A 49,739-nucleotide genomic window follows, 5' to 3' on the forward strand; every position below is an offset into this window, starting at 1 on the left:
TACGCCCGCACCAGCGGCAAACCGGGTGTGTGCTTCATCATTACCGGCCCGGGCATGACCAACATCACCACCGCCATGGGCCAGGCGTACGCCGATTCGATCCCGATGCTGGTGATCTCCAGCGTGCAGTCGCGCAGTCAACTGGGCGGCGGTCGCGGCAAGCTGCATGAACTGCCGAACCAGAGCGCACTGGTCGGCGGCGTGGCGGCGTTCTCCCACACGCTGATGTCGGCGTCCGAATTACCGGGCGTATTGGCCCGTGCTTTCGCGCTGTTCCAGGCCGGACGTCCGCGTCCGGTGCACATCGAAATTCCGCTGGACGTACTGGTCGAAGAGGCCGACGAACTGCTGACCAGCGTGCCGGTCAACATCGACCGTGCCGGTGCTGCGCCGGCCGCCGTGAGCCGCATGACTGAACTGCTGGCCGGCGCCCAGCGTCCGCTGATCCTCGCCGGTGGCGGCGCCATCGATGCGGCTGCCGAGCTCACCGAACTGGCCGAACTGCTCGACGCACCGGTGGCCCTGACCATCAACGCCAAAGGCATGCTGCCGTCGAGCCATCCGCTGTTGATCGGTTCGACTCAGAGCCTGGTGGCGACCCGCGCTTTGGTGGCCGATGCCGACGTGATCCTGGCGATCGGCACCGAATTGGCGGAAACCGACTACGACGTGACCTTCGCCGGCGGTTTCGAAATCCCCGGCAAGCTGCTGCGCGTGGACATCGATCCAGACCAGACCGTGCGTAACTACCCGCCTCACGTGGCGCTGGTGGCCGACTCGCGCAACGCCGCACAAGCGCTGCTCAGTGCGCTGTCGCACAAGCCGCTGGCCGAGCGCCGCAACGATTGGGGTCAGGTACGCGCCGCCCGTCTGCGTGAAGACCTGGCCGCGACCTGGGATGCACCAACGCTGGCCCAGACCCGTTTCCTCGAAACCGTGCTGCACGAATTGCCGAACGCGGTGTTCGTCGGTGACTCCACGCAACCGGTATACACCGGCAACCTGACGTTCAACCCGGAGCGTCCGCGCCGCTGGTTCAACTCGTCCACCGGTTACGGCACCCTCGGTTACGCCTTGCCGGCGGCGATTGGCGCGTGGCTTGGCGGCAACCTCGAACACGGCGCTCGTCCGCCGGTGGTGTGCCTGATCGGTGACGGCGGTCTGCAATTCACCCTGCCGGAACTGGCCAGCGCCGTCGAAGCGCGCACGCCGGTGATCATCCTGCTGTGGAATAACCAGGGTTACGAAGAGATCAAGAAATACATGGTCAACCGCGCCATCGAGCCGGTGGGCGTGGATATCTATACCCCGGATTTCATCGGTGTGGCCAAGGCCCTGGGTTGTGCAGCAGAAGCGATCAGCTCCGCCGAACACCTGCGCGGTGCACTGCGCGCCGCCACCGATCGTCAGGGCCCGACCCTGATCGAAATCGACCAGACCCAATGGATGAAGGCGGTGGCCCAATGATCAATTTCCCGACCACACTCGACGGCCTGTACATCAACGGCCAATGGTCCGCCGGCCGCGAACACCTGCGCGTGATCAACCCGGCCACCGAAGCGCTGCTGACCACGGTCAATGGCGGTGACGAAAGCGCCGTCAACCAGGCGGTAGCGGCAGCGACCGAAGCTTTTAAAGGCTGGTCGAAAACCACCGGTGCCGAGCGCGCGGCGATCCTGCGCAACATCGCCAATGGTGTGCGCAACGGCCGCGAACATCTGATGAAGTTGCAGTCGAGCAACAACGGCAAACCGCAGTTCGAAGCGGGCATCGATGTCGACGACGTGATCGCCACGTTCGAGTACTACGCCGAACTCGCCGAAGGCCTCGACGCCAAACTCGACAGCAATGTGCCGCTGCCCAGCGACGATTTCAGCGCACGTCTGCGCCGCGAGCCGTGCGGTGTGGTCGGTCTGATCGTGCCGTGGAATTTCCCGATGGTCACCACCGCGTGGAAACTCGCCCCGGCCCTGGCCGCCGGGTGCTGCGTGGTGCTCAAGCCGTCGGAAGTCACGCCGCTGCCGGAGCTGGAACTGGCGACCATCATCGCTGAATCCGGTCTGCCAAAAGGCGTATTCAACCTGGTGTGCGGCACCGGTCTGGCGGTCGGTGCGCCGCTGTCGGCGGACCCGCGCATCACCAAGGTTTCCTTCACCGGCAGCAACGCCGTCGGTGTGCAAGTGATGCAGCGCGCCGCTGAAACCGTGAAGGGCGTGAGCCTGGAACTGGGCGGTAAATCCTCGCTGCTGATTCTGGAAGACGCCGACCTTGATCTGGCGGTGGAGCTGGCCTGCGGTGGCGGTTTCTTCAACGCCGGGCAGATGTGCTCGGCCACCAGCCGGGTGCTGGTTGCCGATGAAATCGCCGATGAGTTCCTGATTCGTCTGAAGGCCCGCGCGGAAAAAATCCGTGTGGCCGACCCGTTCGATCCTGAAGTCGAGATGGGCGCGCTGGTCAATCAGGCGCAGTACCAGCGAGTGCTCGGTCACATCGACCGTGGTTTGAGTGCCGGTGCCAAGCTGATTTGTGGCGGCAATCGTCCCGCGGATCTGCCGCGCGGATATTTCTTGCAGCCGACGATCTTCACCGAAGTGCCCCTCGACAGTGCGCTGTGGTGTGAAGAGATCTTCGGCCCGGTGATCTGCGTGCGCAGTTTCGCTACGGAAGCGGAGGCGATTGCCCTGGCCAACGACAGTCAGTTCGGTCTGGTCGCCAGTGTCGTCACGCGCAATGCCGAGACCGCGGATCGGGTCGCCAACGCCTTGCAGGCGGGGCTGGTGTGGCTCAACGCGCCGCAGGTGATCTTCCCGCAGACGGCGTGGGGCGGCTACAAACAAAGCAGCATCGGCCGCGAGTTGGGCCCGTGGGGTCTGGCGGCATTTCAGGAAATCAAGCACGTGATCCGCGCGCTCTGAATGCCCGAAAAAGGTCAGCGCATGCCTCGCAACGAGGCATGCGCCGGCGTCATGGCTCCAATGAGTTTTTATCGATAGTCAGGTGTTTTGCACGACCTCAGGATGAACCCGCAGACCACGCTCAAGCCCTTTGAAACCGGGCGCTTGAGCAATTCCGGTCAGGCAGATGCAAGGGTTGCGATCAGTCTCATACTTACAAGAATAATGGGAGTCCTAAATGGGCGAGCACGATCTGAACAGGCGTCAATTCATCAAAACCGTCGGCGTGGCCTCGGTGGCTGCGGCGGCCATGAGCATGCCCTTCATCCGGGCCAGTGCCAGCGACACCCGCTTTGCCGGCAAGACCCTGCGCCTGCTGACCTGGTCCGATGACACGGGCCTCGCCGCACTGCGCAATATCGCGGCAACCTTCGAAGCCAAGACCGGCGCCAAAGTGATTGCCGACCGCACCGGCAGCACCTCGGAAATGGTCGCCAAACTCAAGGCCGGCGGTGATCGTCCGCAGTACGACATCATCACCCTGGCTGGCGTTGGTGCCGAAGGTCTGGCCGCTGCCGGACTGCTGGAAAAGCCCGATCTCAACCGCATTCCCAACCTGGTCGACGTCCCGGAAAAATACCGCACCGGGGCCAACGGTCACGGCATCGGCTACCTGCTGTGGTGCAACAGTCTGGTCTACAGCACTCGCACCCAGACCACCGCGCCGGACAGTTACGCGGCACTGTGGGACGCCGATCTGGCACCGAACATTTTCCTGCCGCCGCCGAACTGGACCGAGGCCATGGACCTGATCATCATCGCCGCCAAACTGGCCGGTGGTGACGAGCACAACATCGAGCCGGGCTTCAAGAAACTCGCCGAGCTGAAAGACCGCGTGGTGACTCTGGGCGAAAACCCCAACCAGATCGCCGAGCTGTTCCGCACCGGTTCCCTGGACATGGGCGGCCTGTATGCCCCGGCGTTTTTCCCCAAGCAGATTCGCGACCCGAACTATGGCCTGGGCGCCACGTTCGGCATGAAGGAAGGTTTCTACACCGACCTGATGCTCTCGGTAATGCCGAAGAATCGTCCGGGCGACACCGACCTGGCTTACGCCTTCATCGACCACTCCCTCGACCCGCTGGTGCAGGGCAAGATGGCCGAAGACATCTTCAACGGCCCGGTCAACGCCAAGGCGATCATCTCCGCCGAAGCGCGCAAGAGCCCGTTCATCCTCACGCCGGAGCAGATCGCGGAGAAGGCGATCATGCACGACAACGCCTTCCTGGCGACCGTGCATGACCAGTGGATTCGTCGCTACACGGAAATCTTTTCTTCCTGACGCCGTACTTCCAGACACCACAGAAACCTTGTGGGAGCGGGCTTGCTCGCGAATGCAATCTGTCAGTCGCTTCATGGGTTGACTGACCCGCCGCTTTCGCGAGCAAGTCGAAGCGTCGAACCGCCGCTCCCACAGGGCGAGTGGTGTTTGGGAGATTCGTTCTCCATTGACGAGATCATTGCTATGGAACATCAATCCCTGACCCAACCGGTCGGCGCGGGTGACGCGCGCCCGGCGCGCGGTGTTTCGCCGACGGCGCGGGCGTGGTTTTTTCTCACGCCGTCGATGCTGTTTCTCGGCGTGCTGATTGCCGCCAGCCTGCTGGTGCTGCGCATGAGCGTCGGCACCAAGGGTGCGGAGTGGTCCGGTTTCAGCCTGGCCAGTTACGCGCAGTTGCTCGAACCCTACTACCTCAAATCGTTGCTGCTGACCTTGCGTCTGGCGCTGATCAGCGCGGTGATCGCCGTGGTGCTGGCGATCCCGGTGGCGTACACCATGTCGCGCCTGACCTCGCCGTTCGTGCGGCGGATTTTTCTGGCGGCGGTGCTGTTGCCGCTGCTGGTCAACCTGTTGCTGCAAAGCTATGGCTGGCTGGTGATCCTCGGCCCCGGCGGCATGCTCAACCAGACCCTGATGGGCCTCGGTCTGATCAAGCGGCCGATCATGTTGCTGTACAACCAGAACGGCGTGTTGATGGGGCTGGTGCAGACCGCGTTTCCGCTGGCTGTGCTGCCGATTGCCAGCGCCATGCGCGGTGTCGCCCGCAGCTACGAAGAAGCTGCCGCCACCCTCGGCGCCAGTCGTTTTCAAGTGTTCCGCCAAGTGGTGTTGCCGATGAGTCTGCCGGGGATCATCACCGGCGCGACCCTGGTGTTTGCCTACAACGCCAGCAGCTTCGTGGTGCCGTTGCTGCTCGGCGGTCGGCGCGTGCCGATGCTCGCGGTGATGGTGCATGACCAGATCGCCCCGCTGATGAACTGGCCCGCCGCGTCCGCCGCTGGCGTGGTGCTGATTGTCACCACGCTCGCCATCATGACCTTGTCCGAATACATCACCGGCCGCCGTCGCCGTCTGCTGGAGGCTTCGCAATGAGTGCCCTGATCAAGAAGCGTCAGTCGCTGTTGCCGGGCGATACCGGCAAGTTCGCCGGCATCCTGTCCGGGATCATTTTGTTCCTGGCCGTGTTGCCGATCCTGACGATGATCGTGATGTCGTTCAGCGGCGCGTCGAACCTCGACTTCCCGCCGAGCAGCTACAGCCTGCAGTGGTACCAAGCGGCGTGGCACACCTTCGTTTCGCCCGATGCCAGCGATGTGCTGAGCCTCGGCCAGGCAATGGGCACCAGTTTGCTGGTGTCATGCCTGACGATGATTTTCGCCACGCTGATCGCGGTGCCGGCGGCTTACGCGCTGACCCGTTGCGAGTTCCGTGGCAAGGGCGTGGCGCTGCAATTGATGTCGCTGCCGCTGGTGTTCCCGATGGTAGTGCTGGGGCTGGCCTTGCTGCTGGTGTTCGACAGCCTGCCGTTCCACATGACCACCTCGCGGCTGGTGATCGCCCACGTGATTCTGGCGCTGCCGTTCGTGGTGAAGAACTGCACGGCGGCCATGCTTTCCATCGGCAGCGAAGTCGAGGAAGCCGCGCAGATGCTCGGCGCCTCGCCATTGCGCGCCATCGTCGATGTGGTGGTACCGCTGATGAAATCGGGGATTCTGGCGGGGATGCTGCTGGCGTTCATCGTCTCGTTCAACGAATTCACCGTGACCTATTTCCTCTACACCATCGACGTCATGACCGTGCCGATCTGGATGTACAGCCGCACCGTGTCATCGCTCGACCCTACCGTGTTCTCGTTTGCCGTGCTGATCGTGCTGATCGACTTCGTCCTGATCTGGGCGCTGGAGAAGCTGGTGGGCGAGGGCGGCGTTTCCTTCTGATTTTGAGGTGATTTTTATGTCTGGTCTGATTCTGGAAAACGTCGAGAAACACTACGGCTCGGCCTGCGCGGTGAAAGATGTCAACCTGCATTTGCCCGAGGGCAAACTGGTGTGCTTCCTCGGCCCGTCGGGCTGCGGCAAGACCACCTTGCTGCGAATGATCGCCGGGCTGGAAACCCTCACCGGCGGCGAGATCCGCTTGGGCGGCGAGGACATCGGCCACACCCCGGCGCACCTGCGCAACTTCGGCATGGTGTTTCAGTCGCTGGCGCTGTTCCCGCACATGACGGTGGGCGAGAACATCGCCTATCCGCTGAAACTGCGCGGTGTGAGCAAGGCCGATCAACAGGCGCGGGTGGTGGAGTTGCTGGAGCTGATCCAACTGCAACCGATGATTGATCGCCCAGTGGCCAAACTCTCCGGCGGCCAGCGTCAGCGAGTGGCGATTGCCCGGGCGATTGCTTCGCACCCGAAAATCCTGTTGCTCGACGAACCGCTGTCGGCGCTGGATGCCAAGTTACGCGAGTCGATGCAGGTGGAAATCCGTCAGTTGCAACAACGCCTGAACATCACCACCATCATGGTCACCCACGATCAACGCGAGGCCATGACCATGGCCGACATCGTGGTGGTCCTCGGTGAGCATCGGGTGCAGCAGGTGGGGACGCCGATTGAAATCTATCGGCATCCGGCCAACGAGTTTGTCGCGGACTTTATCGGCTCCGGCAATATCTTCCCGGCCACCGCGCTGGGCGATGGCAAGGTCGTACTGCCGGGTGGCGATGCACTGCAAGTGCCGATCTGCAGCAGCATCGTGGTCGGGCAGAAAGTGAAGATGTTGATCCGTCCTGAAGACCTGCAACTGTCGGCGCCCCAAGCCACTGCGGGCAATCGCTTGCTGGGCAAGGTGACGTTTGTGCGGGATATCGGCGCGACCATCGAGACCACGGTGGAATGTTCCGGGGTGACCTTCACGGCGCTGAGCACGCCGTGTCAGGGCTTCGGGTTGGGGATCGGGCATCCGGTGTCGGTGACGTTGCCGAGTGAGGCGTGTCGGGTGCTCGGCGCCTGATCAGACACTCAATCGCAGGCGCGCCAGATCCCTCAACGGCGGCGCGCCAAACAACCGGCTGTACTCACGGCTGAACTGCGACGGACTTTCATACCCCACCCGATACCCCGCCGCCGAAGCTTCCAGCCCCTCAGCCAGCATCAAACGCCGCGCCTCCTGCAGGCGCAGTTGCTTCTGATACTGCAACGGACTCATCGCCGTCATCGCCTTGAAACGGTGATGCAAGGTCGAGACGCTGAGGTTCACTTCCTTCGCCAGATCATCGATGCGCAGCGGCTGTTCGAAGTTGCCGTTGAGCCATTTGATCGCCTGGCTGATGCGGTGGCTCTGGCTGTTGGCGATGGCGATTTCGTACAGCCGATGGCCCTGCGGACTGCGCAGCAGGCGATAGAGAATTTCCCGGCGGATCAGCGGCGCGAGCATGGCGATGTCTTTCGGCGCGTCGAGCAGGCGGGCCAGACGCAGCACCGCATCAAGCATCGCGCTGTCGATTTTCTCCACATACAGACCACGCCCGGTCGGACGGGTGGGCACGCCCATCGGGCCGGCATCGGCGATCAGCGCGGTGATTTCCGCCGGATCGATATCAAGGCGCACGGCGAGGATCGGCTCTTCAGGCGAGACATTCACCACCCGACCGCTCAACGGCATCGAGACCGATACCACCAGGTAATTCAGCGGGTCGTAATTGAAGAACTCATCCGCCAGCCGCACCTCTTTGCGACCCTGGGCCATGATGCACAGCGCCGGTTGTGCAAGCACCGGGGCGAAGTCATGGGACTGGGTGTGGCGCGACATGACCAGCGAGCCGACGGCAGTGGCATAACTGCCATCTTCGGACGTGTTGCGGCGAATGATGGCCGCCAGTTCTGCGCGCTGCTTTTCCATGTCGGCATCGGGCGGCGCCTGAAAACGATCGAATGACGTCATGCACAGCCTCCTCGGCAAGGGATGGAATGGGAGCAGAGCATAAGTTTGTGCAAGCGCAAGCGGTAGACACATCCTGCGAAATGCTTGCCTGATCCTGCATGGCGTTGCGTGCCTGCCCAGACATGAAAGGGCGAGCCCTGTAAAACTTGCTCGAAACCGGTGTGACAGGACGGTGACAGCAATTCACGACTTGTTACAGGTCTGCACGACAGTCTCGCAGGATTGTGCAACGCGACGGCAGGAATCGACTAACGGCGAGCAGCGCCCGGCCCTTAACCTTGGATCCTGTCGCAGCCCGTTCCCGGCTGCCACGCGACTCCCTGGGAGGGTTGAACATGTCCAAGCAGATTCCCGTCAGTCATATGGCCTTCGTTCGAGCGCGCGCCGGGCGTTCGGCGGAACTCGGCATGCGCCTGAGCGCCCTGATCGAACCGTCCCGTGCCGCCCCCGGTTGCCTGAGCTTCGCCTTGCAGCATTCGCAGTGTGATCCGGAGTTGTGGCTGGTCTCCGGTTTCTGGAACAACCAGCAATCGATGACCGCGTATTTCAGCAGCCCGTCGATGGAAATCTTTGCCGAGCTGGTGCAGGAGCTGGTGGTCAACAGCCTGGATTTCCACACCTTCAAGGAAGTCTCGGCCGCCCAGGCCGTAGGGCAATGCACTGCGCCGATACACAAACTCGCCGGTTGAATGTTTAATGTCGGGCTTATCCGACTGAGCCAGGACCTGCGATATGGCACGTAAAGAGTTCGAACACTTCGAAGCGGTTTCCGCTGTAGTCCCCGTCGAGTTGGGCGGCAACAAGGGTTATCACGCGGCAATCGCCGTCAAGGCCCTGGTCGACGGCGGCGCACCGCGCTTTCACAAGCTGCTGAACGATCAGGTTTTCCCCGGCGCCATCGCGGCCGATGAAGCCGCGATCAACGAACTGGACAAGCTCAAGGGCGTCACCGACGACGCCGAGCTGATCTGGTAAGCGCTTACTTCGTCGCCCCCGGGCGCCACATCTTGAACAACGCCTCCGGCCCCAGCTGGAAATAGTCCGCCGGCCCGCCGCCCCGCAGAATCGGTTCGGCGGCGGCGGTGTCGTAGATCCCGTCCTTCAACAGCCATTTGGCAATGTGCACGGCGACCACTTCGCCGAGCACCAGCCAGCTCGGCACCGTCTCGCCGTCAGCGCGCTGCAACTGAATGATCTGGGTGACCTTGCACTCGAAGGACACCGGGCTTTCGGCCACGCGCGGCACGGCAATCACCTTCGACGCCACAGTCGTCAGCCCCGCCAGTTCGAATTCGTTGACCTCTGGCCCGACCATCGCGCAGCTCTGGTTCATCTGCTCGGCCAGCGGGCGGGTGGCGAGGTTCCAGACGAATTCGCCGGTCTGCTCGATGTTGTTCAGGCTGTCTTTGCGACCGACGCTGGAGAACCCGATGATCGGCGGAATGTAGTTGAACGCGTTGAAAAAGCTGTAAGGCGCCAGGTTCAGCCGGCCCTCGGCATCCTGCGAAGAAATCCAGCCGATGGGACGCGGGCCGACGATGGCGTTGAACGGATCGTGGGGCAGACCGTGGCCGTTGGCCGGTTCGTAGAAATGGATGTCATCGGGCATGGAGGTGTTCCTGAAGGCTTTCGGAAAGGGCTCATATTGCTGGGGCATTCCCATTATTTCCAGCCAAATGCGGAACCCTGTGGGAGGTCGTGAGATTTTTGTTTTCAGAAATGAACAAGCCCGGCAATGGCCGGGCTTTGGTGTCTGCATTCTGGCGATCAGCTGATGGCTGCAGCAGTACCGGTTTTATCGAAACCGTCAGCTGCGATGGCAGCGGCGGTGCCGGTCTTGTCGAAACCGTCAGCTGCGATAGCCGCAGCAGTGCCGGTTTTATCGAAACCATCCGCAGCAACGGCTCTGCCGACGTTGGTCTTGTCGAAGCCGTCGGCAGCGTAGGCGCCGGTGTGGCTGGTTTCGATGGCAGCGCTGGCGCCGGAAATGAAGTCGGCGGATTTGGTTTTGTCCGAACCGTCGGCGGCGAAAGTGTTGGCGGCCAGTACGGACAGGGTCAGGGCGAGGATCAGTTTGGTTTTCATGGTCGTTCTCCAGATTCGAAATTCGTTGGCGATGTGTTTCGCATGGGGTTCATGCTACGCCAATTAAATTGATTAAAAAGCGCAAAATAATGCTAAAAACAATCGATTAAATTGATATTAAGGGCGACGCATTCAATTCGCTTTCGTCGTCGGAGCGAGCGTCGCGCAGTTAATCGATCAGGTAGGTGCAGGATGCGGCAGGGGCATTAACCGGTGATTAATCGCCGTTTTTTGCGTGTGTGACAGATTTTTCATGGATTCCCGACCGGTTTTTCACCCGAGCAACGCCAGTCTGCCCACGGCTATAAAGCCAAAAACCGGCCGTCACACACTGGAGCGTTGCCCGCGATGAACAAACTGCCTCAAATCACCCTGGCCTTCTGGGTCATGAAAATCTGCGCGACGACCCTGGGGGAAACCGCGGGGGATTTGTTGTCGATGACCCTTAACGTCGGCTACGCCATCAGCTCGCTGATCCTGATCAGCGTGTTTGTCCTGACGCTGATCGCACAACTGATGTCCAAGACTTACAAGCCGTTGCTGTACTGGATCGTGATCCTGTCGACCAGCACCGCCGGCACCACCATGTCCGACTTCATGGACCGCACGCTGGAACTGGGTTACGCCACCGGTTCCATGATCCTGATCGCGATCCTGCTGGCGATCTTCGCGGCTTGGCGCCTGAGCGGCGACTCGCTCAACGTCACCAAGGTGCAGAGCTTTCGCGGCGAGATGTTCTACTGGATGGCGATTCTGTTCTCCAACACCCTGGGCACCGCACTCGGCGATTACCTGGCGGACGACTCCGGCCTGGGCTTTGCCGGTGGCGCGCTGTTGATCGGCTCGGCGATTGGTGTGGTCGTGCTGCTCAAGTACTTCACGAAGATTTCGTCGGTGGCGCTGTTCTGGGTGGCGTTCGTGCTGACCCGACCGTTTGGCGCGACCTTGGGCGACTTGATGACCAAGTCCCATGAGAAAGGCGGACTGGATTTCGGCACCGTCGGTTCGTCGGCGGTACTGGCGGGGATTCTGTTGGTGATGATCGTGGGCGCGTCGTATGCGCAGAAGCGTTATGGCAGCAAACAGGGCGTTGCCGAATTGTCCTGATCGGGAAATCGGACAGAAAAGAAACGCGCGAAGGTCTTGCACCTTCGCGCGTTTTTTTGCGATCAGTCAGTGACGATGCGCGAGTGTTTCTGGGTGTCTTTCATGGTGATGTACACCAACAGAGACACCGCGATGCACGCGGTCACGTACCAGTAGTAACCGGTTTCCATGCCGATGCTCTTGAACCACAGCGCGATGTATTCGGCGGTGCCGCCGAAGATCGACACGGTCAGTGCGTATGGCAGGCCGACGCCCAGGGCGCGGATTTCGGTCGGGAACAGTTCGGCTTTCACCACGGCGTTGATCGAGGTGTAGCCGCTGACGATGATCAGCGCCGCCATGATCAGGAAGAACGCGCCCCACCAGGTCTGGATGGTGTGCAGGGTCATCAGGATCGGCACGGTGAAGATCGTACCGAGCACGCCGAAGGCGATCAGGATCGGGCGACGACCGATTTTATCGGACAGGCCGCCGATGATCGGTTGCAGGCACATGAACAGGAACAGCGTGGCGGCGGAAATGGTGGTGGAGTCGGAGATGCTCATGCCGACGGTGTTCACCAGGTATTTCTGCATGTAGGTGGTGTAGGTGTAGAACGCGAGCGTACCGCCCATGGTCAGGCCGACCACGGTCAGCAGTTCCTTCGGATGACGAAGCAAGGTGCGCATCGCGCTTTCCTTGGACTTCTCTTTCTTGGTGAACGACTCGGTTTCTTCCATGCCACGACGCAGGTACAGCGCCACGATTGCGCACAGCGCGCCGATGGCGAACGGAATACGCCAGCCCCACGCGTACAGCTCTTCGGTGGTCAGGAACTGTTGCAGCACGATCAGTACGCCCAGCGCGATGAGCTGGCCGGAAATCAAAGTCACGTACTGGAAGCTGGAGAAGAAGCCGCGACGCTCCTTGGTCGCCATCTCCGACAGGTAGGTCGCCGAAGTGCCGTATTCGCCACCGACCGACAGGCCTTGCAGCAGGCGGGCGAACACCAGCAGGATCGGCGCGCCGACACCGATGGTTTCATAACCCGGGCTCAGGGCGATGATCAGCGAGCCGAAGCACATCAGGTAAACCGAGGCCATCAGGGCTTTTTTGCGTCCGACCTTGTCGGCGTACAGGCCCATCAGCCAGCCACCGATCGGGCGCATCAGGAAGCCCACGGCGAAGATCGCGGCGGTGTTGAGCAGTTGGGCGGTGGTGTCGCCTTTGGGGAAGAAGGCTTTGGCGAAGTACAGCGAGAAGGCGGCATAGACGTACCAGTCGTACCACTCGACCATGTTGCCGACGGAACCGCTGAAGATCGACTTGATGCGACTGGCGGTGGTTCGTTCTTTGGCCGGCACGGCAGCCGACCCAAGGGGCAGGGCGTTGGAGTTATCCATTGAAGGATCCTTCGTTTAATTGTTTTTGTGGAGCGCGTTGAAACGCAGCCTGCGAGGGCTATAGCAGGAGCTGTGCCAACGGGGGGAGGGCCGGTTTAGAGGGGCTGGGGAGATGGGTTGAGCGGGATTTTGCCGATGATCCGGAATGAATGAGCGGATTTCCGCCTATTTGATCGTTGATCTGATCGTTCCCACGCTCTGCGTGGGAATGCAGCCCGGGACGCTCTGCGTCCCAAAGCGGACGCAGAGCGTCCACTGAGGCATTCCCACGCGGAGCGTGGGAACGATCAATCATCAAACGATCAATCGGGTACGAACATCTCTCGGGTCAATCCATGCCGCTGCATCTTTTCATTAAACGTGCGACGCGGCAGTTGCAGCTCCTCAAGCACGGCTTTCACATCCCCCTTGTGCCGGGTCAAAGCAGCCCGCAAACACTGCGCTTCAAACGCTTCCTGCTGCGCCGCCAGCGACTGCCCCGGGTCGATGCCCTGCACCGGTTCATCCAGCCCCAGCACCTGCCGCTCGGCAACGTTCGCCAACTCCCGCACATTGCCCGGCCAGTCATGACTCAGCAGATGGCTCAATTGCGCGCCACTGAGCGGCGGGAACGTCCGGCCCAAACGCTGGGCGGCGCTCTGGGCGAAGGATTCGAACAACAGCGGAATGTCTTCGCGACGATCACGCAGCGGCGGCAGGCGCAATTCGGCGACGTTCAGGCGATACGCCAGGTCTTCACGAAAACGCCCGGCCCGCGCTTCATCCAGCAAGTCGGGTTTGGTCGCCGCGACAATCCGCAAGTCCACCCGAATGCTCTGGTTCGAGCCCAGCCGCTCAAGCTTCTGCTCCTGCAACACCCGCAGCAGTTTCACCTGCTGGGCCAGCGGCATGCTCTCGATTTCATCGAGAAACAGTGTGCCGCCATCGGCGTATTCCAGCTTGCCGATGCGCTTGCCCGAAGCGCCGGTGAACGCGCCGCTCTCATGCCCGAACAACTCGGCTTCGAACAACTGCTCGGGGATCGCCGCGCAGTTCAGCGCGACAAAGGGCTTGTCGGCGCGCGGGCCGAAATCGTGCAGGCAACGGGCGACCAGTTCCTTGCCGCTGCCGGTCTCGCCTCGGATCAGCACGTTGACCGGCAATGTTGCGAGGTCCAGCACCTGCCGGCGCAAGGTCTGCAAACCACGGGACACACCGAGCAGCGTCGCATCCAGTCTGGCGCGGTTGTCGGCCTGCTCGTGCAGGGCGCGGTTTTCCAGCACCAGCCGACGCTTGTCCAGCGCCCGGCGCAGGCTGCCGAGCAGGGTCTCGGGGCTGAAGGGTTTTTCCAGAAAATCGTAGGCGCCGTCGCGCATCGCTTCGACGGCCATCGGCACATCGCCGTGGCCAGTGAGCAGAATCACCGGCAGGTCGGCATCCCGGCGCTGCACTTCGGCCAGCAGTTCAAGACCGCTGAGCCCGGGCATGCGCACATCGCTGACAATCACCCCGGCAAAATGCGCGGGCAACGCCGCCAGGCATTCCTCCGCGCGGCTGAACAGCTGCACTTCGAACCCGGACAGGCTCAGCCATTGCTCGACGGCACTGCGAATGCTGCTTTCGTCATCGACCACCATCACCGCGTTGAGCATCAGATGTGCGCCTCCAGATCGATCGGCAAGGTCAGGCTGAACACCGCGCCGTTGTCACCATTCTCGGCGCACAGGCGCCCGCCGGATTCATGGACGATGGCGAACGATACTGCCAGCCCCAGACCCAGCCCGTCACCCACCGGTTTGGTGGTGAAGAACGGATCGAACACCTGACCCAGATGTTCCTCGGCGATGCCGCCGCCGTTGTCGATGACACTCAGGCGCCACAGTTGCTCGTCGGCTTCCAGGCGGATTTCCAGACGTTTGCACGGTTTGCCCTGCATCGCATCGAGGGCATTGCGTAACAGATTGATCAGCACTTGTTCGAGGCGGATCGCATCGCCGCGCACCCACGCCGGACGGGTCAGGTGCAGCACCAGACTGACCTGTTCATCGCGCAGACGCGCATCAAGCAATTGCAGGGCCTGATCGACCACCGTCGCCAGATCCAGCCGCTCGCGCAAGCCGCTGGGGCTCTTGCGGGCGAAGGTTTTCAGGTGGCCGGTGAGGGCGGCCATGCGCGTGAGCATGTCATCCACCGGTTTGAGCGCCTTATAGGCGTCATCGACCCGGCCATGATCGAGCAGCAGACGCAGGGTCGCCAGTTGCATGCGCTGGGCGGTCAACGGCTGATTGATTTCGTGGGCCAGCGCGGCGGACATCTGCCCCAGTGCCGCCAGTTTTGCCGACTGCACCAGACCGTCCTGGGCGGTGCGCAAATCACGGGTGCGCTCTTCGACCAGTTGCTCAAGCTCTTCGCGGCTGCGCTGGCGCATCTTTGCCAGGCGCCAGCGCTGATTGAGGAACAGCAGCAGGAACACCAGCGCCAGCCATACCCCGGCAGCAGCGAGGCCGGCATTGCGCTGATCCTCGAAGGACACCTGCGGGTGCCGCAGCAGATGCAGCGTCCAGCCTTCGGCGCTCAGCGGCAGCGATTCCCACAGGTAATCCGCCGTGCCTTGCGGGCCTTCGACGCGGCGCAGATCACTGTTGTCGTCGAAGCTGCGCAGCGCCAGATGCGTCAGCGGCACCAGCGACTGTTTGTCGTATTGGCGGGTGGCCTTGATCTCGCGGTAATCGGCCGGGCTCAGCGGGTGCAGCAGGCGATAGCGCCAGCCGGGCTGGTTGGCGATGAAGATGATCCCGCGCGCATCGCTGACCAGCAGGGTGTCATTGCCTTGGCTCCATTCGCGTTCGAGCTCGGGGAATTCGAGCTTGACCACCATCGCCCCGAGAAACTCGCCGTTGTCGCCGAGCACCGCGCTGGACAGGAAGTAACCGGGAATCCCGCTGGTCACGCCGACCGCGTAGAAACGCCCGGTGCCTTGAGTGCGGGTCTGACTGAAATAGGGGCGAAAGCCATAGTTGTGGCCGACGTAACTGCTGGGCAGACGCCAGTTGCTGGCTGCCACCGCGAGGCCGGTGTGGTCGAGCAGTTCCAGCGTCGATGATTGCGCCGCGCCGTTGATCTTTTCCAGTTTCAGGTTGAGCGCCGCTTGCTGTTCGGCGTCGACCGGGCCGGCCAGCGCCGCACGCAATTGCGGGTCCAGCGCCAGCACGGCGGGCAGGGCGCGATAGCGGTCGATCAGGGTATGCAGCGAGTTGGCGTACAGCGCCAGCTGTTGATTGGCCCGGGCTGCGTCTTCTTCCAGCGCCTGGCGCTCGGCGTGGCGGATCGCAAGCGTTGCAGCAAGGGCGGCACCGGCGATGATCAGCAGGGTATACAACGACAGACGCAGGGTACGGGAAGTCGGCAGCATGCTGGGGCAAACGGATGGCAGGACGGGCGGGCACCATAGCATGTCGCCGGGTGCTGGCAGTGCTATCACACTATAAAATCCGTGTGTTCACGCGGCTGCCTTCTGGCTGGCCCGGTGGTCTCGAAGCGTGTTTGCCAGACCGCGCAGCATGTCAGTGATTCGCCCCCGATGATTGACGACATCTTCGGTGTGAGATGGTGCACGCTGGCGTTCATGACTTGACCCGTTTTGCAGGTTTTGCAGGTGTCGGTTTTTTCGCGGGCCTGGCGGGTGATGGCTCTTGTGTGTCGTTGTAGTCGTAGCTGAGCGTGAACCATGGATGCAAGTGCTCCAAGGCCGTATGGCCCAGCGCATTGATCGTTTTGATCAGTCGGCCCTGGGCGTCGTAGAACATTTGATCGTGATGGCCGTGTTCACGCATGGCGCGGTCATTGATGCAGCGATGGGTATTGAGAAAATACGAGCGATAGACCCGGATAGTCTCGCCCTTATGGTTGTATTCGACACGTCCCATGACCCGCCAGCGACGCGCGGCGGGCATTTCGATCGGCTTGCAGTCGGCGCCGGTCTCGAGGCCGTCCTCGGGCGTCGCGACAAGGGCATCGCCCGGCGGCACGAGCTGTTTGCTTTGCAGCTCGCGGCCAAAACCGTCGACGTAACGGACGGTTATCTGAATCTGTTGCTGCGGGTCGGTGTGGTAGCGGTCGGCAATCAGGTCGACGCTGTTTACCGGCTGCCTGAGGGCGGTCTGGATGATCTTGAGCAGGGTTTGTTCGCTGGCAGTGCGTTTCTTTTGCTGGTTCAGCCAGCGCAGGGCCGATGCGCGTATGTGGCCGTCGGGCAGGATCAGGCCGTTGGCGATCCATTGCTTTCTTTTGAGCCGCGCCGTTTTGACCGGTAGCAATGGCATCCAGCTGAACAGATTGGTGCGCACCACGCCGGCAGCGGATGCCAGCACGGTTTTCGGGTTGGCGAGGGCAAACTCGACGCTCAGATCAGACTGAGGTGGATAAACGGACAGATCTTCGAAACCGGCACGCACGCCTTCCTCGTTACCATGAAAGCTGAAGGCAATCGGTCGACCGCCCGCTTCGTACCGCACTTCGTGAATGTTGTCGTTGTGATCCGTGACACGCTGCACCTGCAAGGTGTGCATGTCGTAGGTCATTGCCGTGACGCAGCCGTCCGGCAGGGTGATGGCAGTGGTCAGCAGATGGTTTGCGTCCCTGGTGATGTGGGTTGTGCCATGGCTGGCGGTCTGCTGAACATCGGTGACGTGGTAGAAACCGCTGGGGTCGGAGTAGGTGAAGAAGCCGCTCTGTGCCGACCAGAGGTTTTTCAGAAGATCTTCATCCGTGTCTGGCGGCAAAAACAGGTTCATGGGCTTGTAGCCGATTTTTGTCAGCTCGTCCCGAATGACAATCGGGACGTCGACGTAAGCCGCCAATGCCTTTTTGTCGAACACAGCCCGCTCGGTCGGTCCCTGGCGCGGTGGGTACTCGATCTTGCCGTCCATCTCCAGATAATTCTGCTGCGAGAGCGAAATCAGTTCGCGTTCCGATGTCCACTCTGCGCAGCCCTCATACTTTTCGAAGTTTTCGAAATTGATGTCCGCCGATTGCAGCCCGTCCGGCAGCGCTCCCTTGGGCAGCATCAGCGCATTGCTGCGCTGGCGCCAGGGCAAACCGAGCAGCCAGTGGTCTTCAGTGATCAGATGAATCGGCTCGGCAAGGGTTTCCGTCAGATAGAAGTACCGCTGTTGCTCATCGTGACTGTCCAGCCAGGCGAGCTGTTGATCCTTTTGAGCGAAAGGCGGTTCTTCGGTTTTAGTGCGGCGGCGTGCGCAGGCGACCGCGAAGCGGTGAGTCGGATGACCGAACATGTCCCATGCCAGACCGACCGCGTGCTGACAGCGGGGGTCATCCATGAAACGTTCGTATTGCTGGCTGCGGTTTTCCAGTTCCAGCACCAGCAGGCTGGACGGGGTTTCGTCGACGACCCGAACCAGATAACGGAATTCTCTCAGGTAAATCAGGTGAGCGGGAGCGGGGTCGTCCGCCTGACAGGCTTCAATGCGAAGCAGACGACCGGCCAGGGCGTAGGCGACTTCGGGATCGTCGCTCTTGCGCCGTTTGCGAATTCGTTCTCTACCGCGTCTGGCGTCGAGCGTTGAAGTGACGGTGGGCCCAAAGGGCGTGATTTCATCGTCGAGTTCGCTGATACCTTTCAAAACCGGATCGACACTTTCGCCGGTATGAATCCATTGAGTGGTGCGCATGGGGGCTGTATGGCCACTTTCGGCCTTGCCCGGTTCCAGTTCGCTGTCGATCTGACAGACCCGGCCGAAGCCGCGGAATTCGCGTTCGCGACCGTCGTAATAACCCTCGAAATACTCATGGAACTGCATCAGGTAATTGCCGGTGATTTCATCTTCCTGACGCAGCCAATGGAGCACCATCTGCGGAAACGGCAAATGGCACACCGGCTTCCTGCGTGCCACCAATTCCTGGCGTTTTTCATCCAGCCAGAATTGCGCACTGCTGCGATATTGCAACGACGCGTTGTAACCCATGTTGTTGTTGCATCCAGTGAGCAGGTATGGCCGCGCGTCGACCAGGTTATACACATAGTGTCGAGGTGACATGTGCGGAACGGTCAGCAGCAGGCTGGCGCAGCCAATGCCCCTGAGATCAGCAAAGGTCACCTGGCAGAGGTTGTCGTAGCGCACGCCTCTGGGCCATGGAATTCGGACGGGTTCCGATGCCAGGGAGTTGCCACCGTGGTTCAACCAGATTTCGAAGAAGTCCGAATACAGGTAAATGAGAGCCGGAGCACCGGAATTGTCTACGTCGGCGATGCGCACTCGGTCGGGATCGAACTCGCCATATTTGAACGGCAAGTCGCTCATCTTGAAACCCTCGCCAAACCGGCCATGCCCGAGGCTGATCCAGCAGCGGATTTCATCATGGCGGATCCGGCACAGTTCCATACCGCTGGCGCCCATATCGCTGAAAGACACCAATTCGTTACCGGCTCCACTGAACAGCGGCAATCGGTCCGGGGTATGGGGTACATCCTTGCCGGGAGCAAAGCCTGTTTCCCTCAAATTCGCGTACACCCGTACGCTTTTCGGTCCGATCAGCGCCAGGGAGTTGAGACCGTCACCGCTCAAGTCACCCAATTGGGCCAAATAATGGAAGAACTCCACGGGAAACTGCTTGAACGATTTGAACAGCGACCAGGTGCCATCCGGATTGAGCGTGTAATACCCGCTGCCGTCGGGCTGCGCGACGATCCAGTCCAGGCGTCCGTCGCCGGTGAGGTCCATGAGGATTTGCACCACCGGTTTGTTGCTGTCGGCATTGGGGATCAGCGGCAGCAAGGTCCACGGGCCGTAGATGATTTCGTCAGTGCCGGGTGTGCCGCGCAGAGGCTCACGGTAATACCAGGCGTTGTCGTGCTGGCAGAGAAAACCAGGCAGGCCTTCTCCGTAAAGGTCGACGCAATGATAGGGCTTGCCGTCGTTGAGGCCCGGCATATGGTCGAGTGCCAGAAACGCCTGGGGAAAGGGGTTGAGCTTGAGCGGCTCATAGCAGTACTCAAGCGGCGGTAATTGTTTGACGTGCCCCTCTGCGTCGTAACTCATGTAATGCGCGGCTTTGAGGTGGTTGTATTGACGCGGCGTGGGTTCGTGCTCCAGCAACAGACGTTCGACCAGTACCGGGTCGGGGCCGATGTGGTTGAACAACAGAAACTGCTGGCACAGGCGCCGGGTGCCAATCTCGAAACCGAAGCGATGATTGCGAAACGGATCGCTGCGCAGCAGCCATTTGTTCTCGTTCGGGGCTGAATAGGGGGGAACAGCCTCGCGCCGGGTGACGCGCTCCCCGTAGTCGACTATCAGACGGAACAGCCAGTCCAGCATTTCTGGCTGCGAATGATCAAGGCAATACAGATCAGTGCTGGCGGTCTTGTTGCAATAACAGACCTGCCGCAGATAGCGCTGGGCCTGATAGGCAAAGCGATCGTCGGCGACCTTGTCATCGGCCTTGTACTCGTAAAAAATGTTTTCCCCCACCGCGCTCCTGGTTTCCACCAGCAGCCACGCGGCGATATGGCTCGGCTCTGCCGGGTCGTAGATGCACGATCCCTGGTTATTGCCATAGCAATGTTGCGAGCCGTCGGCGCGGGAAACGATCCAGAAGGGGTTAGTACTGTCATCCGGTGTCCAGAGTTCGTAGCGGTCAAACGTAATTTCCAGGCGAGGGATGTAACGCACCACCGAAAACTTTCGGGCGCTCTTGCCTTTACCCCGAGTGCGTCGGGTTACCTTGATCTTGCCGCGGGTCGTCAGCTCGGGTCGCAGGTCGGTGCCGTCAGCCTGCATGACGTCGTCGGGTGCGTATTTCGGAACGCCCTTGCTGGTCTTGCGGAAGATGACCGGCAGCGGTAAATCCCAGCCGAGGCCGCACTTGCCGTTGCCCGCGTTGCCGTCATAGACCAGTTGCAGGTCAGGATTGAGCGAGCGCGCAGGGATGATCGGCAACGTCAGCGTGTAAGATCGCTGCCCGGTCGCACCGATTTCCCCCCAACTGCGTCCATTGGTGGCAATGGACGCAGTTTTGGCAATGGAGGGCGGGGTGACGAGCGCGTCTGCATCAGGAACCATGGCAACGCAACCAGTGAATGCCGAGATTGCACGCTAACAGAGCATTATTTTTTCGACACCTGTCAGATCTGACAGGTGCCCGCGCCGGCATTTTATGGCAGACGAAAAAAAGGCCGGGCGGTCATTGCTGACCGCCCGGCCTTTTTACTAACAGACGAAGCGCTTACTGCACTTCAACCGCCAGGCTTTCGCTGATCTTCTGTTGCCAGATCGCAGGACCAGTGATGTGTACCGATTCACCTTTGCTGTCCACCGCTACGGTGACCGGCATGTCCTTGACCTCGAACTCGTAGATCGCTTCCATGCCCAGCTCGGCAAACGCCAGAACCTTGGACTTCTTGATCGCTTGCGCCACCAGGTAGGCGGCCCCGCCGACGGCCATCAGGTACACAGCCTTGTTGTCCTTGATCGCGTCGATGGCGGTCGGGCCGCGCTCGGACTTGCCGATCATGCCCAACAGGCCAGTCTGCTCAAGGATCTGACGGGTGAACTTGTCCATCCGCGTGGCGGTGGTCGGGCCAGCCGGGCCAACCACTTCGTCACCGACCGGATCAACCGGGCCGACGTAGTAGATGAAGCGACCTTTCAGATCCACCGGCAGGGTTTCGCCCTTGTTCAGCATCTCGACCATGCGCTTGTGCGCAGCGTCGCGACCGGTGAGCATCTTGCCGTTGAGCAGGACGGTTTCGCCCGGCTTCCAGCTCTGCACGTCTTCCGGGGTCAGGGTGTCGAGGTTGACGCGACGGGCCGACGGGCCGGCTTCCCAGACGATTTCCGGGTAGGCGTCCAGCGGTGGCGCCTCCAGCGAAGCAGGGCCGGAACCGTCGAGCACGAAGTGCGCGTGACGGGTGGCGGCGCAGTTCGGGATCATGCACACCGGCAGGGAGGCGGCGTGAGTCGGGTAGTCCATGATTTTCACGTCGAGCACGGTGGTCAGGCCACCGAGGCCCTGGGCGCCGATGCCCAGCTGGTTGACCTTCTCGAACAGCTCCAGACGCATTTCTTCGATGCGGTTCTGTGGGCCACGGGCCTTGAGCTCGTGAATGTCGATGGATTCCATCAACACTTCTTTCGCCATGACGGCGGCTTTCTCGGCGGTGCCGCCGATGCCGATGCCCAGCATGCCCGGTGGGCACCAGCCGGCGCCCATGGTCGGAACGGTCTTCAGCACCCAGTCGACGATCGAGTCGGACGGGTTGAGCATGGCCATTTTCGACTTGTTCTCGGAGCCGCCGCCCTTGGCCGCCACGTCCACTTCCACGGTGTTACCCGGGACGATGGAGTAGTGGATGACCGCCGGGGTGTTGTCCTTGGTGTTCTTACGCGCACCGGCCGGGTCGGCCAGGATCGAAGCACGCAGGACGTTTTCCGGCAGGTTGTAGGCGCGGCGCACGCCTTCGTTGATCATGTCGTCCAGGCTCATGGTCGCGCCATCCCAACGCACGTCCATGCCCACACGCACGAACACGGTCACGATGCCGGTGTCCTGGCAGATCGGCCGGTGGCCGGTGGCGCACATGCGCGAGTTGATCAGGATCTGCGCCATCGAGTCACGGGCCGCTGGCGATTCTTCGCGCAGGTAGGCTTCGTGCATCGCCTGGATGAAGTCCACGGGGTGGTAGTAGGAAATGAACTGCAGGGCGTCGGCAACGCTCTGAATCAGGTCGTCTTGCTTGATCACGGTCATGAGTCGCGCTCCTCTAAAAGACGGGAACATTCAATAAGGTGCCTGCGGCTTGGGTGCATCGGTCGGTCGCAGACACCTTTCAAGGCACGCCGGGGCTGCTGGCGCGACGCTAAAAAGGCGCGGCAGTATACCGCGCCTCGGTGGCGGGCACATCTGCCGGGAGTCATTCGTTGGTCGCATGGCTGCAGGTTTTTGACGCCAAATACCCGGCCCGAAAATCAATGGTCATTTATCGCCTGCGCCACTAAAGTGGCAGCCGGTCTGTAGAGTAGGACACTCGGTCAGCCTCTTATCGCACGGTGAGTCAACGATTGACCCATAACGCCATTCAACGTCTTTTGCTCAAACGCTTCGCCCTCGCTGCAGCCACCTATGGATTGGCTTTGCTGCTGCTGTGGCTGGCGTATTTCACCGGTCACTACAACGACTCGCTGGCGGGCGTTGCCATCGGCAGCGCGCTGGTGGTGATCAGTCAGGCGGCCCTGTTCGCTGTGTTCTTTTCCGGCTGCAACCTGCGCTTCTCCGACCCGAGCCTGACCGAAGTTCAAGTGCTGCTGGGCCTCGGCTGGCAGACGTGGCTGATCGCGCATCTGGAAGAGGCGCGGGGCGAGTTTCTGGTTTTCTATGTGCTGGTGCTGCTGTTCGGCCTGTTCCATCTGTCACAGCGGGCGTTTGTGCGCTGCGCCATGCTGGTGTTCTTCAGCTTCTGCGCTATCACACTGTGGGACGGTTACCACTTGCGGCTGCACGATCCGGCGCTGTCCGCGTTGCAGGCCTGCATCCTGCTGATCGTGCTGGCGTGGCTGGTGATTTACGCCCGCTTCGTCCAGACCTCGCGCCAGCGTATGCGTCAGCGCCGGTTTGCCTTGCAGGCGCATCAGGACACCCTGCGCGGGATGATGCGCCAGCTCGAAGACCTGGTGGCCACCGATGAACTGACTGGGCTGTTCAATCGCCGGCATTTCCTGCGCCTGGCCACCCGCGAGCTGAATGCGATGGAGGCCGACGTGGTGCATGGTCTGGCGCTGATCGATCTCGATCACTTCAAGCGCATCAACGATATTCACGGCCACGCCGCCGGCGATCAGGTGCTGCAAGCCTTTGCCGGGGTGGCCGGGGCCTGTCTGCGCGACGGCGACGTGTTGGCGCGTTATGGTGGTGAAGAATTCGTGGTGCTGCTGCCCGATTGCAACGCCGAGCGCCTGACCGCTTGCTGCGAACGGCTGCGCATCGCCTTCACCGACGTTGAACTGGTGGGCCTGAATGTGAAAAACCTGAGCCTGTCCGCCGGCATGACCCTGCTGGAACTGGGCGATGATCTGGACGATGCCTTGCAGCGCGCCGATCAGGCGCTGTACCGGGCCAAGCGCGACGGGCGCAACCGTTGCGCAGCCGCGTGGGAGAACGTCGATGCCTGAACTGCGGGTCGGTGAACGACAGTGGTCGGTGGCAGCGGGCAGCAACCTGCTCGATGCCCTCACTCAGAACGGTGTGGCGGTACCTTATAGCTGCCGCGCCGGCAGTTGCCATGCGTGTCTGGTGCAATGCGTGCAGGGTTTGCCCGCCGACAGTCGCCCCGATGCCCTGAGCGCCGAGCAGCGTGATCAGGGTTGGCGGCTGGCCTGTCAGTGCCAGGTGATCGAGGACTTGCAGGTGCACACCTTCGATCCCGTCACCGACGGTCGCCCGGCCACGGTCGAAGCGCTGGACTGGCTCGGCGACAGCGTGTTGCGACTGCGCCTGACACCTCAGCGGCCGTTGCGCTACAGCGCCGGTCAGCATCTGGTGCTGTGGGCCGGCCACATTGCGCGGCCGTATTCGCTGGCGAGCCTGCCGGAAGAAGACCGCTTTCTTGAATTCCACCTCGATTGCCGCCAGCCCGGCGAATTCAGCGATGCTGCACGACGCTTGCAGATTGGCGACCCGATCCGCCTCGGCGAACTGCGCGGCGGTGCGCTGCATTACGACCCGGACTGGCACGACAGGCCGTTGTGGCTGCTGGCCGCCGGCACCGGGCTCGGCCCGTTGTTCGGCGTGTTGCGCGAAGCCTTGCGTCACGATCATCGGGGCGCCATTCGCGTCATTCATCTGGCCCATGATGCCGACGGGCATTACCTGGCCAAACCCCTTGAAGCATTGGCCGCGCAGCGGGAAAACCTCAGCGTTGAAGGGTGGACGGCGGCCGAGTTGCCGGGCGCTTTGGCGCAACTGCGCCTTGTCTCCCGACAAACCCTGGCTTTAGTCTGCGGTTCGACTGCCAGCGTCGACGCGTTTGCCAAGCGTCTGTTCCTGGCCGGACTGCCGCGCAATCAACTGCTGGCCGATGTCTTCCTGAGCCGTGGTTGAGCGCTGAATTCTCAGACGCGAGACCTGCCATGCCCGAAGCCATCCTGCTGCACCGCGAACGCGGTTTGCTGACCCTGCGCCTCAATCGCCCGGACAAGAAAAACGCCCTGACCCGCGCCATGTACAGCCAATTGGCCGAGGCGCTCAAGCAGGCGAATCACGACCCCGAAATCAACGCCGTGCTGATCACCGGCAGCGCCGAGTGCTTCACCGCCGGCAACGACATCGCCGACTTCATCCAGCAACCGCCGAGTGACCTCGACAGCCCGGTGTTTCACTTCATGCTCGAACTGCTCGAATGCCGCAAACCGGTGATCGCCGCCGTGGCCGGGGCGGCGGTGGGGATTGGTACGACGCTGTTGCTGCATTGCGATCTGGTGTACGTGGCGCGGGATGCGCGGTTGCGCATGCCGTTCGTCAATCTCGGGTTGTGCCCGGAGTTCGGTTCCAGCCTGATCCTGCCGCGTCTGCTCGGGCAGGCCAAAGCGTCCGAGTTGTTGCTGCTCGGTGAGGGTTTTACCGGTGAGCAGGCGGCGCAATGGGGGATCGCGACCGAGGCGCTGAGCAGTGGCGAAGCGGCATTGGCCAAGGCGCGAGAGATGGCGCTGCGGTTTGATGAGCTGCCGGCCGAGGCGGTGCGGATCAGCAAGCAATTGATGCGGGCGCCGGATCGCGAGTTGATTCGCAAGGTGATCGAGGAGGAGGGCGCGCTGTTCACCCAGCGGCTGAGGTCGCCGGAGGCGTTGGCGGCGTTGACGGGGTTCATCAAACGCCATTGAGATATCCGCCGACCGCCGACCGCCGACCGCCGACCGCCGACCGCCGACCGCCGCCGCACTCCGTGCACCGATCGTTCCCACGCTCTGCGTGGGAATGCCTCAATGGACGCTCTGCGTCCGCTTCGGCATGGGACGCGGAGCGTCCCGGGCTGCATTCCCACGCGGAGCGTGGGAACGATCAAACTAGTAACAATCAGTCTGAAATGAAAAAGCCCCGCCATTCACACGGCGGGGCTTTTCGTTTTCAGCAACCGGTCACTCAGACCTGCGGGTCGCCCACGTGCAGGATCTTCATGCCGTTGGTGCCGCCGGTGGTGTGGTAGCTGTCGCCCTTGGTCAGGATGACCCAGTCGCCTTTCTCCACCACGCCGCGCTTGACCAGCTCGTCGATGGCTTTCTGGCTGACTTCGTTCGGGGCCAGCGAAGCCGGGTCGAACGGTACGGTGTACACGCCACGGAACATCGCAGCGCGAGCCTGGGCTTCGCGGTGCGGGGTGAAGCAGTAGATCGGCACCGACGAACGGATACGCGACATGATCAGCGGGGTGTAGCCGCTTTCGGTCAGCGCGATGATCGCTTTCACGCCCGGGAAGTGGTTGGCGGTGTACATGGTCGCCAGTGCGATGCTCTCGTCGCAGCGCTCGAATTCCTTGCCGATGCGGTGGCTGGAAGTCTTGCTGGTCGGGTGCTTTTCAGCGCCGACGCAGATGCGCGCCATCGCCTGCACGGCTTCCAGCGGATAAGCGCCGGCAGCGGATTCGGCAGACAGCATCACGGCGTCGGTGTAGTCGAGCACGGCGTTGGCCACGTCGGACACTTCGGCGCGGGTCGGCATCGGGTTCTGGATCATCGACTCCATCATCTGGGTCGCCACGATCACAGCCTTGTTGTGGCGGCGTGCGTGCAGAATGATTTTCTTCTGGATGCCCACCAGCTCAGCGTCGCCGATTTCCACACCCAGGTCACCACGGGCAACCATCACCGCGTCGGAAGCCTTGATCAGACCGTCGAGGGTTTCGTCGTCGGCCACGGCTTCGGCGCGTTCGATCTTCGCCACCAGCCAGGCGGTGCCGCCGGCTTCGTCGCGCAGTTGACGGGCGTAGTTCATGTCGGCGGCGTCACGCGGGAAGGACACGGCGAGGTAGTCGACTTCCATTTCAGCGGCGAGCTTGATGTCGGCCTTGTCTTTTTCAGTCAGGGCCGGAGCGGTCAGGCCGCCACCGCGACGGTTGATGCCTTTGTGGTCGGACAGCGGGCCGCCGATGGTCACGACGCAGTTCAGTTCGGTCGCGGTGGCGGTTTCAACGCGCATGACCACGCGGCCGTCGTCGAGCAGCAGCTCGTCGCCCACGCCGCAGTCCTTGACCAGGTCCGGGTAGTCGATACCGACAACCTGCTGGTTGCCTTCGGTCAGCGGATGGCTGGTGGAGAAGGTGAACTGGTCACCGATCTTCAGCTCGATACGCTTGTTGGCGAATTTGGCGATACGGATTTTCGGGCCTTGCAGGTCACCCAGCAGGGCGACAAAGCGGCCGTGCTTGGCAGCGAGGTCACGCACCAGCTTCGCGCGAGCCTTGTGCTCGTCGGGGGTGCCGTGGGAGAAGTTCAGACGGGCGACGTCCAGGCCAGCCAGAATCAGCTGTTCGAGAACTTCCGGCGAGTTACTGGCCGGGCCAAGGGTAGCGACGATTTTGGTACGACGGACGGACATGCAAAGACTCCTCAGGTTCAAGCGCTCGCAGAGGCTACTACGCTCTTTGGGTGTAGTCATTGTTCGTTTGCACTACTTATTGTTTTCTTTATTGAACGCGACAATCGGAACAAAGGGCTCTGAAGATTTCTCGCCAGAGGTCGATAATGATCACAAGACAGGAGAATACCCCATGCGATTCGTGCCCATTGCCGCCCTTGCCCTCAGCGTCCTCGCCGCTTCGGGCTGCACCCGTTGGTCGATGAACCATCATTTGAACAACGCCTACAGTGCCTACGACCGGGGCAACTGCGAGCAGGTGATGCTCGAACTGTCCAAGGTCGAACGCGCCAGCCGTGCACGCCCTTATGTGTGGCCGGAAGTGTCGATGATGCGCGGTCAGTGCCTCGAACGGCAGAAAATGTTCGTCGATGCGGCGCAGACCTATCAGTTCATCATCGCCTCGTACCCCAACAGCGAATACGCCTACCGCGCCCGCGCGCGTCTGGAAACCCTGCAGAGCCTGGGTCACTACCCGACTCGCAGCGCTGCCGCCGTGGTACGTCCAACCCGCTTCTGATGGTAGTTGTCATACAAAAGCTGGCTGCTTGTATAGGGTGAGCTATAGTCGAATGACACCGGTGCAGATCGAATTCAGTACCGGCGCAACACCTGCGACTGGCATGAGATGCACGTGGCAAGCGCCACACCGGGAGCGGGGAGAGCGAACCTGACGCACAGGTCCGTTCCGAAGCGAGAGTGCGGCTCTGTGATGGAGCCTTGCATGGCGAACTGCGTATGTTTACCGACCGTCGAATCGAACGGCATCAGCTGCCGTATTTTCTGCGAGTATTCAACAGCGTCACCGACAAACCCATCGGCTTTCTGGGCAACGTGTCCGAAGACGGTTTGATGCTCATCAGCCAGTTGCCGATGATGATCGGTGCCGAATTCAACCTGCGCCTGAAAATCCCATTGGGTGAGGGCAGTCAGCAGGTCATCGACCTCACCGCGTGCTGCCTGTGGTGTCACGAAGACGCGACCCCCAAACACTACGACGCCGGCTTCAGCCTGTACCGCACGCCGCCAGAGTATGGGCAACTGGTCGAGGCGTTGAAGCAGTACTTCAGTTTTCAGCCGTTGCCGGCCTCGGCCTGATTCATATCCGCCAGAAACATCGCGGGCAAGTCCGCTACCACAAGGACACCACTGATCCCTGTGGGAGCGGGCTTGCCCGCGAAGGCGTCAGCACTGACACCCTCTATTCAACGGCTAGGCAATAGCGATCGCCCGCTCGTTATCCAGCGTCTTCTCCACCAGCAACAACCCCAACTCACTCAACTGATAGATCGCCATCGCCAGATGCCGCGGCTTGTCGTCCAGGCTGTCGGCCAGGTCGAGCAGCAGGATGCTGACCGAAGAAAAGGTCTCGTAGGTCTGGATGGCGATCGCCTCGGGGTTGATCTCAGGATCGACCTTGAACATCTGCATGCCGCGATCCACGGAGTTGTGCGGTTTGTCCTTTGGGGGATTGAGGTAGAAATCCAGGGCCCGGTGAGCGGCGTCGTGGAGTTTCTTTGAATCGACGGAGGCGTAGGGGGAGACCGGATCGGGTTGATCGGTCGGGTCCGTTGGATCGGTGTCCGAAGGAGGATTTGGAACTGGCTTTTTCATGTATTTCGTACTCGTCGATAAGACCACCATCGGCTCGCGACTAAACGAGAAAAGGGTGGCGGCTGTAAGCAGGTTAGTCGACCGGGAGTACGTACCGGTGCGCCCGAGGGCGCCCTGCGAACAGCCACCATCGAGTGCGGGGATAGGGAATACCCGACTTGATGACGCTTATGCGCAACGTACTAAGACCCCGGGCGACTAAACCCGGCCGCTGATTGGCAGCGACGGGGATCAAGTTACGGGCCAACGCCAAGGCGCACAAGCCGGCGGATTCTGAGTGATTTGTAGGCAATGGCACAAGGCGTCGTAGCCCGTTGTTACGACTTGCAGGACGCTGGCGGACCGGGCTGTGGGAAAGGTTACCGTTTATCGGGACTGTCAGATCTGTCAGGTGCTGGAACGCATGGCATTGGCATTCAATGAATCTACAAACCTCTGCCGGCAGCCCCTCAATGAGGACGGAGTCAATCATGGATACAAACGATGGAACGGAATTGGACCCGAGTGGCGAATCATCGGAGACCCCAGGAACTGCCGGCGGCATTGAATCAATTACTGATGAAGTTGAATTTCATACCGAAAGTACTGCCTCAGAGCCAGTCAACAACGATTTATTCGCAGAAGCAGTTATATCAGCGAGTAATGGTAACTATTGGGCAAAGTTAAAAGTCAGTTATTCATGGAATGGCCCCGGCACTACTTTTACTTGTAGCACGGTGTGGTATCAGGCCTTGAATAATAACCAGACGGGGGGGGACGTACGTATTCTTGTAGAAGCGGGCACGGCAAACAAATGGGAGCAGGAGCTTACTGGCAACGCTAACCAGAACGGCAATGAAAATGCTCTGGTTCGCTCACAAACAATCACCGCTACCAGTAATATGGCGAGAATCACTTTTGGGTATAAATACGACAGAGCTGGTGTGAGCGACGTGGAGATGCATAACCACATCGATGTGTACTACCTCCCTCCAACTCCAACCATCGACCCAATCAAAAACATTACCACTCCTGTCATGAAGGTCACCGGAGGCGGCGGTGTTTCCGGAGCCACGGTACAACTCTATTCGGTAGCAAGTTACGTAGGAACCGGACTAGTGGGAACCGGCGGGCGCTGGGAAGTGACACCGGAATCCGGCTTCCAAGGCAACGTTGTGACCTTTGCGGCGCAGCAGCAGTATGCCAATAGACTCTCTCTAAAAACCGGGGATGTCACGTATCGTCGAGCTATAACATCGTCCCCCACCTCAAATGAAATTGTTATCAATGGGCATGTTTTCCGTGGTAAAGGCGATCCTTCAACCCTAATGACTCCAGTCAACAGTTCGAATCATTATGAGGCATGGGCCGTTCCAATCACTGTAAATAGTTCGGGGGACTGGGAAACGAAAATGACAAAAGTGCTGCCTTCTGGCACGCACACGTTGGAAACTCAACATATATATCCCAACCAGGCTCACGGTTATACCCAGCCTGTGACCTTCAGGATGTTGGGTCATACGGGCATTACCACCCCCGGCAACAATACCGAACAAGAACAAACCTTCACCGTCTCCGGCAACAACAGATTAGCCAACGCCGAAGTGCGGGTTTTTATCGATACAACGCAAACGTTGGTCGGGACCGCCCCTGCCGGCGCATCGGCCACATGGAGCGCTGTAGCAACGCTCCAGCCCGGGTTGCGAAGGGTGGCAACGGAGCAATTCCTCAGCGGCAAGCAATCCGGTCGTGGCGGTTCCGTTCTTTACAAGATCCGGCCTGCCAAGCCTGTGCTTCAGTCCAGACCCAAAGGCGAAGGCATCGAATTTCATGGCACGGGTTACGCGACAGGCAGGATGCATATTCATGTGTCGGGTGACGGAGTCAATTCCATCGATGTGGACATTCCTAGTACAGGTATCTATACGAAGGATCTTCCGGCCACGGTGTTGCCGGGGAATTACATGTATGGCGGTCGGCAAAGCGTGTCCGATGGAGGAACAGGGCGTATCTACAGCTCAGGTTGGATCGCTGATATACCGGTTGCCGTTCCCACTCCTCGACCAACGTCTGTGAGTGTCACGCGCAACGGCAATAAACTTACAATTACGGGCAGGGGCAATACGTGGGGTACGAGTAAGGGATTGGCCATCATCCACAAGGACGGTCAGGATTTTCGCCCCAAGTTTCCCAACGGTGAGGCGCAATCTGATCTTACTTGGCGCACAACTTCTGTCGATCTTGACCCGGGCACTTATGGAACCCTCACCGTCAAACAATGGGTAAACGGTGTCTGGTCTGCGGAGGTCGCTGTTCCAGAGGTGACCATTCCGTCATCCTCTCCCACCTATACAGCGCCTGATCCAGGTGCGCAGACTAACCAGACACCAACGATTACCGGTCTTGCCTGGACGAATTCGGATGTTTTGCTGACAATTCCGCCTCGTCCGCCGGTGCCACTCAAAGCGACCGGGACGGCCGGCACGATCGGTTCGTTCAGTTATACCGTCACCGATCCCCTGCCGCCAAAGACCTACATCATAAGTGCAACCTCGGCGATGGGGGGGCAGACATCTGCGGCCAGTAACCTTACCTTCACGGTTCAACCGCCGGTCCCTGAACCGACAACGACTGGCGAGGTATCAATTGAGGCGGTCATCGAGGGCAAGGGTTGGCCAGGCTGCTGGGTCGAGATTCTTTCGGCTACCCACGTGACATTGGGCAGTGGCCCGGTGAACGAGGATAAAACCTGGAAGATAGGTATTGGCAAACACGCTCCGGGACCACTTACCTTCTATTGCCGCCAAAAAGAGACACAGGCCAGCAGTAACGTGTCCGGCCCGACTGAGAACAAAACCGTCATGGTCGCTGTGCCAAGGGCCGGATTTACCGTACCAGGGCCGAACGGCCAGCCCGCGCGAAAGTCCACTTTTTCCGGTAGCACCTCTGCAACGTACGGTTCCGTCGAGCTGTCGATCAAAGGATCATCACCATTCATTACCGGCGTTCCGGTGGTTGACGGGAAATGGACTACTCCGGTCGAGTTGGCGGCGGGTTCCAAAACGCTGGAGGTCAGGGTTCTTCAGGATGGCTATCGCAGCGATCCGACTGAGATATCTGTCACGGTGGTGCCGAATGCGCCGCTGTTGGATACGCCGTTGAATACCCAGAATGTCGGGAAAAAGCTCAGGACTTCCGGAGTTGGATTTGCCGGAGATCTCGTGATTGTCCAGCGGGTGGGTCGTCCCCACAATTTCGAGCCCGTTCTTGTCAGTGCGGACAACACCTGGTCGGCACTGCTCGAACATTCCATGCTTGCCACGGACAAAATCGCCGCCGTTGCCCGAGTCGGTACGGAACCGAACTCCCAACAATCCGTCCCGATTACCCTGACGCTGCTCAGTGCCCCCATCGACCTTACTGAACCGCGGGCAGGTGACTGGGTAGGTCCACAGGCAGTTTACGCTGGCAGGGCTGCTCCTCATGCGTTTATCGCCGTGGCGGCCTGGTACGACACAGAGGTCCGTCTGACACCGTCGACCCAGGCTGATGAGGATGGGTACTGGCGGGTGTTGGGCAACAGGGATCTTCCTGATGGATTGACACGCGTGCAGGTAAGCCAGACGCTGAATCGCGTGAATTCTGAATGGCGCATGAGTGATGCATTTACAGTGCAGCGCATCACAGAGATTGACTGGCCCGTTGTGGCGTTTCCAACGCCAGATCAAACAGTACGGCGTATGCCGAGGTTTTCCGGATGGGGGTTGCCGGGCGCGATGGTCACGGTCCGCCAGGCAAGTGGTCCGGTATTGGCGACCGCACGGGTGGCGCGCGATGGAACATGGGAGGCGCAGGTCACAAGTTCATTGCCGGTGGGGCCACTGACGTATTCTGCCAAACAGGAACGTGATGGTCTCGATTCAGACTACAAGTTGCCACACCGTCATTGCGATGTGACTCAGGCTCTAGCAGGCTTTGAGAAAGCGGTTATACAACTGCCGTTGAACGATCGAACTCAAATGCTTGAAACCCGGCCACAGTTTGAAGGACTAGGTAAAGCAGGAGCTTTATTGACAGTGTATCGGCATGCGACCACCGAAGTGCTGGCTCAGACAATCGTCAATGCAGAGGACAAATGGGCTGTTCGCTGTGCCGTAGATCTGGAAGTGAAGACAGAACCCCACCAGATCGCTGCACGCCAACAGATGGATGGAGTGGAGTCAGCCTGGTCAGGCATTATCATCGAATTCAAAGTCGGCTCTGCCCTGTCTCCTCCTGTTGTAGTCGATCTTACTGATGGGAGTTACGTTTCTCGCAATGCAGTGATCAAACTGACTGCCATGCCAGGTACTCTGGTGTCGCTCTTTCCGGGTGATGGCACCAACAAGCTCGGTACCGGTCAGGTCGATGAGACAGGGCAATGCGTGATTGTTTTGTATGGTTTGCCGCTTGGTGAGTTGACGCTCAGGGGCAAGGCCGAGAAAGGGCCTGTTCTATCCGGGTGGATGAACGAGGTCAAACTTATTGTGGCGGATTTCGGCTGAGCTAAAGAGACACGCCCGCGTCAGGCCCTCGTTCAGAGGGCCTTTTCACGCCCCTCACTTCACAGAAAACTTCTGAATTCCGATCGACGGTCGAGCAACCTGTCAGATCTGACAGTACCAGCCGTTTTCCATTCAGTGCTTAATCAACTTGAACGCAACAAGCGCCGTCAGGTCCCGGCGTTTGTTTCCCCTCAAGAGGAAGCGCTGAATGAAAGCATCAGACAAAAGCCCTGTTCATCAACTGCTCAGGGCTGTGCTGGGGCAGAGTAAAAAGCGGATCTACGTGCCCAAGGCGCTGGAAAGACACCTCATGAAGTCCGCCAGCGTGTTCGATCTGACAAAACTCAGCGTGGGTGAATTGCGCACACTTGGCTTGAAACCTGAGGAGGCCGAAGCCCTGTTGAGCCGCGGCAGGGCGCTGGCACTTAATATCGCCAGGCTGTACCGCCAGCAACACCTGCGTGGAGTGCCGAGACCCAGCGATAAAGGAATGGCCGGGCCGCTGCCGACCTATCAGCAGATTTTTTCTCCCGATGTTGATGGCGCTGCTGCTCTGGGTAGCCCGGAACACAGCGCGTCCACGACAGCCTATTTAGTGGCCTTGCGCCAGTGGATACGTGAGCTGATCGAGCCGAAAGCGGGGCCGGGTGCCATTCCGCTGACATTGCGTCGCAGCGATGTGGACGACCTGCTGATTGATGAGGCGGCTATCAATCAGGTGAAGTCCCGGGTCGAGATCAATAGCACGATACTTGAAGCATTGATTCTGTCGAAAGAAGGCGAGAGCTTTTCAACGGCCAAGGACTACCTTCGCTCCATTCGGTTCCCCCAGGAAATGCCCTACGAGCATGACCGGCTCAGTATCCGACACGTTGTGCGGCAGGTCGTTGAAAATGGCTCGCTGGGGGAAGTCATTCGCAGGCTCGATCCCAAGTATCCCTATTTCAAGAATGCCGGTGGGCGCGGGCCACGTGACGACGCAGCCCTCCAGCAGAGTATTGGCAGCGGTCCGGCGCTCTCAGCGTTGTTGCTCGAATCCCCTTACTTTGGGCGGGGGACCGAGCCGGCCGGCAAATCGCTGCAAAGGGTAGACCCAAGTACGGGCCGAATCGATGCGGATCCACAAAAGTCTGCCGGGGACTTCTATCTGGAAAACTTTGGCAGTCTTGTGATTGCCAATGCATCTCTGCGCAGACTCTGGATTTTCAGGCTTGCAATGGGCTTTACCCAGGATCAGGTCGACTGTTTTCTGGCGATGGGGCGATATACACCCAAACTTTCACCCAACGCTCCGGCGCTGGGTGACCCCGATGAACCTTTGACAGGAGAGGTAGCGGGCGCACGGTTCATTCATGGCGGGACAGAACCGGCGATCGGAATCGAATATGGCGACATCGAACCCAGGCATCTGTTGACGAATATTGGGGAAGACTCTGCCCTGGAGCACCGTACAGACCGTATGCAACGCAAAAGCCGCCTGGATCGGCTATTGGGTTTGCCGAGCTACCTGGTGGACCGAATACTCATCGCGGTGATGAACGCAGAGCGCCGGGGCGGGGCGGACGCGGCCTTGTGGATTCGCTCCAGTACGCTGAGCGCTGTGGGGCTTTTCGTCGAGCTGAGTGCTAAATACGACTGCACCGCGGAAGACTTCGCGGGGATCCTGGATGTGTTGTCGCCCCATGGTCAGAATGGAGTTCCGGCGTTTTTTGATCAGGGCTACAACCATTCAGAACCGTTTGATGACCCCTTGAAGATCACTGATCGTGAGTTCGCGATCATCCCCATCACGTCGGCCGACCAGCAAACAGTTCAGCAGATTTGCAAAGGGTTGGGCATCAACCCCGAGACCTATCGCTATCTGGCAACTGTGATCGCCGAAGCGTTTGGGCTCAGGACGCACCTCAAGTGCAATCTTGAGACGCTATCGAGTTTCTGGCGGCTGGTGCGGTTGGCCCGCATGTTCGGCTTGACGCCTATCGAACTCACCGCACTGCTTCAAACCCTTGGCTTGGCGCCGCAATTGGCTGGCAGGCCGCTGGTCTCTGCTTATGGGACGACAGATGCCGCAGATGCATTGAGCACCATTCATGCAGTGATGACCTGTGTGGAGTGGACCAACGATTTCAATGTGCCGGTGCCTTGGTTAGTGCAATACGTCAATCCGGTCTACGTTCCAACCGTCTGGACCGAAAGTCAGGAGCAATTCCTGTTGCAGCTGAGCAGTCAGGTGCAGCCGATATTAGTGAAGTCAGCCACGCTGCTGGAAGCTGGCGCACCTGCGCGTACGAGCAATGATCAACCGATCGACTGGCTGCAATTGCTCGGTTCGCTGGTGGACGATAAAGGCGCGGTTGTCGGGCGGTATGACGAGACTGAAGAGCAGTTTCTGGCACGTGCCAATGAGGCGTTCATAGCGATTGCAAAACATGTCTACCCCTCTGAGTCCCCCCCTCCGGACGTCGTACGGGACAGGGCGGCTTTGCATGCGCTTCTGCTCATGGTCGTGCTGCGCTGCCGGGACGAGCAACGGGTGCTGGTCGAGGTGAGCCTGTCGGTTTTCCTGAAGCTTGGCGAATTGCTCACGGCTCAGGTGTTGATGTGGGCCCAAGGGCATTCGTACGAGTTTTTGAAGGAGGCGCTGGTCACGCCGGTGCAGCGTCAGCGGCGCAAAATGAAGGCTCTGGAGGAGCCTGATCTGTTTCTGAAAACGTTCGCGGAAGTGGAGCGCCGTGCACGAATTGCCGACAAGCTCAAATTGAGCCCGTCACTGCTTGCGAGGCTCCTCACTGGCGAAAATTTTCTGCAGTTCAGCCTTGAGGATCGCTTCGACATATCGATCAATACTATTTACTGCCTGGCACTTTTCGGTCGACTGGTGGAGCGCGCTCGGCAACCGGAAGAAAAAATATACGACTACCTGGGCCAGGCAAATGATTTACCCAATGACTTGAGTCCTGATGCGCAGCGTCTGTTTCGCGATGCCGCGGCCGACAAACTGGCCCGTTTCTTCGGCTGTGGCATCGGTCAAGTGCTCAAAGTTGTCGAGCATATCAATGCCGTGGCCGAAGCGAGTGAAGAACCGGCGCTACCCTTGCTACGTACGCTCGAAGAGCTTGGCGTTCTGATGCGCACGCTGGAGCTGGCGTCAAAAGGTATGGACGCCGAGACGGCGGTCACTCTTGGCAAACTGAATCTGCTCGATGGCAATTCGCAATATCAGCAGGGTGCTCAAAAGGCACTGGAAAGCCTGAGCCGATTCAATGATTCGAAAACCTCGCCGGACTCGGCTGAGGTCGGCCAGAGTTACAACACCCATTGCGTGGTGGATAACACGAGCCTGATTGTGGGACTGGATCTGGAGGTCGCGGAGTTTCTGATCACGCTGCTTGATTTTTTCGGCATTCCTCTAGCAGGAGTGACGCTTTATATCGAAACCGATCTTGGGGTTGTACTCACGCCTACGGTCACAACAGACCGTCAGGGGCGTGCATGGGCGCGATTGCAGGCCGGGGCAAGGGTGGGAACGGCGCATTTACGCTACAGCCTGCCGTTTCATGACCCACAGTTTGGCCCATCGGTACGGATCGGTCCTGATCTGGAGAGCGCACAGGCCAGACCCTTGCAGAGTTCCGAGATCCCCCGGGATCCCGTGCTGGCGGGCAATTTGTGGGAACAAGAGGTGTTTACCACTGTAATGGACAGGTACGGCAATCCTGTCGCCCATTATCCGGTGCTGTGGAGAACGACTGTCGGGCAGATTCGGCCGCGTCAGACCGTCACCGATAAGGATGGCGTGAGTAAGGTCTGGATTTCCAGCCTGTCTCCCGGCGATGCCAGGATTACTGTGGGTAATGTGGATGAATCCCACAGCTTTACCTTCACAGGTCTGCTCAAGTTCGCGGACAAACCGCGGATTTCCGGTAACCCGTTTGTCAGCGATGTGGCCATGGCAGGTCAACCGCTGGAGGTGCGTTGCAAGGTGGTGGGGCTGGATGACGAACCCGTGGCGCATCAGCGGGTAGAGTGGTGGACGAGCAGTGATGCCAGTAAAACCGGGGTGGACAGCGATATTAACGGCGTCTGCCTGTTTTCTCTGGCCAGCCTCGAAGCCGGTCCTTTGACGATTTTTGCGCAATTGGGTAGTGATGCCGCCGTTGAACTCACGGTCTGGGTCGCCAGTGGTGCCGTGATCCGGGACTTTTTGCAAAACATACCCTTTCCAGTGGTGGGCGCAACGGCAACGCCGGTGTGGATTGTTGTGAAAGAGAGCGACGACCCGAGCGCTCCAGCGCTTGAACATTATCCCGTGAGGTGGACCGTCGATTCGGATCCACCTGTGGACGTCATCCTCAAGACAGATGAGCCAGGTCGCTCGGAATATCCGTTCTCGGCGAAGCAGGCAGGCGAGTTCAAGGTGACCGCGATGCTGGAACAGCATCCGCTCGAGCCAGCCAGAGTCTTCAATTTGACGGCCATTAAAGCCTTCGGCTGGACAGTCACGCTGATCACCATCGCAGACGATGGTTCGGAGACCTCGATCTCGATCATCCCGGGGCGCGACACCCTTGAACTGTACAGGGATGGGCATTACCGCCTTGAAATCGCAGCGACAGACCCCTCTCAGATCGTCGGCACCCAGGGCGCCCTTGGATGGAGCTCCACGTACTCCACGCAGGCGCTGGCCATGGTTTTCGACCCGCCGATGGCCAGGCGTTTTGATTTCACTGAATCCGCTCACAGTGTGGACATCCACATCGGCAACGTACGCAACGGCGACTTCCAGATCGGTGTGTACGCCGACCTCCTGGAGCAGGTCCTGGTGCTTGAAGGGACGTTGCGTAAACGGTCAGTGGTGCGGGGCTCTCCATCGAAATCATGAATTGACCCGATTGCCCATGGCCACTCGTGGTCAAGTCAACACCTTGCAACAGGGAGAACAAGAATGTCTACGCCCCAACTGGACGAGCTCAATGAAGGTTTCGTGAAGGCAATGGCCGCTGCGGTGCTGGGCAAAAGGCTGTGGACCGGTGAGAGCCGGATTCGCACTCTCGAAGAGCTAAGTGGGTATCTGTTGGCCGATCTTCAGGACAAGGCGCAATTGGAAGCCACGAAGGTTTCCTCCACTGTGCGGACTTTGCAGCAATTTGTTCATTCGGTATTCGGGGGAACCGAACCGGGTTTCACAAACGTTTATTTCGAGCCGGATGACCGGCTGTATTGGGATCAGTACTTGAGCCGTTACAGCAGGTGGTCGGCCAACCAGGAACTCATGACTCATGCGTCAAACTACATCGATCCGACATTACGTCTGAACAAAACCGCGCTGTTCCGCACGTTCGAAGGCAATCTGCAACAGAGGCGGCTGAGCAACGCATCGGTCAAAACCGCTCTGATGGGTTACACCAGGGGCCTCCAGGAGATAAGTGACCTGGACGTGCTCGCCGGCTACATCGATGGGAAAAATACCCGCCAGGCAGATTACTACCTGATCGGACAGGAGCAGACGCCGCCGTTCGCTTACCACCTGCGCAGTGTCAAGGTTCACGTTGACGTGAACAGCATAACGATCGGCCCTCATAACTGGAGTGAGTGGCGCAAATGCGACATTGTCACCTCGGGCAAGGTGGTGGATATACGATGCGTGATCTGGCTCGGGCGGCCGGTTCTGGTCTGGTGCGAGTGGGTCGAGCGTCAGGTCGATACCAATGGTGTGGTGCAGTCACCCTGGAAATTGCAGATTCAACTGGCCTTCAGTTCTCTTAACGATCAATGGTCAGCCCCTTTGACCTTGTGGCGTCAAGAGTGCGAACACGATGTCTCCAACGGACGGCTGATCGCTTTTTCTCAAGGCGATGGCGATCCTCGTGATGATTTGTTGAGCGTGTGTTACACCAACCGCCAAGACCTGGGCGGGAAGGCACCGCTGCATGAAATAGAAATCCATGAAACCCGCGATGCGCGAATGAACAAGGTGCCGGGGGATATCGACACCCAGCTGCAAATGGTCTTCGGACGTTTCAACAATCCAGCCAGTCTGCAACAGAAGGTGGTGCCAGCGGATTATTCGCCAATCACCGTCCGCACCCAAGACATAGTGGCAGGGCCTGTCAGTGAGAGCCTGTATCTGGACGCCGTCTACACACGCGAGCAATGGACGGACGGAAAATTTTACGAAGTGCTCAGAGTACGCGGACGCTGCGATGCGGTGCAGGAACGTGGACGCGAACTGCAGCAGTTGTCGATCGGCTGGAGGGCAATCCATGGCACAACGTATACCGACGTCGAGATTGTCGGTGTCGGCGGGCAGCAGGTCAGCATCACCCTGACGACAGGACGCCAACCGACGGATATCCATCTCGTACAACTGCCTGAAGGTGCGGGTAAGCAAGATGTCCATTCCTTTGCCATCAATGACTTCGAGGAAGCAACGGTAGGAGACGGAATCTGGGTGGCCAAAGCCGAGGTCGACCTCTCAACTGCAGCACTGTCTTATCTGCTCGAAGCCACCCCGGAACAAATTCGGGGCGGTGCCGGATTTACCGTCGATGTCCTGGGTGTAACGGTGTCGAACGACAAAAACCTGCTGGTGCCCAGGATTCTCTACGTGCCTGCGCAATTCGAGTTCGGCATGGATGCACGACTCGCGGACGACCCTCCGAACTGGCATTCGATCGCCGATTTGCGCGGCGACTATTCAACGCCCTGGCTGGTTTTTAAACGAGATACGAGTTCGAACAGCGTCAATTATTTTCCCATTGATGCGGAGATCCCTTTTACGTTCGGCGCAGTTCAGGGAAAAAAGCGGTTCTTTTTGAAATTGAACAAGCGTCCCTTCCAGTACCAGACCCCCTTCATCGACAAGGTCAGTAGTAAAGGTTCGCAGTTCCTGAGTTTCAACAATGCCGAACAGAAGCTCAAATATGCTCGACTCAACTCAGAGTTCGGCGCAGTACTGACCAGTCTGGCGGCAGTGTCGGTCGAGGCTCTGCTCCACTGGACAACACAGCATATCCAAGAAAAAAAACTCCCCGATGATACGCTCGAACCGAACGGCCCCTTTGACGGCTGCAATGGTCGGTACTTCTGGGAGCTGTTCTATCATTGCGTACATTTGGTCGCCAGGCGCTTTTCGGAAGCCGGTTCTTATGGCGAAGCGCGACAATGGTTCGAGTTTATATTCGACCCGTTGTCACCCGAAATTCCGCCAGACCCCAGGAACCGCGATGTGATTCCCCGGGACGCGTACTGGCTCTGCCGCCCGCTGAAAATCGACGCTGTCAATTGTTCGTATGAGAACCCGGCTCCGACGGATCCGGATGCAATCGGTTATTGCGCACCGATTCACCACATGATTGCCATCTTCCTTCATTACGTGGAAAACCTGATCGCCGAAGGTGATGATTTATACCGTCAGCTGGATTACGACAGCATGGTCCGCGCCAGCCTTCTGTACAGCAAGGCGCAGATGCTGATCGGTGAAGAACCGGTCCCCCAGACGGCCAGTATCTGGAACCCGGTGACACTGAGCCAATTGGTGACGAAGATCCAGGGCCGCGAGTCCCTCAAGACATTTGAGGCCCGACTTGAGGTCGGACTGGGGGATGTGCCTCTTTCAATGCAGGGGCAACCGCGCCTGGGACTATTGGGTACCAGTGTATTCAAGGACGGCATCAACGATCGGCCCAACCGATTGTGGACACTGCTGAACTCTCGGCTGAAGAACTTGCGAGAGAATCGTTCGATCGACGGTCAGCCCTTGTCGATTCGATTGTTCGCACTACCAATGGATGCGCGGGAGCTACTGATTGCACAAGGCAACGGTACGCTGGGCTCGTCTCGCGATCCCGGCGGGCAACTGAAGGTGGTGCCTTACAAATGGCAGACCGCTTTCAACCTGGCGATGCAGCTTGCGGATTTTATGATCCAGCAAGAGGAACTGCTCAGGTCGTGGATGGAGTTGCGGGACCGGGGCGAGCAGGAGGAGCTGCAATACCGTCATGTCATCGAGTTGGCCGACTACAACCGCTCGATCCAGGTAGCGACAATTGCCCAGCAAGAGTTAATCGCGGAATCGCTGCGTCAAAGCGAAAGTCTGGTCCAGGCCCAGGTGCAGCGCTTTGAGGCATTGATCAAAAAGGGGGTGTCCGAGGCCGAGAACAGGGTTCTGGAAAAGAACCGAGACGCGCGTGATGTCTCAGTGAGTGCCGGCGTACTTCAGACCATCGGGGCCGGGCTGGATTTAATACCCAACATTTATGGGATGGCAGCCGGTGGCATGCGTCCTGCGGCCGTGCCCTACGCGGGTGCCGAGTTGCTTCAATTGATCGCACAGTTCTGGAGAAGCGAAGCCGAGGAGTCCAGCATCAATGCGGGTCATCAACGGCGTGAGGAGGAGTGGATCTTTATGCTCGAGCAGGCCAAAGCCGAGGCGCGGGTGCTGCGCGAGCAGTATCAGGCTCAGGAACAGGCGATCATTGCCGCCCGGGCAACTCTGCAACTTACAGAAGTGGTCAACACACAATCCATGGAGATGTTCGCGTTCTACAAGCGGCGTAGCACAAACCAGGAATTAAGTAACTGGGTCGTAGGGCAATTGAAGTCATTGCTGTTTCAACTATACGACTTGGTGGTCAGTCACTGCGTCATCGCTCAGCGCTGTCTGCAGTATGAAATGGGCGACTTCACGATGCAGTTTATCCGCCATGATGTCTGGTATGACGCCCGACACGGATTCAACGCGGGTGCTTCTTTGAAGATGAATCTGTTGCAGATGGCGGCAGCGCGGCTCAAGCGTGACGAGCGTCGGTTGCAACTGGAAAAGACGATCTCTCTGAAGGAACTTGTCATTGAAGAAGAATGGAATGACTTCAAGACTTCAGGGGAATTGCGTTTCAAGCTTAACGAGGAGCTCTTCGCTCAAGATTATCCCTCGCACTACTGCCGTCAGATCCTGGAGTTGAGATGCACTTGCCCCGGCTTGCTCGGGCCGTACCAGAATATTCGCGCCACGCTGGTGCAATTAGGCAGTTCTATTGTCGTAGAGCCGAATATTGCCGCTGTCAAAAGCTTGTTTGAAGGTGTTGCCTCTACGGATTCCGGGTCACTGGTGGAGAACCTGCGCCCGCATCAGCAGATAGTGTTGTCCAGAGGCCTGGACGAGAACGGTATTGCCGAACGGGGAGGCGATGATCGTTACCTGCCGTATGAGGGCACGGGTTGCCATTCAAGCTGGCAGCTGACGTTTCCCAGAGCTGCTCAGCCTGGTCAGGCCAGCCTTTTGCGCTCTTTGACTGACATCATCGTGACGATCACTTATCAGGCCCGGGATGGCGGCCCGGATTTTGCCCGCGAAGTTGAGGTTTTGCTCTCCGGCTCTCCAGCGACCGGTAGATCAAGCGCATCGGGTCGCGCCAGGAGGATGCCTTCATGAGTGATAAAGATAGCCGCGCCGATGAAAGCTTTTTATACAACGGGTTCTTCCCTGAGGATCTGGAGGGATGGGAGGTAAATGACGGGCGCCGGGTCACCCACCAGACAGCGAGGTGGGAGGAGAAGTCGATTGGCTTCATGGGGGCCGTTGATACGGGAGCTGGCTGGCAGACAGTAAGGCTGGCTGAGTATCCGCGCCCCCGCTCCGGCAAGGCAGATTACACGTTGGATTTCATGTACCAGGCGTTCTCGGTAGAAAGCCCAGGGACACTGAGGATCAACCCGGGCCGTGGAGGTGAATACGATGTGGACCTTGTTCCGTCACTCAAGAAAGAGCACGCACAGGGCCCGAGCCCGGACCTGTTGGATCTGGAGCTGACTCCACTCCAAGTAAAGCTCCTGCTAGACGAGGAGGAAGAGACTGTCAAGATTTCTGTCATCAGCCCGCCAAATCCCTTGCCAGTCCACCCGGGCATTGTGTGTTTTACATCCGCTAAGTTGTTGCTGTGTCTGGAACCCTTGCAGTTGGACTCCGTGACGGTTGACGGGGAAGTTCAGACACAGCGTCAAGTGCGTCTGTGCATTGGTGCGACTCATAGACTTGCCTTCCAGGTTCATCTCGAAAATGCCTGGCATAAAACGCGGGCAGAATTATGGAATCTGGACGATGCCGAGAACGTTCTCAGCGCGAGTCCTGACTGGAAGCAATCCTATCCGCTTGATAAGGATTGGCAAATCACCTGTCGATCAATCATGGAGGACGTCCAGATTTCGAACCTCCTTGCCATCCAGACCGTCTACACCGCAGACCAGTATCTTCTACCTGTGATCTCCGGTCATTTTCATCTGGATGTCATTGCAGAGAAGCCGCCTGAGCACTACCCGGTTATTGCCCTCGGTCAAGGTGTGGAGTTGAGGGTGAAAGTGGTCTCTCACTTCACCCGTATGGCCTTGGCCAAGCGTAAGGTCATTTTTACGCTTGAAAGTACGGGAGAGGTATTGTCAACGCAGGATTCGGATGAAAAGGGCGAAGCGGTCTTGATCTACAAGCCGACCCTGAAAGGCGCTTTTGTAATCAAGGCAGAGGTCGAAAGCTACTACAAACCGGAAGACGCTCATTTCCGGCTCGTTTCCTTTGCCTTTCAGGAGGATCCCTGGACGAGCACCACACTACGACTGGATGAACTCGATGCGTGGGTCTGGGGAAGCCGAACGGCTTTTATCAATCGCGGCGCCAGCCACGAGATAGAAATGATGTTCACGGATGCCAATGTCCTGAACGGCTCCGAATTGGGGCTGTATTGGACAGGGGATGTCACGCCGGGGGAAATGGGCCTGATCCTCAATCCTTATTTCGAGATCGGGCAGCCTGTCGCCGATTCTAAAGGAGCCTGGAGCGCTGACTGTGCAAACCTCACAAGCAGCAAGATCGGGTGGAATCTAAGATGTTCGAGATTACTGGAGCCCTCTCCCCTTCAAACCGTGGACCTGGCTCACAATTGGTTATCCATCCACAACCCGTATCAGTCATCTAAGTTCCCGGCCGTGGGCGGTCCCGACCTGATACTGTCCGTCGATATTGAATCGAAGGTGCCCGGTGTAGGGGGCGTTACGGGAGTAAAAACTTACTGGCGTATCGATGATGGAACGGAACAGGAGGTACTGACAGACGTTGGCGGTCAGGCTCAATTTGCATTGAAGCCTGAAGCAGAGGGCGAGCTTGTAGTCACGGTGAGAGTTGACAGTGGCTACGATTCAATCGATCCCACCGAGCAGTTCTCAATTTATATATATGGTGAAGATCGTTGGGCGCAGTTGGCCTCCGTGACGCTGGATGGCCGACTGGAGGGAAGCACCGGGCACATCTGTTTTCGTGATACGCCACCTGTGGAGCTCAAGATCATGTCGGTTGAAGACCGTCTGATTGACGAGTTTGTCACTGTGGAACTGATCAGTGAGTCCGATCCAGAGTTGCAGTTTGATGTCCATCCTGATCCGGCTACTCCCCGTAAGGTGACCACTGAGGGCCTTGGTTACCAGGTCAGCTCCACCTATCCGAGCAGTTCACGCTTCCAGTTGATCGTTCGCCATGCGGCATTGGGCTCGTATGTGCAGCAGGGAATATTGCTGCCACCCATTCTCCAGGACCTCGGAACATTCACTGTGGACGGCCATGAGTTGGCCGCGGGCGAAACGTTGTACGCCTGTATTGGCGCCAGTCACGAATGCGTTTTCACGCCTGCCGGTGACAGCCTTGTAACCGGGCTGATGATGGGAGCGAAGTTGATGGAGGGCGACAAACTCAACATGCAATTGACGCCCGAAACTGATCAGAAAATCGAGAGCGCCGGCGTGCTGTGGAATGTCGATGCCACACTCAGCACTGAGGGCGATGGCCAAGGCATTGTGCTCAGCCTGCCTGAGGCCGATTTCGATTATCCCAAACAGCCTGTCTCGGTGGGCCACCACCGAATAGTGGCTACCACGCGTGGGCCGGCATTTGATCCGCAGGTGGGGGAGACAGTCTCTCTGGAGATCCAGGCCAAGTCGTTTTACACCCGTGACGCAGTGTCAGGGCTTGCGGTGATGTTTGAAGACTCAACGGGTTCGAGGCCTTTCACTACTGACGGATCGGGTTGGGCCCGCTGTCTCTTCAGGGCCACAGAACCGGGGAAGTTTCAAGTCACAGCCACGCCCCCCAGTCCTTATGATCAAACGCCCACGTCCTATCTCTTTGAAGTAACGGTTCTGCCGCTATCGACGATCCCACCCGAAGAGGAATGAATCATGTCTCGACAAACCCAAGCAGCATCCAACGCGGTTGAGATTGCCGAAGTGCGTGAGGCCATGTTTGATCCTGTGACCGGAGAAACGGTTTCGCTGGCCGTGAGGGTGATTGACTCCGGTACTCGCGTGGCCGCATCCGATCAAGAGGTGATCTTCAACATCTCGACGCAGCCGGAGGAGTTCCGGGTGAAGACGGACCAGAGCGGGTGGGCGCTTTTACGCTGTACGGCGACACAGGTTGGGGATATCGCGGTGACCGCTACGCTGGAAACCGATCCGACGAAAGCAGCCTCCCACACCTTTCGCTTCAAGACGCTGGCTGCCGGTGTCTGGAGTGATGCCATCTTCCATTTGAATGCAGAGCCTGTCGGCACTTCATGGGGGGAAGAAACCAGGTTTCCCCGTAATGCGGGAACTCATAGCATCACGCTGAGGGTTACCAATCCAGACAGTGCGTTGCTTGGCCGCGCCTTTACTCTGGGCCTGACCGGGTTCTCATCGGCCACTCAACTGGGAATTACAGGTGTGCAGCCGGCACTGGGTGTTTGGAGAACCTTGACGATGACCGGGCTGGTTTGGCAGTTCACTACCAATGCGGGAGGAGGGGCTTACAACCTGGTACTCGGGGCAGAACGCATACTCAAACTGTCACCGGAAAATCCAGTCTCTCTGGGGGCAACTGTGCCTGATGACGTCGCCGACGTAACCTAAAAAGTACCGGTCTTCTTCCAGCTCAAATACCGTGTTACCAGCCCGGTACCCAATTCCTCCGGACGGGCCTCTACCACCGCGATACCCTGTGCACTCAACCGCTCATGGTGTTGCGCGCTGGTGTTGAGATAATCCACGGTCGCGCAGTAAGTCAGCGTTTCATCCAGTGTTTGCACCGGATGATGGCGCAGGTCGTCCAGCACGGTTTCCCGCAAGCTTGCGACCAAAACCCGATGTTGCTGACTCAAGCGCTGCACGGCACTCAGCAGTTCTTCATCGTCCTCATCCCGCACATTAGTCACCAACACCACCAGCGCCCGCCGCTTTTGCCTTGTCAGCAACTGATTCACCGCCGCCGGATAATCCGCCGAACGTCGTGTGCTATCCAGATCATAAACACCGTTGAGCAACACCTTGAGCTGTCCCGCCCCTTTGACCGGTGCAATAAACCGCGGCTGATCGCTGGCGAAGGTCATCAACCCCACCGCATCTCCCTGCCGCAACGCCACATAACTCAACAGCAGACACGCATTCAACGCATGATCGAAATGTGACAGCTCGCCGTCCTGACTGCGCATCTGCCGGCCGCAATCAAGCATGAAGATGATTTGTTGATCCCGTTCGTCTTCGTACTCCCGGGCAATCGGTGTGCGATGGCGGGCGGTGGCTTTCCAGTCGATCTGGCGCAGGCTGTCGCCTTCGCGAAATTCGCGCAGTTGATGGAATTCCATCCCTTGGCCACGGCGTTGGCGCTGGCGTACGCCGAGCTGGCTGAGCCAGTTGTCGACCGCCAGCAACTGGCCGCCGTAGAGGCGGGCGAAGTCGGGGTAGACGCGGGTGTGGTCGGTGATGTTCAGCAGGCGTTTGCCGGACCACAGGCCGAAGGGGCTCGGCAGGTTGAGTTCGCAGGTTTCGAAGGTGAAGTGGCCGCGTTTGAGCGGGCGCAGGCGATAGCCGATCAGGCTGCGCTGGCCGGGTTGCAGCTCGGTGGAAAGCGGCAGGTTTTCGTGGCTGAGGCCGTCGGGTACGTGGTCGAAAATTTGAATGGCCAGTGGTGGGTCGAAGTCGTGTTCGATTTCCAGCCGGATTTCGCTCCAGCGACCGAGGGCCAGGCTGCCGGGCATCTGTCGTTGCACGCGGGGCGAGGGCAGGCGCTTGAGGCGCAGCGCGTCCAGCAGGCTCAGCGCAAACAGCGCCAGCAACAATCCCCAGTTGATCGACAGCAGGCTCGATGGCACCTCGACGTCCAGCGCCTGCAACGCGCCCAGCACAATGCCGATGGCCAGCAGGATCGCCAGCCAGATCAACAGCAGGCGCGAGGGGTTCACAGGCGCGGCGCCGGTACTTGGTCGAGCAGTTGCTGAAGGACTTGATCGACTTGCAGCCCTTCGATGTCCAGCTCCGGTGCAAGGCGTACGCGATGGCGCAACACCGCCAGTGCGCAGCCCTTGATGTCGTCCGGGATCACGAATTCACCGCCGCGCAACAGGGCCCGGGCGCGGGCGCAACGCACCAGTGCAATGGAGGCGCGTGGCCCGGCGCCGAGGGTCAGCCCCGGCCAGGTGCGGGTGCTGCGGGCGAGGCGCACGGCGTAATCGAGCACTTGATCGTCCAGCGGCAGATCGCTGGCGATGCGTTGCAGGGCTTGCACGTCCTTGGCCTGCAACACGGTGCGCAGCGGTTGCACATCGAGCATGTCGGCACGGGTCGAGCGGCTGACCTGACGCACCATGTCCAGCTCCTGATCGGCGTCGGGGTAATCCATGCGCACCTTGAGCATGAAGCGGTCGAGTTCGGCCTCCGGCAGCGGGTAAGTGCCTTCCTGTTCGATCGGGTTCTGGGTGGCGAGCACCATGAACGGTTGAGCGATCGGCAGGGCCCGGCCTTCGAGAGTGACCTGACGTTCCTGCATCGCTTCGAGCAGGGCTGCTTGCGTCTTGGCCGGGGCGCGGTTGATCTCGTCAGCCAGCAGCAGGTTGGTGAACAACGGGCCTTTGCGCAGTTTGAATTGCTCGGTCTGCAGGTCGTAGACCGCGTGGCCGGTGACGTCGCTGGGCATCAGGTCCGGGGTGAACTGAATACGCGCGAACTCGCCGCCGAAGCACTTCGCGAGGGCGCGTACCAACAGGGTTTTGCCGAGGCCGGGAACGCCTTCGAGCAGCACGTGACCGCCGGCGATCAGCGCGGTCAGCACGTCGTCGATCACCGCGTTCTGGCCGATCAGCGCCTTCTGCAATTCACCGCGCACCGCTTGCGCCAACTGGCTCGCGCGCTGGCGTTGCTGGGCCGCGTGGCTGGGCGAGCCGGGTTCGATGTGTTCGGTCATAGCGTGTTCCTCAAGGCTTGCAGGTGGGCGACCTGACGGCAGAATTCGGCGCTGGACAGACGCCGCTTCGGTGCCGGGCTCAGGGCCTGGCTGATGGCACGGGTCGGTTGGCGGGTCAGGCGTGACAGCACCAGCCATTGTTCGGCGACGTTCAGTTGGTCGAAACCGGGATGACGGTGACGGGCGCGGCGCAGGACGTCCTGCTGCAACGCTTGCAGCAAGGTCTGTTGACCGTTGTGACGCAGGATGAAATCGGCACTGGCGCGCAGGTGTTCCATCAACTGCCGACGACCACTCGGAGCCGGCGCCTGCACCGGCCCGTGACGTACGCCGACATGCCACAGCCACAGGCCGATCAGCGCGAGCAGGGCGACGATGGCTTGCGGGAAATAGCGCCAGAGCAGGGTCAGCAGACCGTCGTGTTCGGTGTTGTACAGCAGCGTCACGGCGGTGTCGGCGCTGAGGTACCAGAGCAGCCAGGCATTGTCGTGTTGCGCAATGGCCGGGGTTTTCCACAGATCGGCATCGGTGACCACGGTGATCGTGCCGAGCCCGAACGCCAGTTGCATCATGTGCGTGGCTTTCGCGCTGTTGGCCCAGGCCTGGGCGAGGTTTTTCGGGTCGTCGAGGTGGAACGCGGTGTCGAACCCGGCATAGGCCGGGGCGTCTTCGTCTTCCAGATAGAGCTTGGTCAGATTGGGCCAGGGATCTTCGGCGGCATCCGGTGGCGCGCCCTTGAGATCCTTGGTGAAGGACTGATGCAGTTGCACGCGGTCGAGCAACAGGTCGTTGCTCTGGCCGGCCTTTTCATCCCAGATCGATTCGGCGACGAACACCAGCCTTCCGCCGGCCCGGGCCCAGTTCAGCACCTGATCGACCTGACGCGGGGTCATTTTCGAGCGGTCGTTGAACATCAGCAGCGTATGCTGGCGCGGATCGATATCGGGCAACACGGCGAGGCTTTCAGCATGGGTT

32 protein-coding genes (1 of these 32 only partly in view) are annotated in these 49,739 nt (G+C 59.6%); 19 read left to right on the forward strand and 13 right to left on the reverse strand.

The genetic code is table 11. The features are described 5' to 3' along the window. The 6 genes from K5E37_RS08210 to K5E37_RS08235 all read left to right on the forward strand — a co-directional run. Positions 1-1,467: the 3' portion of a 5-guanidino-2-oxopentanoate decarboxylase gene (locus tag K5E37_RS08210; protein ID WP_127799643.1), read on the forward strand. Its footprint begins 171 nt before the window's first position; the window shows 1,467 of its 1,638 coding nt (coding positions 172-1,638); the start codon falls outside the window, past its left edge; its stop codon occupies positions 1,465-1,467. Then, the gene (locus tag K5E37_RS08215; protein WP_221533565.1) at positions 1,464-2,915 is read left to right on the forward strand and encodes an aldehyde dehydrogenase family protein; all 1,452 of its coding nucleotides are present in this window, start codon (positions 1,464-1,466) and stop codon (positions 2,913-2,915) included. The genes K5E37_RS08210 and K5E37_RS08215 overlap by 4 nt, the downstream gene beginning before the upstream one ends. Positions 2,916-3,132: 217 nt before the next feature. Beyond that, positions 3,133-4,236, forward strand: coding sequence for an extracellular solute-binding protein (locus tag K5E37_RS08220; RefSeq protein ID WP_064599076.1), 1,104 nt, complete (start codon positions 3,133-3,135; stop codon positions 4,234-4,236). A 183-nt stretch (positions 4,237-4,419) separates the two neighbouring features. Next, on the forward strand, positions 4,420-5,328 hold the full coding sequence (locus tag K5E37_RS08225; RefSeq protein WP_085606686.1) for an ABC transporter permease: 909 nt from the start codon (positions 4,420-4,422) through the stop codon (positions 5,326-5,328). Then, on the forward strand, positions 5,325-6,173 hold the full coding sequence (locus K5E37_RS08230) for an ABC transporter permease (RefSeq protein ID WP_085606684.1): 849 nt from the start codon (positions 5,325-5,327) through the stop codon (positions 6,171-6,173). The genes K5E37_RS08225 and K5E37_RS08230 overlap by 4 nt, the downstream gene beginning before the upstream one ends. A 16-nt stretch (positions 6,174-6,189) precedes the next feature. After that, the gene (locus K5E37_RS08235) at positions 6,190-7,245 is read left to right on the forward strand and encodes an ABC transporter ATP-binding protein (RefSeq protein WP_221533566.1); all 1,056 of its coding nucleotides are present in this window, start codon (positions 6,190-6,192) and stop codon (positions 7,243-7,245) included. Here the strand turns inward: K5E37_RS08235 and K5E37_RS08240 are convergent, their stop codons facing one another. Beyond that, positions 7,246-8,175: an AraC family transcriptional regulator gene (locus K5E37_RS08240; protein ID WP_085606682.1), complete on the reverse strand. Its 930-nt coding sequence runs from the start codon at positions 8,173-8,175 to the stop codon at positions 7,246-7,248. It abuts the gene before it with no gap. Positions 8,176-8,510: 335 nt separating this feature from the next. Here K5E37_RS08240 and K5E37_RS08245 point away from each other — a divergent pair, with 335 nt between their 5' ends. After that, positions 8,511-8,864, forward strand: coding sequence for a putative quinol monooxygenase (locus K5E37_RS08245; RefSeq protein ID WP_007960171.1), 354 nt, complete (start codon positions 8,511-8,513; stop codon positions 8,862-8,864). Between the two features lie 43 nt (positions 8,865-8,907). Continuing rightward, positions 8,908-9,150: a hypothetical protein gene (locus K5E37_RS08250; protein ID WP_007960172.1), complete on the forward strand. Its 243-nt coding sequence runs from the start codon at positions 8,908-8,910 to the stop codon at positions 9,148-9,150. Positions 9,151-9,154: 4 nt separating this feature from the next. Here the strand turns inward: K5E37_RS08250 and K5E37_RS08255 are convergent, their stop codons facing one another. Both K5E37_RS08255 and K5E37_RS08260 read right to left on the reverse strand, forming a co-directional pair. After that, positions 9,155-9,784 (reverse strand): flavin reductase family protein, encoded by a 630-nt coding sequence (locus K5E37_RS08255; RefSeq protein ID WP_221533567.1) that lies wholly within the window; start codon positions 9,782-9,784, stop codon positions 9,155-9,157. A gap of 158 nt (positions 9,785-9,942) precedes the next feature. Further along, positions 9,943-10,260 carry a hypothetical protein gene (locus tag K5E37_RS08260; RefSeq protein ID WP_221533568.1) on the reverse strand — a complete coding sequence of 106 codons (318 nt, stop codon included), beginning with the start codon at positions 10,258-10,260 and terminating at the stop codon, positions 9,943-9,945. Between the two features lie 348 nt (positions 10,261-10,608). On the opposite strand from K5E37_RS08260, the gene K5E37_RS08265 reads away from it, so the two are divergent. Then, positions 10,609-11,367: a hypothetical protein gene (locus tag K5E37_RS08265; protein ID WP_085606676.1), complete on the forward strand. Its 759-nt coding sequence runs from the start codon at positions 10,609-10,611 to the stop codon at positions 11,365-11,367. A gap of 62 nt (positions 11,368-11,429) precedes the next feature. On the opposite strand, the gene K5E37_RS08270 is transcribed toward K5E37_RS08265, so the two are convergent. The 5 genes from K5E37_RS08270 to K5E37_RS08290 all read right to left on the reverse strand — a co-directional run bounded on the left by K5E37_RS08270 (position 11,430) and on the right by K5E37_RS08290 (position 22,496). Continuing rightward, complete coding sequence (locus tag K5E37_RS08270) at positions 11,430-12,749, reverse strand: MFS transporter (protein ID WP_007960177.1); 1,320 nt, start codon at positions 12,747-12,749, stop codon at positions 11,430-11,432. Between the two features lie 302 nt (positions 12,750-13,051). Beyond that, positions 13,052-14,380, reverse strand: coding sequence for a sigma-54 dependent transcriptional regulator (locus K5E37_RS08275; protein WP_221533569.1), 1,329 nt, complete (start codon positions 14,378-14,380; stop codon positions 13,052-13,054). Beyond that, entirely contained in the window at positions 14,380-16,140 is a 1,761-nt protein-coding gene (locus K5E37_RS08280; RefSeq protein ID WP_085606673.1) for an ATP-binding protein, read from the reverse strand. Before K5E37_RS08280 ends, K5E37_RS08275 begins: the two co-directional genes overlap by 1 nt. Before the next feature lie 211 nt (positions 16,141-16,351). Beyond that, the gene (locus K5E37_RS08285) at positions 16,352-20,809 is read right to left on the reverse strand and encodes a SpvB/TcaC N-terminal domain-containing protein (RefSeq protein ID WP_221533570.1); all 4,458 of its coding nucleotides are present in this window, start codon (positions 20,807-20,809) and stop codon (positions 16,352-16,354) included. Between the two features lie 163 nt (positions 20,810-20,972). Further along, positions 20,973-22,496, reverse strand: coding sequence for a fumarate hydratase (locus K5E37_RS08290; RefSeq protein WP_007960181.1), 1,524 nt, complete (start codon positions 22,494-22,496; stop codon positions 20,973-20,975). Positions 22,497-22,807: 311 nt separating this feature from the next. Between K5E37_RS08290 and K5E37_RS08295 the strand changes: the two genes are divergently transcribed. Genes K5E37_RS08295 through K5E37_RS08305 form a run of 3 tightly spaced genes read left to right on the forward strand, consistent with a single transcriptional unit; the run spans position 22,808 to position 25,621 of the window. Next, a complete protein-coding gene (locus K5E37_RS08295) occupies positions 22,808-23,914 on the forward strand; it encodes a diguanylate cyclase (protein WP_085606669.1) in 1,107 nt (368 codons plus the stop codon). Further along, on the forward strand, positions 23,907-24,842 hold the full coding sequence (locus K5E37_RS08300; RefSeq protein WP_085606667.1) for an iron-sulfur-binding ferredoxin reductase: 936 nt from the start codon (positions 23,907-23,909) through the stop codon (positions 24,840-24,842). Before K5E37_RS08295 ends, K5E37_RS08300 begins: the two co-directional genes overlap by 8 nt. 29 nt (positions 24,843-24,871) lie before the next feature. Beyond that, the gene (locus K5E37_RS08305) at positions 24,872-25,621 is read left to right on the forward strand and encodes an enoyl-CoA hydratase-related protein (RefSeq protein ID WP_007960185.1); all 750 of its coding nucleotides are present in this window, start codon (positions 24,872-24,874) and stop codon (positions 25,619-25,621) included. Between the two features lie 259 nt (positions 25,622-25,880). Here the strand turns inward: K5E37_RS08305 and pyk are convergent, their stop codons facing one another. Further along, a complete protein-coding gene (gene pyk, locus K5E37_RS08310; protein WP_007951250.1) occupies positions 25,881-27,332 on the reverse strand; it encodes a pyruvate kinase in 1,452 nt (483 codons plus the stop codon). Between the two features lie 172 nt (positions 27,333-27,504). Between pyk and K5E37_RS08315 the strand changes: the two genes are divergently transcribed. Both K5E37_RS08315 and K5E37_RS08320 read left to right on the forward strand, forming a co-directional pair. Then, positions 27,505-27,891 carry a tol-pal system YbgF family protein gene (locus K5E37_RS08315; protein WP_011335675.1) on the forward strand — a complete coding sequence of 129 codons (387 nt, stop codon included), beginning with the start codon at positions 27,505-27,507 and terminating at the stop codon, positions 27,889-27,891. A 218-nt stretch (positions 27,892-28,109) separates the two neighbouring features. Beyond that, on the forward strand, positions 28,110-28,469 hold the full coding sequence (locus K5E37_RS08320; RefSeq protein WP_085606663.1) for a PilZ domain-containing protein: 360 nt from the start codon (positions 28,110-28,112) through the stop codon (positions 28,467-28,469). A gap of 114 nt (positions 28,470-28,583) precedes the next feature. On the opposite strand, the gene K5E37_RS08325 is transcribed toward K5E37_RS08320, so the two are convergent. Continuing rightward, entirely contained in the window at positions 28,584-28,985 is a 402-nt protein-coding gene (locus tag K5E37_RS08325; protein ID WP_221533571.1) for a DUF6124 family protein, read from the reverse strand. Positions 28,986-29,455: 470 nt separating this feature from the next. Between K5E37_RS08325 and K5E37_RS08330 the strand changes: the two genes are divergently transcribed. From K5E37_RS08330 to K5E37_RS08350, 5 genes are all read left to right on the forward strand, one after another. Then, entirely contained in the window at positions 29,456-33,508 is a 4,053-nt protein-coding gene (locus K5E37_RS08330; protein ID WP_221533572.1) for a hypothetical protein, read from the forward strand. A 208-nt stretch (positions 33,509-33,716) separates the two neighbouring features. Further along, positions 33,717-38,390, forward strand: a complete 4,674-nt coding sequence (locus tag K5E37_RS08335; protein ID WP_221533573.1) for an Ig-like domain-containing protein — start codon at positions 33,717-33,719, stop codon at positions 38,388-38,390. 63 nt (positions 38,391-38,453) lie between these two features. After that, positions 38,454-42,941, forward strand: a complete 4,488-nt coding sequence (locus tag K5E37_RS08340) for a neuraminidase-like domain-containing protein (RefSeq protein WP_221533574.1) — start codon at positions 38,454-38,456, stop codon at positions 42,939-42,941. After that, complete coding sequence (locus K5E37_RS08345; protein ID WP_221533575.1) at positions 42,938-45,724, forward strand: hypothetical protein; 2,787 nt, start codon at positions 42,938-42,940, stop codon at positions 45,722-45,724. The genes K5E37_RS08340 and K5E37_RS08345 overlap by 4 nt, the downstream gene beginning before the upstream one ends. A gap of 3 nt (positions 45,725-45,727) precedes the next feature. Beyond that, positions 45,728-46,438, forward strand: coding sequence for a hypothetical protein (locus K5E37_RS08350; protein ID WP_221533576.1), 711 nt, complete (start codon positions 45,728-45,730; stop codon positions 46,436-46,438). On the opposite strand, the gene K5E37_RS08355 is transcribed toward K5E37_RS08350, so the two are convergent. The 3 genes from K5E37_RS08355 to K5E37_RS08365 all read right to left on the reverse strand — a co-directional run. Then, a complete protein-coding gene (locus K5E37_RS08355) occupies positions 46,435-47,766 on the reverse strand; it encodes a DUF58 domain-containing protein (RefSeq protein WP_221533577.1) in 1,332 nt (443 codons plus the stop codon). The genes K5E37_RS08350 and K5E37_RS08355 overlap by 4 nt on opposite strands. Continuing rightward, positions 47,763-48,764: a MoxR family ATPase gene (locus K5E37_RS08360; RefSeq protein WP_007951240.1), complete on the reverse strand. Its 1,002-nt coding sequence runs from the start codon at positions 48,762-48,764 to the stop codon at positions 47,763-47,765. The genes K5E37_RS08355 and K5E37_RS08360 overlap by 4 nt, the downstream gene beginning before the upstream one ends. Beyond that, positions 48,761-49,739, reverse strand: a 979-nt coding sequence (locus K5E37_RS08365) for a DUF4350 domain-containing protein (protein WP_221533578.1), incomplete at its 5' end; no start/stop codon positions are given. The genes K5E37_RS08360 and K5E37_RS08365, both read right to left, overlap by 4 nt.

The organism is Pseudomonas sp. RIT778, assembly GCF_019718735.1.
Classification (GTDB): domain Bacteria; phylum Pseudomonadota; class Gammaproteobacteria; order Pseudomonadales; family Pseudomonadaceae; genus Aquipseudomonas; species Aquipseudomonas aphyarum.

Excerpts from the sequence above, each read along its gene's own strand:
- K5E37_RS08270 (WP_007960177.1), bottom strand. The coding sequence starts at position 12,749 with ATGGATAACTCCAACGCCCTGCCCCTTGGGTCGGCTGCCGTGCCGGCC.
- K5E37_RS08280 (WP_085606673.1), bottom strand. The coding sequence starts at position 16,140 with ATGCTGCCGACTTCCCGTACCCTGCGTCTGTCGTTGTATACCCTGCTG.
- K5E37_RS08290 (WP_007960181.1), bottom strand. The coding sequence starts at position 22,496 with ATGACCGTGATCAAGCAAGACGACCTGATTCAGAGCGTTGCCGACGCC.
- K5E37_RS08360 (WP_007951240.1), bottom strand. The coding sequence starts at position 48,764 with ATGACCGAACACATCGAACCCGGCTCGCCCAGCCACGCGGCCCAGCAA.
- K5E37_RS08320 (WP_085606663.1), top strand. The coding sequence starts at position 28,110 with ATGTTTACCGACCGTCGAATCGAACGGCATCAGCTGCCGTATTTTCTG.
- K5E37_RS08215 (WP_221533565.1), top strand. The coding sequence starts at position 1,464 with ATGATCAATTTCCCGACCACACTCGACGGCCTGTACATCAACGGCCAA.
- K5E37_RS08265 (WP_085606676.1), top strand. The coding sequence starts at position 10,609 with ATGAACAAACTGCCTCAAATCACCCTGGCCTTCTGGGTCATGAAAATC.
- K5E37_RS08335 (WP_221533573.1), top strand. The coding sequence starts at position 33,717 with ATGAAAGCATCAGACAAAAGCCCTGTTCATCAACTGCTCAGGGCTGTG.
- K5E37_RS08220 (WP_064599076.1), top strand. The coding sequence starts at position 3,133 with ATGGGCGAGCACGATCTGAACAGGCGTCAATTCATCAAAACCGTCGGC.
- K5E37_RS08235 (WP_221533566.1), top strand. The coding sequence starts at position 6,190 with ATGTCTGGTCTGATTCTGGAAAACGTCGAGAAACACTACGGCTCGGCC.
- K5E37_RS08345 (WP_221533575.1), top strand. The coding sequence starts at position 42,938 with ATGAGTGATAAAGATAGCCGCGCCGATGAAAGCTTTTTATACAACGGG.
- K5E37_RS08305 (WP_007960185.1), top strand. The coding sequence starts at position 24,872 with ATGCCCGAAGCCATCCTGCTGCACCGCGAACGCGGTTTGCTGACCCTG.
- K5E37_RS08315 (WP_011335675.1), top strand. The coding sequence starts at position 27,505 with ATGCGATTCGTGCCCATTGCCGCCCTTGCCCTCAGCGTCCTCGCCGCT.
- pyk (WP_007951250.1), bottom strand. The coding sequence starts at position 27,332 with ATGTCCGTCCGTCGTACCAAAATCGTCGCTACCCTTGGCCCGGCCAGT.
- K5E37_RS08275 (WP_221533569.1), bottom strand. The coding sequence starts at position 14,380 with ATGCTCAACGCGGTGATGGTGGTCGATGACGAAAGCAGCATTCGCAGT.
- K5E37_RS08230 (WP_085606684.1), top strand. The coding sequence starts at position 5,325 with ATGAGTGCCCTGATCAAGAAGCGTCAGTCGCTGTTGCCGGGCGATACC.
- K5E37_RS08330 (WP_221533572.1), top strand. The coding sequence starts at position 29,456 with ATGGATACAAACGATGGAACGGAATTGGACCCGAGTGGCGAATCATCG.
- K5E37_RS08255 (WP_221533567.1), bottom strand. The coding sequence starts at position 9,784 with ATGCCCGATGACATCCATTTCTACGAACCGGCCAACGGCCACGGTCTG.
- K5E37_RS08350 (WP_221533576.1), top strand. The coding sequence starts at position 45,728 with ATGTCTCGACAAACCCAAGCAGCATCCAACGCGGTTGAGATTGCCGAA.
- K5E37_RS08240 (WP_085606682.1), bottom strand. The coding sequence starts at position 8,175 with ATGACGTCATTCGATCGTTTTCAGGCGCCGCCCGATGCCGACATGGAA.
- K5E37_RS08325 (WP_221533571.1), bottom strand. The coding sequence starts at position 28,985 with ATGAAAAAGCCAGTTCCAAATCCTCCTTCGGACACCGATCCAACGGAC.
- K5E37_RS08285 (WP_221533570.1), bottom strand. The coding sequence starts at position 20,809 with ATGGTTCCTGATGCAGACGCGCTCGTCACCCCGCCCTCCATTGCCAAA.
- K5E37_RS08245 (WP_007960171.1), top strand. The coding sequence starts at position 8,511 with ATGTCCAAGCAGATTCCCGTCAGTCATATGGCCTTCGTTCGAGCGCGC.
- K5E37_RS08250 (WP_007960172.1), top strand. The coding sequence starts at position 8,908 with ATGGCACGTAAAGAGTTCGAACACTTCGAAGCGGTTTCCGCTGTAGTC.
- K5E37_RS08300 (WP_085606667.1), top strand. The coding sequence starts at position 23,907 with ATGCCTGAACTGCGGGTCGGTGAACGACAGTGGTCGGTGGCAGCGGGC.
- K5E37_RS08340 (WP_221533574.1), top strand. The coding sequence starts at position 38,454 with ATGTCTACGCCCCAACTGGACGAGCTCAATGAAGGTTTCGTGAAGGCA.
- K5E37_RS08260 (WP_221533568.1), bottom strand. The coding sequence starts at position 10,260 with ATGAAAACCAAACTGATCCTCGCCCTGACCCTGTCCGTACTGGCCGCC.
- K5E37_RS08225 (WP_085606686.1), top strand. The coding sequence starts at position 4,420 with ATGGAACATCAATCCCTGACCCAACCGGTCGGCGCGGGTGACGCGCGC.